This window comes from Bacillus sp. FSL R5-0439, assembly GCF_038008805.1.
GTDB lineage: Bacteria > Bacillota > Bacilli > Bacillales > Bacillaceae > Bacillus > Bacillus safensis.
The window spans coordinates 2,590,407-2,648,077 of sequence record NZ_JBBOZW010000001.1; the positions used below are offsets into that span (position 1 = coordinate 2,590,407).

Below are 57,671 nucleotides of genomic sequence, written 5' to 3' on the forward strand. Positions count from 1 at the left end.
CATCAAACGCAGCGCTTTACGGTAGCCTTCTGGATGAGGCATTCCGAAATTACGGCGCAAGTTTTCTTTTGTATCTTTACCGCGCTGATGGCCAATAACAGTGACAGGAAGCCCTTTAAACGTGGCAATTCCTCCAACGATCGCTTCATCATCACCATAAAAACGGTCGCCGTGACATTCGAAAAAATTGTCAAACAGCTCTTGAATGTAATCGAGAGTTGTTGGGCGCATCGCATGCCGAGCAATCTGCACTCTGTCCCACGGCTTTAAATTTGTATAAATGTCTGCTTCAAGCTTGCTCAGACGTGTTTCAAGGCGCTCAATTTCTGCACTTAAATCCATTTCTGAGTTTTGTGTGAACTTTTTCAGTTCATCAATTTTCGCTCGAAGTTCAATGACAGGTTTTTCAAATTCTAGTTCTCCAGCCACTCTCGTTCACCTCCTGTGCTGTGTAGCGCTAAGATTCGGCCTAGAGTTTCTTTCATTTCTGCACGATGGATGACAGCATCAAGCTGTCCATGCTTCATTAAAAATTCAGCCGTTTGGAAGTCCTCTGGCAGGTCTTCACGAATCGTTTGTTCAATGATTCTGCGGCCTGCAAAACCAATTAAAGCACCCGGTTCTGCAAAGTTGTAATCACCGAGAGACGCAAAACTAGCTGATACACCGCCAGTTGTTGGGTTCGTCATCACAGAGATAATCAACCCTTGATCTTCGCTGAACAGTTTTAATGCTGAACTTGTTTTTGCCATCTGCATCAGACTGAGAATTCCCTCTTGCATTCTCGCTCCACCAGATGCAGTAAAGATAATAAACGGCACCTTGTCCGCTTTTGCTTTCTCGATCGCCAGTGTGATCTTTTCACCAACAACCGATCCCATGCTGCCCATACGGAACGTGGCATCCATGACAGCAATGACAGTACTTTGGCCTTCAATCTCACCTTTACCTGTGACAATGGCTTCATTCAAAGATGTTTTTTCTCTGTCTTTCTCAAGCTTTTCTTCGTAGCCTGGGAAACCGAGCGGGTTTGCTGAAATGAGGTGCCCGTTAAATTCTTCAAATGTGCCTTCATCTACAAGGCTTTCGATACGCTGTTTTGCATTCATTTGCAAATGTCTGCCGCAATTCATGCAAACACGTAAATTTTTATCTAGTTCTTTGGTGAGCATTATTTTTTTACATTGCGGACATTTGGTCATGATGCCTTCAGGCACATCTTGGCTTGCCTGTTCAGAGGGTACAGATGCATATTTTTTCTTTTTACTGAAAATATTCTTGATTGACAAATGACTACCTCCCTTTTTGAAGGGTTTTTTCTTTACACGCACATCCACTATTATAGGACATGTCATAACTGTACCGAAACTATTGTACTTTTTTTGTCAAACGCTGTCATCCTTCATTCAATTTTTTCAGTGGGGAATTGATGAGAAATGAGTAGGTGTTTGGGGCGCTGAGCAGTTGATATGTTTGAATTGTGAACGTCTACAAAAAAATCTCATTCCGGATGAAAAATTTTTCGCGTAAGAGAGGAAATGTTGCACGTTTTTCCTCCAATTTCAGAAAAAACGTGCACACTTTTCCAGTTGATTATTCGCCGATAATCGTTAATTTTCTTGTTTTTTCAGCGACCGCTTCTGGGTCGACTTTGATTCTTGCAACGCCAGTTTCCATTGCTGCTTTTGCCACAGCTTTTGCTACCGCTGGTGCCACGCGTGCATCAAATGGTGCAGGGATGACATATTCAGCTGACAATTCCTCATCTGAAACAAGAGACGCTATCGCTTCAACAGCTGCGATTTTCATTTCTTCGTTAATGTGAGTTGCACGTACATCTAATGCTCCGCGGAAAATTCCTGGGAATGCCAGTACGTTGTTCACTTGGTTCGGGAAGTCAGAACGGCCAGTTCCTACAACACTTGCACCTGCTGCATGTGCATCTTCTGGCATAATCTCTGGATTTGGATTAGCCATAGCAAAGATGACAGGATCTTTTGCCATTTTTCCAACCATTTCTTTTGTTAAAGCGCCTGCTACAGAAACCCCGATAAAGACGTCTGCGCCTTCAATGACTTCTTCTAATGAACCTTCTTTGCGGTCTTGGTTCGTGAATTTAGCTACTTCGTTTTTCACTGCATTCATACCATTCGGGCGGCCTTCGTAAATGGCACCTTTCGTATCACACATAATGATATCACGTACACCGAAATGATAAAGAAGTTTGATAATCGCAATTCCTGCTGCCCCGGCGCCGTTTGCCACTACTTTGATTGAAGACATAGATTTTCCAGATAGCTTCAGTGCATTCACAAGTCCTGCTACTGTCACAATGGCTGTTCCGTGCTGATCATCGTGGAAAACTGGAATGTTTGTCTCTTTTTTCAAGCGCTCTTCGATGATAAAGCAGTTAGGAGCTGCAATATCTTCAAGGTTCACACCGCCAAAAGTCGGCTCAAGAAGCTTCACTGTTTCAACGATTTTGTCTACATCGTTCGTCGCAAGCGCGATTGGGAAGGCATCTACGCCTGCAAAGCTTTTGAATAATACGGCTTTCCCTTCCATTACTGGAAGAGATGCTTCTGCACCAATATTTCCAAGCCCTAAAACAGCGCTTCCGTCTGTGACAACAGCGACCATATTGCCTTTCATTGTATAATCATACACTTTGCTTGTGTCGTCATAAATATCTTTACATGGTTCTGCAACACCAGGTGAATAAGCCAAGCTCAAGTCTTTTGCATTTTTCACTTGTACTTTTGATTTTGATTCGAGTTTGCCTTGATTCTCTTTGTGCATATGTAATGCTTCTTCTCTTAATGACATGTGATGAACACTCCTTCAAGTGGAAAATGATTTAATGATTTGCTAAATTGATAAGCACATACTGGCAGTTTTAAATACACAGAATCTTTAAAATGATAACACAATAGGTGAATTTGTAAAACATATTCAGGCGATTTGTCATCATTTAATCACAACGTTTTGTTCACCGAGCAGCTCTTTTAACTGGAAAATCACAGCATGATCTGCATGAACTTTGTATGCATCTGGAAGTCTCATCGTCTTTTTTTGCTTCTCATAATACAAATAGACATCTGCTTCTCCGCTGTGCATCGAGAGGACTCGTTTTACTTGCTCTAGCAGCTCCTGCGTATGATTCTCTTCTTTCACCCGAATGTAGACAGACTCTTTTCTTTTTACGTCCATCTCTTCAAGCAAAGCAGCTTCTTGCACGATGATTTGACTGCTGTCATTTCTGACTTCTACTCTGCCTTCCACATAAAGCATGGTGCCCTCCTCAAGTAAGGGGGACAGCTTTCTAAATTGCTCTGGAAAGACGACGCCTTCCATTTCTCCCGTTTCATCCCCAAATGTAACAAATGCCATCGATTGTCCATTTTTTGTCCGAATCGATTTCACTTTTGTCAAAAGACCACCCATTGAAATCTTCCGCTTAATATAGGAAGAAAGTCTGATGATTTCCACTGCGCCATTCTCTCTTAAGCGGTCTCGGTATGCTTGTACTGGGTGATTTGATAAATATAACCCGAGTGCCTCTTTTTCAAATTGCAGGAGATCAACAAGCGGCATTTCTTCTATCTCCGCATATTTTGGCTTAATGGAGAAGGTTGTATCCCCAAGAAAGTCCAGCTGATCCTCTGGATTTAAAAATGACACGTGGTCTAACGCAATATCTATCGATGCTAATAACGAAGCACGATTGGGATAAAACTCATCCATCGCTCCTGAAAAAATGAGCGCTTCAATCGTTTTTCGGTTGACACTCTTTGGTGATACTCTTGCGCAAAAATCAAATAAATCTTCAAACGGCTTTTCCTGTCTTGCTCTGTATATATCCTTTACAGCTGACACTCCGACATTTTTAATCGCTCTTAAGCTGTAGCGGATCTCCCCTTTTTCAACCGTAAATGGAAACTCACTCTTATTAATAGAAGGCTTCAACACAGATATCCCTTTTTCCTTCGCCTCATAGAAATATTGAGCAATTTTGTCTTCATTTCCAATTACACTCGTTAAAAGACCGCACATAAAATATAACGGATAATGCGCTTTTAAATAAGCAAGCTGAAAGCCAATCATGCTATATGCAACAGCATGGCTTCTATTAAAACCATAGTTTGCAAATTTGACGATTAAGTCATAAACGTCATTTGCAATGTTAACAGGATACTCCTTTTTTAGGCATCCTTCAACAAAATGGCTTCGCTCTTCATCAAGGACCTTTTTATCCTTCTTCGAAACAGCTCTTCTTAATAGATCAGCCTCGCCCAGCTGAAAACCAGCCATCTTCGCTGCAATCAGCATGATTTGCTCCTGATAGACGATGACCCCATATGTATCCTTTAATATGTCATACAAATCAGGATGAGGGTAGGAGACCTTGACTCTGCCATGCTTTCGGTCGATAAAAAGCGGGATATTTTCCATTGGACCTGGACGATAGAGGGCATTGACCGCTACGATATCTTCTAAACTAGACGGCTTCAGGCGTCTCAGCACCTGACGCATTCCCTGTGATTCAAGCTGGAATATTCCAGTTGTATCGCCCGCAGATAACAATTCAAACGTTTTCTGATCCTCATATGAAATGTCACTAAAGTTAATGTGGACGTTTTCCTGTCTTTCAATCTGGTTTTTAATGGATTCAATTAATGTTAAGTTTCTGAGCCCTAAGAAGTCCATCTTTAAAAGTCCGAGATCTTCTAAATAATTCATGGCATACTGCGTTAAATACACACCTTCATGGCCGTCTTGAATCGGAACGACCTCTGTCAGCGGCTCTTCGCTCAGCACAACGCCAGCTGCATGTGTCGAGGTGTGTCTCGGTAAGCCTTCTACCTTTAAAGCAGTTTGGAAGACCTTTCGAAGCTCTTCAGATTGCTGAAGCATCGTTTTTAATTCAGGAGATGCAGTCACCGCTTCTTTCAGCGTCGTTCCTGGCTTTGATGGAATCAGCTTGGCAAGACGGTCCGCTGCCTTTGAATCGATTCCCATCACACGTCCAACATCCCTTAAAGCAGCCTTTGCTGCAAGTGTTCCAAACGTGACAATTTGCGCCACATGCATGTCTCCGTATTTGTCTTTTACATAAGAAATGATTTCGTCTCTTCTCGTGTCGGGGAAATCAATATCAATATCTGGCATACTGATTCGCTCTGGATTTAAGAAGCGCTCAAATAAAAGACCGTGACGGATCGGGTCGACATCCGTAATAAACAGAACATATGCAACAAGTGAACCCGCTGCTGATCCCCGTCCAGGGCCTGTGACAATCCCTCTGTCATGCGCATACTTCATAAAATCCCACACAATGAGAAAATAATCACTGAAATTCATTTTTTGGATAATGCTCAGTTCATATTCAAGTCTTTTGACATACATGTCATGTGAAGCAATCTTTCTTTGCTTCATCCCTTCTGCGCACACTCTGCGTAAAAACTGATCTGCTGTTGATTGATCAGGAGTTGGATAGGATGGAAGTTTTGTCTGCCCAAGATTTAAATCGACCTCGCAGCGGTCTGCAATCTCCACCGTTCTTGTCAGCAGCTCTCGATCATCTCTATACCATTCCAACATTTCTTCAAAGGATCTGAAATGCTTTTCTCCTCGGTCTTCCTCTATCTCTGAAAGCTGCTCTCCTGCTTTAATAGCCTTTAAACACGTATAAGCCATTTTATCCTCTCGATTGATGTAGTGAACATCCCCCGTCGCAACAAGAGGTATGTCCACACTTTGTGAGACGTCCCGCAGTTTGCTGGTGAGCGATTCGTCCTGCTGAAATGGCTGAAGTGCGATGTACACGTGGCCCTCACCGAATATATGCTTTAATTGTTTGGTGGCTTCACGTGCCTCTTCTATCTGATCATGCTGCAAAAGCGTTTCAATATACCCAGATGCGCCTGGTGTGATCGCAATGAGCCCGCGATGATAGCTTTTGAGCCATTTTTCTTTCAGTCCGGCTTTTGATTTTGATTTCAGCACACTGCTGATTTTGATCAGGTTTTGATAGCCTTCGTTGTTTTTTGCAAGGAGTACCAAGGGATAAGCCTCTGTCTCTTGTTCATCTATGAAGACAGAAGCTGTTAAACCGATAACCGGCTTGATGCCATGTTTTTTACATTCCTTATAAAATTCAACCGTTCCATACATCACATGGTCATCGGTAAGAGCGAGCGCCTTGCAGCCAAGTTCTTTTGCTTTCAGTACAAGCTCCTTTACTTTAGCTGCACTGCTTAACAAGCTGTATCCACTGTGGACCTGAAGATGAACATAAGACATGCTAAATCCACTCCTTTCGTCTAAAGTCATTCTTTCATTATAAAACGCGATGCGATGAGAAACAAATGTTCTTTCTTTTCTGTCCGTTCATACTTGTCCAGCACACACCATATATTGAATAGAGTGAGGTGGACAAAATGGATGTGAAGGAAGCTTTTATTCCGAATTTTATCAGCTGTTATTTTATCGCCCTTGGGGTCATTTTGGGTGGTGCTATCATAGGCGGTGTTGGTGCGTATTTATCTGGTCAGCCGCCTTTATCCATTATTACTAGTCTTGCCAACCGTTTAAAGATTTGGGCGCTTGTCGCCGCTATCGGCGGAACATTTGATGCTGTTTATAGCTTTGAACGAGGCATTTTCGAAGGAAACACGCGTGATATTTTCAAGCAGATTTTATTAATTATCTCTGCCATGGGCGGCGCACAAACAGGGTATCTCATTATTACGTGGCTCACCCAGGAGCATGTGTCATCATGAGGGTGCCGGAGCTGTATAAACGCCCAGGCTGGCAGCGTTTTTTTGCAGGAATGATGTTTGGTGCGATTGTAAGCTGGCTCATTTTTCTCTTTACATACGGAACCTTTCAGGAAAAGCAAGTAACACTGCTGAGAAGCCAGCAGCATCATATGGACAGTTTGAAGGAACAAATCACACTCTATCGGGAAGATTTGCATAAGTTAAATGAGGATAATAAGAAGCGGTTGCTGATCCAAAGCGTAGATGTTCATCTCGTGAATCGTGAGCAATATAAAATCCCAGAGCCAGATACGCTAAAGTTTGAAGACCAGGTCAAGGAGGATATCTCAGAAGTCATTACAAAGGATATTGAAAGTGTCTATAAAACAAAGGAATTACTAAAACGGACAGTGGAAAATAAAGAATATACCATTCGGGAAAAGGCATACCGAGCGAAAGTGACAGAGCTGACAATTTATACGAAGCTTTCACTTGAAGTACGTATTTCATTTGCTGAATAAACAGGTTGTGGAATTTTTATGAATTTCTGCCCTCAATGATCGCTTTTCACGCTTCATTTTTATACACTAAAAGTAGAACGAGATCTTAAATAGAAAGAGGTGAGGACAATGGAGGTTTACAGCTATCGTCAAATGGCACGAGACAAAGCAAGCCGGATCAAAGACGGCATGTGTGCTTATGCTGAGACAGAAATGATGGCTCATTTAATTAAAAAAGAATTAAAGCATCAAAATCTCCAAGCCTATGAAGATTCAACAGACATCGGCTGCTGGTTTATCCCTGTATGCAAGTAACCCTTTTCTCCATGACAAAAAAAGAGAGAAGGGACTTCATATCCCTCCTCTCTTATGATGATGATTTACATACTTCTTCTAAATCTCGCAAAATCTCATCTGCTACGGCCCAATCAAAAATGGACGCACCGGCTGCAAGCGGGTGGCCGCCGCCATGATATTTTTTCGCAATGGTGTTAATGACGACACCTTTAGAGCGGAATCTGACACGAATCTGATCGTTTTCTTCCACAAAAAAGACCCATGCCTTAATGCCTGCAATATTTCCCAGTGTCCCAACAAGCTGTGAGGCCTGCTGCGCTGTTGTTTGGAACGATTCCAAAATTTCACGCTTAATGAACACAGATGCAACCCCGTTCTCTGACAAAGAAATATGTTGAAAAATATAACCATTTAATTTCACGACATTCAAATCTGTCTCATACAATTGATTGAAAAGATCTGAAGATGAAAACGGATATTCGATGAGTTCCCCTGCATATTTGAGTGTCTTTTTCGTTGTGTTTGGGAAAAGGAAGCGGCCAGTGTCTCCTACAATGCCGGCATAGATCAATTCAGCCGCCTTTGTATTCAGCTGATATCCTTCTTCTTTCCCCTCTAAGTACAATTCATAAATCATCTCGCTCACAGAGCTTGCCTCTGTATCTACCCAAAGCAAATCACCATAAGGATCTTCATTCGGGTGATGGTCGATTTTCATCAGCTTATCGCCCATTAAATAGCGCTGATCATCAATTCTTGCTTGATTGGCCGTATCACAGACAATGACAAGGGCCCCTTTATACACGTCGTCTGGTATCTCATCGAGTTCATATAAAAATGAAAGGGATGGCTCAGGGGTTCCTGTCGCATAAATATTTTTTTCTGGATAGGTGGCACGCAAGATTTCCGTAAGGCCGCACTGCGATCCATACGCGTCAGGATCTGGTCTTACATGTCTATGAATGATGATGGTGTCATATAATGATATGGTTCTAATCAGTTCTTTTTTCATAAAAACTCCTTCTCATGCGATACTCTTTTTATTATTAAATCATAATCTATCGTGACGGAAAAGTGAGGAATAGACAATTTATTCTAGTAAGCAAGCCTATTTACGTTTAAAATAGGGTTGTAACCACTTACAATGGAGGCTTGGCACATGCTTGTTTTGATTGTGTTTATTATTTGTTCTGCCATGTTTTATTTATACTACAAAGCGAAAAATGTCCGTACGAACCGGCCAGTTGAGAAAAAATTCTGGTCGGCGAAATCCAGTATGGCCCTTGGCTGCTTTGTCCTGCTTTTCGGTGTGAATCAATTATTTTTAAACCGCTCGTCACTCGCATTTGTCATCGGATTTATTTTTGTTGCTGTCGGTATCGGCAGTACGTGGGCTGGGTATAAAGCCTACAAGCATTACCTTCCGCTCTTTTTAAAAGAAGGCGAAAAGGATCACGCGTAATAAGGAAAGGGGCGACATGGGTTCGCCCTTTTTATCATTATCCCCTCTCCATCAGCTGCACCATCAGCATCGCTTTTCCTACGATATTCGATTGATGGTACACCTCGACTTCCAGCTTCCCAAACTTGCGTCCTACTTCTAAAATATTCGGCTTGATCTGGATTGTGGATTCCATTTGGACCGGTTTTAAGAAGTAGACAGAGAGACTCTCGACGATCAGCTCGCCCTTTTTATGAGATTTTAAGAAGCGGTTGGCTGATTCGATTAAAATTTGTGTGAACACCCCATATGAAATGTTTCCAAGCTGGTTCGTCATTTGCGGGGTGACCTCATATTGATAAACCGCATCTGCTTTTGGTTTTTCTGTATCAGTTTCTTTAAACCCTCTTGAGACAACATCATCCAGCTTTTCTCCGACCTGCGGCTGTTTTTGAATCATTTGGAGCGCCTTGAGCACATCCTGACGGCTGATCATCCCGATCAGCTTCGCATGATCATCCACAACTGGCAGCACCTCAATGCCTTCCCACACCATCATTTGGGCAGCTGAGGCGACAGATGTTTTGCCAATGACCGTCAGCGGATTTTTCGTCATCACCTTTTCAATCGGTGTGGAGCGGTCATGCCCCGCAATATCCTTTGAGGTGAGGATGCCGTGAATCTTCATTTGATCATCTGCGACCGGGAAACGGCCGTGGCCAGTTTCATAATTCTTTTCATACCATTTTTCAAGCTTATCCTCTGGTGATAAATACACAGTGCGTTCAATCGGCGTTAAAATATCTTCTACAAGCACAATCTCTTTTTTAATTAATTGGTCATAAATGGCTCTGTTAATGAGAGCCGCTACGGTAAATGTATCGTAGCTTGTTGATAAAATTGGCAGCTCTAGCTCATCTGCGAGCTGAATGATTTCATCATCTGTTGAGAATCCGCCGGTGACCAGCACAGCCGCCCCTGCCTCTAATGCCTGCTTATGGGCATTGATCCGGTTTCCGACGATGAGAAGGTTGCCAGCTGCCGTATAGCGCATCATCGCATCCAGCTCCATCGCTCCGATGACAAATTTATTTAACGTTTTATGTAAGCCTGCTCGTCCTCCAAGCACCTGTCCATCAATGACATTAACCACTTCTGCATATGTCAGTTTTTCAATATTTTCTTTTTTCTTCTGTTCAATTCGAATGGTGCCGACTCGTTCAATGGTACTGACGAATCCTTTATTTTCAGCATCTTTGATGGCCCGGTAAGCGGTGCCTTCACTCACTTTCATTTCTTTCGCTATGCGCCGGACAGAAATTTTCTCCCCGACATCTAATGAATCAATATACGATAAAATTTGCTCATGCTTTGTCGCCAATCCCGTTCACCCTTTTTGTTTTCAGCGTTTTCATCTATGTTTCATTATAAGGGCAGGAGGCTTTTAATAGCAATTTGTCTTTTCTTTCAGCAGATGAAGGTAAACAAAAAAGCCGGCATTTGTGTGCCAGCTTTTTTCGTATGGGGATTAAATCTCGATTGATTCCCCGCTATTTAACACATGACCGACGCCGCCATGCAGGCTGTCTGCAAATGCATGCGGATCCTGTTCAATTGGCGGGAATGTGCTGTAGTGAATCGGAACGACCTGTTTTGCCCGCAGCCATTCTGCTGCAATTCTTGCATCCTCCGGCCCCATCGTGAAGTTATCACCAATTGGTAGGAATGCGAGCTCAATATGATTCAGCTCACCAATCAGCTTCATATCTGAAAAGAGTGCAGTGTCTCCAGCATGATAAATTGTTTTGCCCTCTGCGGTAAATAAAATACCTGATGGCATCCCTGTATACGTAATTGTCTGTGCCTCTTCATCAATGACAGCAGAACCATGGAACGCTTGCGTGAGCTTCACTTTACCAAATTCAAACTCACGGCTGCCTCCAATAGAAAGCGGGTGCGTTTTCACCCCTTGCCAGCTTAAATATGTGGCAAGCTCGAAAGGCGCGACAACAAGTGCATCATTGTTTTTAGCGATTTCAATGGTGTCACCGATGTGATCTCCATGTCCATGTGTCAGTAAAATGACATCTGCTTTCACATCTTGCGGATTGATATCTGTGTGCTTATTTCCATTTAAAAATGGGTCAATCCAAATATGATATCCGTTTGTTTCAATGTGTACGACTGAATGTCCATGATATGTAGCTTTCATGTAGTATATCCACCTTTCAATTTTGATCTCATATCATTTATTCCCTCTATAAAAAGCTAAAAAACTTAATGCCTGTGAATGACGTTAAGACCACCTGTTGCTTCAATGACGGTGCCTGTAATGAGGTCTGAACGGTCATCACATAGAAATGAGATGATACGTCCTATATCCTCTCCAGTACCAGACCTGCCTATTGGCGTTTCTTCGTCTTTGATTTGGCGGGCTTCCTCTATTGTCGATTCTTTCATGTCTCCAACGATTTTGCCTGGACAAACCATATTGGCGGTGATGCCGTTTTCGGCTTCTTCAATCGCAATGGTTTTCGTCAATGACGCAAGGCCCACTTTTGCCGCTCCAAAGGCTGATCTGTGCATCCAGCCTGGCGCATGGTCTGCACCTTGGAAGCCATAAGTGATAATGCGGCCAAAGCTTTGTTTTCTCATCATTGGGATGACCATGCGGAACAAATGGAATACTGCTGATAAGTTGCCTTCTATCATTTGATACCATTCATCTTCAGAGTAATCCGCCAGTTTTTTTCGTTCAAAAATATAAGGACCAGCATTGTTAATCAAGGCATCAATCCGCCCAAATCGCTCTATTGCCAGCTCTACCATGTTTTTTAGATCTTCTTTTTTTGTCACATCACCTTGGACAAATTGAAGCTTATCTTCGTACTGCTGTAATTCTTCTCTCATCTGCCGGACAGCTTCATCATCACTTCGATAATTCACTGTCACAGAATACCCCATATTCAGTAAAGACTCGGTAACTTTCCGGCCAAGTCCTTTAGAACCCGCTGTTATTAATGCGTGTCGCACACAATCTCCTCCTAAAGCAAAGGTTGCAAGTTCACGTGTTTCTTATCTTATCTTTTACTTTACTATAAACCGGCAGCTGGCGCACTTATGAACCCTTTATCAATAGGAGTAAAACAGTATAGGGTGATTCATCCACTTTTTCAGATCCCATGAGCCATGGATATCGAGAAGCAGCGAAACAAAACGATAGCATTCTCTCACCTCTTGAAGCTCGCGAGGAAGCGGACAAATCTCTTCATACCCCAATTGGACATCGCGGGCAGCTTCTTTCGTCAAAAGGTATTCCAATGCAATAAAATCAAACGCAGCTGGTCCATATACGACATATTCTGTATCAACTAAACTCGTTACTTGATCATCTTTTTCAATATATTGAGACGGATCTAAATCAATTAAAATAAGACTGGCTGAATCAGGAGGCTTCAGCTTTCCAATCTTTTGCAACACAATTTCTGTATAACAATGAAATTCAGGCTGATCTGCGTAATAACGCTCTATGAGTTTGGGTACAGCCTTTTTTAACACCGCATGAAATTCTCTCAAATGTTTCTTTTCAGCTCCGTATACTGCACCAAAAAAGTCAGTTCGATATGAATGAAGATGTGCTAGTTTCCTCCCATAATCCTTATAAAAGTTTGATGAACGTCCATCGAAAGATGTGAAAGGTGTTCCTTCTACTTTCTCCATTACATAAAAATGTCTCCCTGCCTTCTTCACTTTACGAACAACTTCTGGAATCTGAAAGGAATTCGTATGAGACAGTTTTTGATTAATTTGATCGATATACTTTTGTGTAGTATGAGCATCTACTCCATAGATCATATTGATCCCAGTCACAAATTCACTTTCTTCTCTTACAGTTTTAGGAGATTTGATCACATACTCCGTTTTATCTTGTAAGGAGATCAGCCAAACATCATTGACCCGTCCGTCATATTGTTCTCCTAACGTTTTCACTGATACGATCGGTTGATGAAACAAAGCCTCAAGCGTTTTCTTCATGATCTGCTGTCACTCCCTTTTCTGCTTGACGCTAGTATGCTTTCATTTTCTCCAATGGTCATCAAACTCCTTTTTCCATGACAAAAAAACCATCCGTATCATACGAATGGTTTTTTGCGTGTTATGCCAGACAGGCTTTTGCTTTTTCTAAAGCGAGCTGGATTTGTTTGAATCCAGTTCCACCTGCACTTGTTCTTTTTTCAACCGCCACATACGGATCAAGAACAGTGTAAATGTCTTGTTCAAAAAGCTCGCTTGCTTCTGTAAAAGTTTCAAAAGGAAGATCACTTAGGTAGATGCCTTTTTGAATACATGTATACACAAGCTTGCCAACGATTTCGTGTGCTTCACGGAATGGCATGCCTTTTTTCGCAAGGTAGTCTGCCACTTCTGTCGCATTTGAGAAATCTTCTTTTGTTGCCTTTTTCATGACATCTTCGTTGACTGACATCGTTTGAATCATACCTGTGAAGATTTGCAGGCTGCCAGTGATGGTTTTCACTGTATCAAACATGCCTTCTTTATCTTCTTGCAGATCTTTGTTATACGTAAGCGGCAAGCCTTTCATAATCGTGAGAAGCCCCATCAGGTTGCCATACACACGGCCTGTTTTCCCGCGGATTAATTCAGCCATATCGGGGTTTTTCTTCTGCGGCATCATGCTGCTGCCTGTTGCATACGTATCATCGAGTTCAATGAATTTGAATTCTTGCGAGCACCATAAAATGATTTCTTCACAAAAACGTGAGAGGTGCATCATCACAAGACTGCTATTAGACAAAAACTCTAAAATGAAGTCCCGATCACTCACACCATCAAGGCTGTTTTCGTAAATGTGATCAAAGCCAAGCTGCTCTGCAGTATATTCACGATCAATCGGGAATGTCGTTCCTGCTAACGCTCCGCATCCAAGCGGAGATACGTTAATTCGCTTCAATGAATCTTGAAAGCGCGCTTTGTCACGCTCAAGCATCCAAAAATAGGCGAGCATATGATGGGCAAACGAAATAGGCTGTGCACGCTGCAGGTGCGTATATCCTGGGAAAATCGTTTCAACGTGCTGTTCTGCCTTTTCTACAAGCACCGTTTGAAAGGAAGAGATCAGTTCAATGATATGCTCGACTTGGTTATTCAAATATAGGTGCATATCAGTTGCGACCTGATCATTCCGGCTTCTCGCTGTGTGCAATTTGCCGCCAAGCGGACCAATCTCATCAATGAGCATTTTTTCAAGGTTTAAATGAATGTCCTCATAATCTACTGAAAATTCCAGTTCATCCGCCTCTGCCTTTTTCATGAGCGTATTTAGTCCGTCTTTGATGACAGCGGCCTCCTCATCACCGAGGATACCGCATTTATTCAGCATACTTGCATGAGCAAGGGAGCCGGTCAGATCTTCTTTCACTAATTGTTTGTCGAAATGAATGGACGCGCCAAACTCATCGACCCATTTTTCTGGTGTTTTTTGAAATCGGCCTCCCCAAAGCTTTTTCATGCTTTAACCTGCTCCTTTTTATTCACGATGCTGTTTACTTTTGTCGGTAAGCCCCAAAGGTTAATAAATCCTACAGCTGCATCATGATCAAATTCATCTGCTTTTGTATAAGTTGCGAGATTTTCATCATAAAGTGAATATGGTGATTTACGTCCTTCTACAATGGCATGGCCTTTAAATAGTTTCACACGTACAACACCTGTTACGTTTTGCTGTGTTTCTTGTAAGAATGCATCTAGTGCTTCTTTAAGCGGTGAGAACCATAAGCCGTTGTATATTAATTCAGCCATTTTTTGTTCCACGATTGGTTTAAAGTGTGCGACTTCTTTAACAAGCGTTAAGTCTTCAAGCTCTTTATGTGCTTTAAGAAGTGTGACTGCACCTGGGCACTCGTACACTTCACGAGATTTGATCCCAACAAGACGGTTTTCAACGTGATCGATTCTGCCAACACCATGCTGACCAGCGACTTCATTTAAATGAAGGATAAGGTCAGATAATGAATACTGGATTCCGTCAATCGCTGTCGGTTTTCCTTTTTCAAACGTGATTTCAATGATTTCTGGTGTGTCAGGTGTTTTTTCAAGTGGATTTGTCAGATCATATGCACCTTCTGGCGGCGCAGCCCAAGGATCTTCTAAAATGCCACATTCGTTACTTCTGCCCCAAAGGTTTTGGTCGATTGAATATGGGCTGTCTAAGTTAATCGGAATTGGAATACCATGTTTTTGTGCATAATCGATTTCCTCATCACGAGACCATTTCCATTCACGCACTGGCGCAAGAACTTCTAGATCTGGATTCAATGCTTTAATGGATACTTCAAAACGAACTTGGTCGTTCCCTTTTCCAGTACATCCATGAGCAACAGCTACTGCATTTTCTTTTTCTGCTACTTCCACTAATTTTTTTGCAATAAGCGGACGGGATAGTGCAGATACTAGTGGGTATTTTCCTTCATACATTGTGTGTGCTTGTAATGCAGTGAGTGCAAACTCTTCAGCAAATTCTTCTTTTGCGTCAATCATGTATGATTGAACCGCTCCGACTTGAAGCGCTTTTTGTTGAACGAATGCCAAGTCTTTTCCTTCACCTACGTCAAGGCAGCAAGCAACAACTTCGTATCCTTGCTCTTGTAACCATTTAACTGCAACAGAGGTATCAAGACCTCCGGAATATGCTAATACAACTTTTTTATTTTGTGACATGATTGAAAAGCTCCTCTCGCTTGTTTTGATTCTGTGAATGTTTTTTGCATAAAAATAAGTTTTAATTTATAAACATGCATTTAGTATGTATACACTGTAACAAGGAAAAATTGTTTTTTCAACCCCTTTATGAAAAAAACTCTGCCAAATTTTCTTGGCAGAGTCATTTTGGGCTATTTTTGATCTTTTTCAAGCTCTCGTAAGACGTGAGGAAGCTCGGGAATCACGAGTTTTGTCATGGCTAAACGAACGGCTCCGGTAGATCCCGGCGTGGCAAAGACAGCCTTTTGATTGACGACCCCTGCCGCTGCCCGGGACAAGATAGCAGCTGAACCTATGTCTTCTGTATAGCTGAGCATTCGGAAGATTTCACCAAAGCCAGGCAGCTCCTTGGAAAAAAGAGGGGTAATCGCTTCAATGGTCACATCCCTTGCAGCAATTCCTGTTCCGCCATTTAACAAGACGGCATCTATTTTCGGTTCGCTTGTTCCTTCTAGCACAGCGTCTTGAATCAATCCAATATCATCTTTTACAATATCGTATGCAAGAACAAGATGTCCCTGTTCTTTGAGCAAATCAATCATCAGGCGCCCGCTTTTATCTGTTTCCTTCGTTCTTGTATCACTGACCGTAATGACCTTCACATAAAGCCTTTCTTTCGCCTCTCGTTTATGTTCTGTCACGCTCATTTTCCGCACCGCTCCCTTTTGCTTCATATTGGACAACATTATAGCATGCTGCTTTTAACAGAAAAAAGCTCTTTTCCTTATTGGAAAAGAGCTTTTCAAAGATGATTACGCTAAACGCATGACGTCTCTTGCAATCATTACTTCTTCGTTTGTTGGGATGACAATCACTTTTACAGGAGAGTGCGGGTAGCTGATGAATGCTTCTTCGCCTCTCATGTTGTTTAGGGAAGGATCCCAGTAAACGCCCATGAATTCTAGACCACGAAGTACACGTGCTCTTACTTCTGAACTGTTTTCACCGATTCCAGCTGTGAAGATGATCGCATCTACGCCATTCATTCTTGCTGCATAAGAACCGATGTATTTATGAATACGGCTCGCAAAAATATCAAGAGCAACTTCTGCACGGTCGTTTCCTTCTTCTGTTGCTTCTTCGATATCACGAAGGTCACTTGACAGACCAGACACACCTAAAAGACCACTCTTCTTATTCAAAGTAGAAAGCACTTCTTCAGCAGTATGTCCTGTTTTTTCCATAATGAATGGAATAAGAGCAGGGTCAATGTTACCTGAACGTGTACCCATTGCAACACCAGCAAGTGGTGTAAAGCCCATAGATGTATCGATTGATTTTCCGCCTTCAACTGCTGCGATACTCGCACCATTTCCAAGGTGGCAAGAAATCAAACGAAGCTCTTCTAGTGGACGGCCTAATAGCTCTGCTGCACGCTCTGTAACGAACTTGTGGCTTGTCCCGTGGAATCCGTATTTACGAATACCAAAGTTTTTGTAGTAGTCGTACGGAAGGCTGTATAGGTAAGACTGCTCTGGCATAGTTTGGTGGAACGCTGTATCGAACACAGCAATCGCTGGTACGTCAGGCAGAATTTGTTTGAATGCTTTGATTCCTACAACGTTTGCAGGGTTGTGAAGTGGTGCAAGCTCTGAAAGCTGATCAATGTCGTTAATCACTTCATCAGTTAAAAGTACAGAATCGCTGAATTTCTCTCCGCCGTGAACAACACGGTGTCCTACGCCATCAATTTCATTAAAGTCTTTGATGATGTGAAATTCAGTTAGTTTTTCAAGCAGCATTTTGACCGCTACTGCGTGATCTGGAATATCTGTCACTTCTGTTTTCTTTTCTCCATCTACAGAAATCGTGAAGATACTGTTGTCCATTCCGATTCTTTCAACAAGCCCTTTTGTTAAAACGGTTTCTTCTGGCATGTCGAACAATTGGAATTTAAGAGATGAGCTTCCTGCGTTGATTGCAATAATTTTGGACATTACTGTCGCTCCTTTTACTCAGTTGTTATATAAGGTTTCACGTTTTTTCCGGTGCTATATTCAACCTGTTTGACGGGTCTTTTATAGTTTAACGATAAGTCCGAAAAATATCTGACTTTTTCATTTAAACATTGAAAACTTTGCATTTCAAGTGCACCTTCAAACTGTTATCGCTTACATCAATAAGTCATTATTTTCTGAATAGTAAAATAGCCAGAAATCACTCTGGCTATTCTTTCGTTTCTTTTTCTTCTATAAACCACTGGTCTAGTTTTCGCATCACACCGACCATTGCTTCCTTTTGTGAGAAAGATGGAAGATTGGCAAACAGCATTCGTTTTGGTGCTTCCAGCCCTTCTTTTTTCTTTTGCATCACAAATAAGCTTTTGGCGTGTTTTTTATCCTTAAACATGGACACTGGCAGCTGAATTAACGCATTCATATACGCATGGTCTTTAATGAAATCCTTTAATTGTACGCTCTCTTTTCCTTCAAACAAGTCGTTTGGAATGATGAAGAATAAAAAGCCGCCTTCTTTTGTGTAGCGGAGGCTTTGTTCAATGAATAAATAATGGGCAAAGGCATGTCCTTCTTTTGCCTTTAATGTAAAGTCTGCTGCACGCTCATCATTTGGATAATAGCCGACTGGCAGGCTGCATACAGTGACATCTGCCGGTGAGATTAGAAGCGGTTCAAGACTATCCTGGTGGAAAAGCTCGACTTCCTTCTCCTCTAAATTCGCCTGGGCCCAAGCAATTTTAATGAGCACATCATCAATTTCAGACGCAAAGCCGCACTTTGTTTCTGCAGTGAGATTGTTTAAAACCGCAAGAAGTAAGTTTCCTGTTCCCGCTGCTGGATCAAAGACAACAAGTTCTTTTTGACCTTCTAAAAATTTATTCACCAAATAGCTGACAAACAGTCCAATCGTATCTGGCGTCATCTGGCGATTTGGATGAGAAATATCCTTTTGACCTTTCAATACGGCGAGCTGAAACGCTTTACGAATCTGCTCATGATCATAAGAAGCAAAATCTGCTTTCTCTATTAAATCCTTTAATAAACCGTTTCGATCATTTGCTTGGAAAAAGGCTTCTCCTGCTTCTGCCAATGCCTCAATATAGGAAATGCTCTGTTCCTTTTTCAATCGAATAGAAGCTGTATCGAGCAGTTCAAAAATAGTACTTACTTGATCTTTCTGCAATGCTTTTCTCTCCTCGCTTTGTTAAAAGCTATATGTTCTCATTGAAAAGAGCCCCAGGTTGAAGCCGGAGCTCTTGTCGATGCTGCTTTTATAACAGTGATTTTGCAGCTTCAATGGCTTTTTCATAATTTGGGTGATTCGTTGCTTCACTTACGTATTCAGTGTAAACCACTTTTCCGTTAGGGTCTAATACAAAGACTGCGCGCGCCAATAAACGCAATTCTTTCATATACACTCCGAATGCTTCACCAAATGACATATCTCTGTGATCAGATAATGTTTCGACATTTTCAATTCCGTTTGCTCCGCACCAGCGTGCTTGTGCAAATGGAAGGTCTGCACTAATCGTATAAATATTGACCGGACCTAAACCGGCTGCCTCTTCATTGAAACGTCTTGTTTGTGCGTCACACACACCTGTATCAATAGAAGGAATCACTGAGATGATCGTCACTTTTCCTGCTAAATCAGAAAGTGAAACTTCTCCAAGTGAGTTCGTTAAAACCGTAAAATCAGGAGCCTGCTCGCCTACTTTTACTTCATTACCTACAAGCGTGACAGGACTTCCTTTAAATGTGATCGATGCCAAAACAATTCCTCCCTTTTCAAATGTATGGTTCTATCATAGTAGAGAAAGCAAAAAACTGCAAAGCCTAATCGTCCATTTTGAAAAAAAAGTTAACTGCAGCGCAGCTAACTTTTTAAAGGTCTATGTCATCTAGTTTTCGTTCTTTATGACGGTGCTCCCGCTCATCCTTCTTAAACATGTGCTGAAGACGTTCAATTGCTTGAGGAGCAGAATCCAATATTTTATCGAGCAGATGTGTGTGTTCATCCAAATGAAGCATTCGAACTCCGTTTGTTCCTACAATTAAGAAGGCAATTGGTGTAATCGACACCCCGCCGCCGCTTCCGCCGCCAAATGGGAGTCTCGGTTCTTTTCGTTCTTGATCATCAGAACGCTTTTCCTTCTTTTGGTTCCCGTTAAATTCACTGCCGCCGGCTGCAAATCCAAAACCAACCTTTGACACAGTGAGAATGACACTGCCGTCAGGGGTTTCGACTGGATCGCCGATGATTGTATTCACATCTATCATTTCTTTTAAGTTTTCCATCGCTGTCTTCATGAGACCTTGGATTGGATGATCTGCCATTTTCGGGTTCCTCCTTAAACAGATGATTCATTCTTCGTTGCTTGAAGAGAGGCACTTTTTCTCGCCTTTCTCCCTTTTAACCAATGAACAAGTAAACGAATGGCTGCAAGCATAGCATGTCCAAGACGAAAATAAGCTATACATGTAAACTGAGTCTGCGATACGTTGTGCTGAAAGGCCGGAATGACTTCATATACTGGTTTATGTTTAAAGTTGAGATGCTCCTGCATAAAGGCAAGCAGCGCTCCTTTAACTGACCACACACCGCCAGCTGCTACACCTGTTAAAGCGGCGTCATGAAAGCCGATCCATGTCGACCAGTGAAATGAGACAACCCTTATGTGAATGAAGAACTTGCGCATGATCCGGTTTAAATCGACAATCTCTTTTGTGATGCGTTCCATTTGATGAAGGATTTGCTTCATATCACGTTTTCCTACTTTTTTATGCATCGATTCTTTTTCGTGATCAGGGGTTTTGGCGCTTTCCATTTTCTTTTCACGAATATCAATCGTTTGGTCTTCTGGATTGACCCTCACCATCGGAATCTCTTTTTTGAGTCTGACCAATCCATATAAGGTGATGACCTTCAGTGCAATATGGTCATTGTCGTTTGTATGCGAATAGTCCAGCGAAATGGTTACTTTCATGAAAATCAACAAGATCACAAGAAACAACAACGCTGCGATCCAAACGTAAAGCACTGTGCTCACTTCCTCCATAACAAATGATGCTTCCCCTACGATTATGGCTCTCATTCTGGATTTTATACCCAATCAACAAAAAAAGAGTTTGACCGGTACGCGGCCAAACTCCTCTGATTATACGTTTGATTCTGTTTTTTCATATAAATGTTCATGGACGACCACCGTATCAGCAAAGTAATCATGAACCCCTTGCTTTTTCGGCGAGAACCCAACGATTGCATAGAGAACAAAGATCGTATTAATGTAGCGTCCCACAATCTCTCTAAAGAAAATAACATCCCATGCCAGCTTCTTCTCAGGCTGAAGTGAGACCACTTTAATCCCAAACACCATTTTGCCAAGTGTTTGTTGAAAGATTTTCGTCATGATGGCGAAATAAAGGAGGAATACAATCGTCGTTGTGACGGAAAATGGAGAAAACCATCCCCCTCCTTTGGACCAGCCAAACAGACTAAAGATTGGAGAAACCGTCAAATGGTTGACACCCCAGACGACGAGCCAATCAAGAATAAACGCCCAAAATCTAATCCAAAAACCTGCAAACGCCTGTGCTTCAATTGAAGCGCGCTTCACAAAGGCCGGCTTCGATTCTTCCTCTTGGCTGCGGCTTTCGCTTACTTCATCGAATGTAGAATCCATCTATGATCCCTCCTTTATTTTGAATAGAGATACATCGGTTTAGACCCATTTGAGCCAGCCAGTGTTTCTTTTAAATTCAGAAAATCAATTTCGCTTTTAAAGAGCTTGCTTGCACTCATGTTGAAGAGAGAGTTCCAGCCAAAGCTTTGAGAATAGCTGACCACTGTTGCTCCTTTTAAGCCTTTTTCATTTTTCTTCATCGCTTTTAATGCATCTTCATAATACCCAAGCTCATCGACTAATCCGTTCGATTTTGCCTGTGTCCCGTCATATACTCGGCCGTCAGCAATTTTCTTGACTTCCTTTTTTGACATGCCTCGTCCTTCAGAGATCACTTTGACAAATCCTTCGTAAGAGTTATCGACCATGCTTTGCATGATGTTGCGCTCATCTTTTGTCATATCACGGTTAGGAGACATGATGTCTTTGAACTTCCCGCTCTTAATCGTTTCATATTTAATGCCCAAATTATCTGCCAGCTTTGAATAATTCAAGCTTTGCATAATAACACCTAGCGATCCTGTTAATGTTTCAGGTGAAGCAAAGATTTTCTTCGCTGGAGTTGACACGTAGTAGCCGCCAGAAGCTGCCATTGAGCCCATAGATACGTAAATCGGCTTCTTTGCTTTTTTCACTTCTTCTAATTTTTTATGTATTTCAGCACTTTCATAGACACCGCCGCCAGGAGAGTTAACGCGCAGCAGTACGCCTTTTACCGAAGCATCCTCTTTCGCTTTATCTAGTTCCTTGAGGAATGCACGATGATCATACCCTTCTCCGCCTAATAGGCTCGAGGCACCTCCATTATCTTGAATCGTTCCATTAATCTCAAGAACAGCAATCTTGCCTGCACCGCTGCCATTCTCTAGTACCTTCTCTTCTATTTCATCCCCGAATTGATAGCTCATTTTATTGTCATTGAAGCTATCGAACAAGGCCATCGTGACACTGATTACAATTGAAAATCCGAAAACACCAAGTGCAATAATTAGCGCTACCCATCTTTTCGCATTCATCTTTTTCTCCTCCTTTTGATCTCACTTCATTCATACGAATGCCCACATGAAATGTTTCACAGGAATTGTGGTTTTTTTACATTTCATGTAGGCATATGATAGCACCTCTCTTAAATAACGATCAACTTTACATCGTCTACGTAGACAAGCGCATGACGAAAAATTGGCTTTTTTATCCTCTCTCTGCACCTAATAGGCTAGATCTTCACCGCAACGAAACACCTAAACCATTCTTTCATGAGAAAACGGCTATTCAATTATGCTCAGGATCCAGCCATTTTGAATCACTCACATCGACTCATTTCTCATCATGCAAATCTGATCATTAGATGTTCTCTCTAATGTTTTTACTTTCATATGAAAAAAGTGTAAAATGTGAGCAAGGGTTTTCATGTAAGCCCTTTATCATTGGAAATTATTTTTGACAGCAAAGGGGAGAACGTCAATGACAGACAATCGACGCAATGTATTTTTCTTTTACAAAAAAGATCATGAATTGGATGGACACATTTCTTCTCTCGAGAAGCTCGCTACCGATCAAGGCTTTCACGTCGTCAAGCGTGCAGAGGATGCCCATATTATTGCTTCAATTGGTGGGGATGGCACATTTCTTCAAGCAGTCCGCAAAACGAACTTCCGGGATGACTGCTTGTATGTAGGGGTATCAAAATCAGAGAATACGCACCTATACTGTGATTTTTCGTTAGAGCATTTTGATAAAATGATTGATGCCATGAACACTGAACAGCTTGAAGTGAGAAAATATCCGATCATCGATGTAAGCGTTGACAGTACAAATCAGTTCCATTGCTTAAATGAACTGTCGATCCGCTCCAGCATTATTAAAACATTTGTGATCGATGTGTATATAGATGATTTCCACTTTGAAACTTTTAGAGGCGACGGCATGATTATTTCCACTCCGACTGGCTCAACGGCTTACAATAAATCCGTGAGCGGCGCAGTGGTTGATCCGATGCTTCCATGTATGCAAGTCACAGAGCTTGCATCGCTGAATAACAACTCGTATCGTACATTAGGTGCTCCTTTCATCTTAAGCAGTGACCGTAAGCTGACGCTGAAGGTGGTGCAGGATGGAAACGATCATCCAATTATCGGGCTTGATAACGAAGCGCTCGGCACAAAGCACGTCAAACAAATTGACATTGGCCTTTCAGGAAAAGTGATTAAAACGGTGAAATTAAAAGACAACTCTTACTGGGAAAAAGTAAAACGCAGATTCCTTTAATCTTTCAGATTATTGAGGGTTTAAAGCTCCTTTATGGGGCTTTTTTTTATGTCTTTTCATTCACGGTCATGGTTATGGTATGATGTCACAAGTATGAATGTACTAAAAGGAGAACACGATGACATTACAACATTTTGATCAATATCCACTAAGTGATGAATTGAAACAAGCGTTAGAAGCGCTTCACTTCCATACACCTACACCCGTTCAGCACGAGACATTATCTGTTGCTTTTTCAAAGCAGGATTTAATTGTCAAATCTCAGACTGGCAGCGGCAAGACTGCTGCATATGGTCTGCCGATTTGTGAAATGGTTGATTGGGCTGAAAATAAGCCTCAAGCCCTTATCCTTGTTCCGACACGAGAACTCGCCATGCAGGTCAAACAAGACCTCACAAGCCTTGGACGATTCAAACGAATCAAAGCCGCAGCCATTTTTGGAAAAGCCTCTTTTCAAGCGCAGAAAGTAGAGCTTTCACAGAAAAATCATATTGTGTGCGGGACACCAGGCCGCATTTTGGATCACCTTGAGAAAGGCACCCTTTCTTTAGAAAATCTCAAATTTTTCGTGTTAGATGAAGCGGATGAAATGCTGAACATGGGATTTATCGATCAGGTTTCTTCTATTATTCAGTATCTGCCGCCAAAGCGCATGTCGATGCTATTTTCAGCGACAATGTCTGAAGATATGAAGAAATTGAGCGAACAATTTTTACAATCACCGAAAATCATTGAGATCGCACGTGAAGAAACGTCTGTACAGCAAATCACCCATACCGTAATTGAAACAGAAGAGGAATCGAAATTCTCCCTTCTTCAGCGGACGATCGTCATTGAAAATCCAGATAGCTGCATTATTTTCTGTAATACACAGGAACGGGTGAATGAACTCACGATGAAGCTGGATGAATGGGATGTGCCCTGTGACAAAATTCACGGCGGCATGAGACAGGAAGACCGCTTTGATGTGATGGATGAATTTAAAAAAGGTGAATTCCGTTATCTGATCGCAACAGATATAGCAGCCCGGGGAATTGATGTCAGTGATATGACACATGTCATTCATTATGATCTTCCTTATGAAAAAGAGCGCTATATTCACCGAACTGGTAGAACAGGCAGAGCGGGAAAAAGCGGAAAAACGATTGCGTTTATGACAAAGAATGCTAAGCCGCTTATTGATGAATTAAAGCAGGATGCCGGCATAGATTTTCAAACTCAGCCTTATCCAACGAAGGAAGAAGCAGAAAAGCATGTAGAAAGATTTGAAGAGAAAATTGAAACGCCTATTCAAAAGGAAAATAAACAGGCAGGCGTTGAGAAGGATATTATGAAGCTTTATTTTAACGGTGGAAAGAAAAAGAAGCTGCGAGCTGTTGATTTTGTTGGGACTATTGCCAAAATAGAAGGCGTTGCATTCGATGACATTGGGATTATTACGATTCAAGACACGAAAACATATGTAGATATTTTAAACGGCAAAGGCCCTCTTGTGCTGAATGCCATGCGTCACACAACCATTAAAGGCAAGCAGTTAAAAGTACATGAAGCACGTTCATAAAAAGTAAAGGCCCAGCGCCTTTATTTTTTTATTGATGATGTAATAAGCGCACAAACGTTGATCCCATTAGCCTTTTTGATGACAAACATGACAAATGTCATATTGAATACATGATGGGTGCTACTATGAGCATGACACCTTCCCTTCTATACTTTGAAGTAGAAAGAAACGGAAAGGACTTGAACGTTCATGACGACTTCAACAAACACAAAGCAGCAAGCCACTTTAAGAAAACAAGTGGGTCAATTCTCTGGTGCTGATTCGAAAAAAAGTATCATTCAACTCTTTAATACATTCATTCCATTTTTAGGGCTTTGGTTTCTTGCCTATTATAGCCTGAATATCTCCTACCTTTTAACCCTCTTCTTTGCGGTTATTGCAGCTGGGTTTTTAGTACGTGTCTTTATTATTTTTCACGACTGCTGCCACCAATCCTTTTTTAAACAGAAGCCGCTAAATCACCTGTTCGGTTTTTTAACGGGCGTACTCACCCTTTTCCCTTATCTTCAATGGCAACGAGATCATTCAATTCACCATGCCACAAGCAGTAATTTAGACAAACGAGGTACTGGCGACATTTGGCTCCTAACAGTCAAAGAATATCAAGAAGCATCAGCATGGACGAAATTTCGCTACAGATTTTATCGTAACCCGTTTGTGATGTTTATTTTAGGACCGATCTTTGTCTTTCTCTTAAAAAACCGTTTCAACGTCAAAAATGCTCGTAAAAAAGAGCGTTGGAACACGTATTTCACAAACGTGAGCATCATTGCGTTAGCAGCCGTAACATGTCTTCTTTTTGGCTGGCAGGAATTCCTGCTTGTTCAAGGTCCGATCTTCCTAATCTCAGGATCTATCGGTGTATGGTTGTTTTATGTACAGCATACGTTTGAGGACTCTTACTTTGAAGCAGATGAACATTGGAACTATGTGCAGGCAGCTGTAGAAGGCAGTTCTTTTTACAAATTGCCAAAGCTTCTTCAATGGTTAACAGGTAATATCGGTTACCATCATGTTCATCATTTAAGCCCAAGAGTACCGAATTATCATTTAGAGCATGCTCATGAGCAAAGTGAACCGTTGCAAAATGTCCCAACTATTACATTGAAAACAAGTATTGAATCCATGAAATTTAGATTGTGGGATGAAGAAACGAAAGCATTTGTTACCTTCAAAGAGGCAAGGCAATCTAAGAAGATGAACGTCCCTGTTATCAAAGGAGACATTCTGAAGAAAAATGCATAATTGGTTCAAGCTCTTTCTTACACTAGAAGGAGCTTGTTATCATTTACAGGATGCAGCCGCATGTTGAATTTGATAAAGTAAGGAAAAAGAATGAAAAAGGTGGCACACGGATGAAAAAACAGTTTAAGATTCAAAAATTGCATGGGATTTCCCCTTATATATGGGCCATTTTTTTCATCCTGCCTTTCTATTTTATCTTTAAGACACCTTCGACTTTAGGCATTGTGATCGGCATTATTTTGAACGTCGTCTTTTTCGCTGTGTATCGTTTTGCCTTTGTCGCAAAAGGCTGGTCTTTATATGTCTTCGGTCTTTTATTGATCGGTATTTCAACTGGTTATGTGATGCTCTACAGCTATATTTATTTCGCTTTTTGCATCGCCTATTTTAACGGACATATCAAACGAAAAGTCCCCTTTTATATCTTGTACTATATCCATCTGGCGAGCGCCGCCGTGGCAGTGAACTTTAGTTTGATCTTAAAAAAGGGCTGGTTTCTCACACAAATTCCTTTTGTCGTCATTACCCTGATTAGTGCCATTCTTCTTCCACTTAGCATTCGAAGCAGGAAGGAACGTGAACGGCTTGAGGAGAAATTAGAATATGCCAATGAACGGATTGCTGATCTTGTGAAACTTGAAGAAAGGCAGCGCATTGCTCGCGACCTGCATGACACCCTTGGACAAAAGCTTTCTTTGATCGGTTTAAAAAGTGATCTTGCCCGTAAACTCGTGTATAAAGACCCTGAACAGGCTCGTGCCGAACTCAAAAGCGTCCAGCAGACTGCCAGAACGTCTCTCAATGAGGTGCGAAAGATTGTTTCCTCTATGAAAGGCATTCGAATTAAAGATGAAATGTCGAACATCGAGCAAATTCTCGAAGCAGCCGGAATTGAATTGGTCTATGATGAAAAGGAAGCACCGAAACATATCTCACTTCTGAACGAAAACATTGTGAGCATGTGCATCAAAGAGGCGGTGACGAATGTCGTCAAACATAGTGACGCGACGGTTTGTAAAATCACCATTCACCAAAAATCAAAGGAAGCGATCATCACCGTTGAGGACGATGGAACATTTAAAGGCGACTATCCGCCCACTCAATCGAAGGGTCACGGCCTTTTAGGAATAAGAGAAAGATTGGAATTTGCAAATGGCCGCCTGCGTATTGAGACAAAGGATGGGACAAAGCTCATTATGATCATTCCAAATGATTCAGCTGCAAAAGAAAAGGAGGGGATGAAATGATCAACATCTTTATCGCAGAAGATCAGCAAATGCTGCTTGGTGCACTCGGTTCACTTCTCGATTTAGAAGACGATATGACGGTGGTTGGGAAAGGGACGAATGGTCAAGATGCCATCGATTTTGCCAAAAAACACCCTGTTGATATTTGCTTAATGGATATTGAAATGCCGGGAAAATCTGGACTTGATGCAGCGGAAGAGCTCAAAGGATCAGATGTGAAAATCATCATTTTGACGACCTTTGCCCGCTCTGGTTATTTCCAAAGAGCGTTAAAAGCTGGCGTCAGCGGCTATATGCTGAAAGACAGTCCAAGCGAGGAGCTGGCAAGTGCGATTCGCAGTGTGATGAAAGGGAAAAAGGTGTATGCCCCTGAATTGATGGAAGACTTATATAGTGATGAAAATCCTTTAACGGAGCGAGAGAAATCGGTCCTTGAACTCGTCGCAGACGGTAAAAACACAAAAGAAATTGCAAAAGAACTCAGCATTAAAAGTGGCACTGTCCGGAACTACATTTCCATTATTTTAGATAAGTTAGAAGTGAAGAACCGCATCGAGGCCATTACCCGCTCAAAAGAAAAAGGCTGGTTTAAATAAGAAAAAAGATCAGGACACACGCTGCCTTGATCTTTTTTTTGATAAAAAATCTCTTCTTTATTTTTTATCACCAGCTATCAAAATGTCATTGACAACAGCCCACAGTCCTATGATATGATATCCGAGTGATAATAATTATCATTATCACTAATTCAACCAAATATACGGCTATGTGCCGATTTCAAAGGAGTCTACATTCATGAAGAAAATATTGTTCCCTCTGATGCTCATCTTTGTACTTGCATTGAGCGCATGTGGCAATAGCAACAGCTCTTCCTCAAATAAAGGAAATCAATCAACATCATCAGACAAAATTACATATCAATCTGAAAATGGCCCTGTGAAGCTGCCAGCGCATCCAAAACGTGTTGTTGTTCTAGGTTCTTACGCAGGTAGTGTCATGTCACTTGGTGTGAACATCGTTGGCGTTGACTCTTGGTCAAAAAAGAATCCGCGCTTCCAAAAGGAATTAAAAAATGTGGAAGAAGTATCGGATGCCAATGTAGAGAAAATTATGAAGCTAAAGCCTGATGTCATCATTGGCTTAAGCAATACTAAAAATGTAGAAAAACTCAAAAAAATCGCACCAACCGTTTTGTTTACGTATAACAAAGTCGATTACCTTCAGCAGCACATTGAAATTGGAAAAGTATTAAACAAAGAAAAAGAAGCCAAAGCTTGGGTAAAAGATTTCAAAAAACGTGCAGATGAAGCTGGAAAAGAAATTAAAGCAAAAATCGGTAAAGATGCAACAGTTTCTGTCTTTGAAAGTGGCACAAAAGAGCTCTACGTCTTTGGAGATGCATGGGGCCGCGGAACAGAAATCCTCTACCAGGAAATGAAACTGAAAATGCCTGAGAAAGTGAAAGAAAAAGCATTAAAAGCCGGCTACTATGCAGTTTCACAGGAGGTCATTCCTGAATTTGCTGGAGATTATATGATCATTAGTAAAAACAGCGAAATGGACAATTCCTATCAAAACAGTAAAATTTACAAGTCCATCCCAGCTGTCAAAAAACATCGTGTGTATGAGGCCAATGCAGAAGAATTCTATTTTAATGACCCGATCACACTTGAATACCAACTCTCATTCTTTAAAAAGCACTTTTTAGGTAAATAAGCTGAAGCAAGGGATCTCTTCCCTTGCTTTTTTCTTGTCTACTTCTAGCGGCATGGTCCTTTTTCCGCTACAATGACAACAAGCGAATACAAAAAGTGTGGTGCTGATTTTGTTTAAGATTTTACTAATTGAAGATGATACAACCCTCTTCCAAGAAATCAAAGAACGTCTAGTCAACTGGTCCTATGATGTTTATGGGATTCAAGATTTTCATCACGTGCTGCAGGAATTCACATCTGTCCACCCTGATCTCGTCATTATTGATATACAGCTGCCAAAATACGATGGCTTTCACTGGTGCCGGATGATTCGCCATCATTCAAATGTTCCAATTATTTTCCTCTCCTCAAGAGACCACCCTGCTGATATGGTCATGTCGATGCAGCTCGGAGCCGATGATTTTGTGCAAAAGCCCTTCCACTTTGACGTGCTCATTGCCAAAATTAATGCTGTTCTTCGCCGCGTGCATGATTATAATGCAGAGCCGGCCAGCCTAAAGGTGTGGTGCGGCGCTGCCATTGACCTAGAAAAAAACACCGTTACAAATGATCACGGTGAGGTTGAATTAACAAAAAATGAGTTATTTATTCTCAAGGAATTGATTCAGCATAAAAATCATATCGTCAGCCGGGAATCACTCATTCAAGCATTGTGGGAGGATGAACGGTTTGTCAGTGACAATACACTGACTGTAAACGTCAACCGGCTCAGAAAAAAACTAGACGAGATCTCCCTTGGCGCCTTCATTGAGACAAAAGTGGGTCAAGGCTATCTTGCAAAAGAAAAGGATGATCAATGATGCTGCAGGCATTTCTAAAAGAACGAAGAAGCTGGATTCTTTTCTTTCTTAGTTTGCAGCTCCTCATTCTATTTGTTGCTTATTTGGATACGACCATTCCCATCGCTTCTCTTTTCTATATTGTGCTATTATCTACGTTTCTCATGATTGTCTTTCTCTTTTTTCGATACCGAAAAGAAACGGCTTATTATGAGAGGTTGAAAGAATGGGATGATGACATTGGACATCAAATGCGGCTAACCCCCTCTTCCCCATTTGAACAGCTCATCCATGATGCGACGTCAGAGCAAATTGCACGCTACCGGCGAATGGCAGCAGAGCAGAAAATCGCTCTTGAAGAAGAAAAAGATGAATTGCTCTCTTGGATACATGAGGTCAAAACCCCCCTTACAGCGATGCGCTTAATGATTGACCGCTTAACAGATCAGCAGCTGAAATCCAATATGACATACGAGTGGCTCAGAATACATTTATTACTTGATGCCCAGCTGCACCAAAGCAGAGTACGTCATATCGAAAATGATTTATTCATTGAAAAGCTGGACCTGCAAAGCATCATCGCAAAGGAAATCAAAGCGCTCCAATCATGGTGCATGCAAAAAGGAATCGGCTTTGAGCTGGCGCTGGGGGAACGGACCGTATTAAGTGATATAAAATGGTTATCCTTTATGATCAGACAGGTACTCACAAATGCAGTCAAATACAGCCATTCATCCGATATTGTCATTGAAAGCAAGCAAATTAATGACCAAGTCATGCTGACGATCACAGATCAAGGCAGAGGAATTGATTCAAGAGACATCTCTCGTATTTTTGAAAAAGGCTTTACCTCGACAAGACATCACAATGACACCGCCTCAACAGGAATGGGGCTCTATTTAACGAAAAAAGGAGCAGACGCTCTTCATATCACGATCGAGGTCAGCTCCACGATAGATCAAGGTACAACCTTCACCTTCACCTTTCCGAAAAAGAATGATTTTGTTCATATTGCGAGCATGTAAAAAGCAATCGCAATCTCTTCGCGGCTGTCAAAACTTGCGCGAAGAGATTGAGGTGGCTTACTTAGGAAATACTTCCCGCTTCTTTGCGAAAAACATTTCCCATCTGTCTCCGTCTATAAATACTTAAGATCAGCCCAACAGCCATCATTTCTAGGAGAATATGTGAACCTCCATAGCTCATGAAAGGTATAGACACTCCAGGTAATGGCAGCAAGCCAAAGTTTGTGAAAATGCTTAACAGATATTTTGCTGCAAACACAGCCGCTAAACCTGTCATGACCATTTTGCCATAAGCCATTTTCACTCGTTTTGCTGTACGAAATACTCTGTGAATAAAGATGACAAACAACAGGAGCGCAATGAGCCCTGCCAACCAGCCAAATGAATAAATGATATATGTAAACATCCAATCCGTGTGAACCTCAGACATGGCATAAGGTGTGATCTGAAGCCCGTTTGAGCTGAATTCATGAACTTTGAAAAAGGAACGGTGTCTATCTGCTTGAAAAAGAGAAAACACTTCAAACATTAGATATAACACGCCTGTTGCCGTCAGCAGAATGATTTGCTTATAATTTGCGCTAGACACATACATCACGGTTAAGCACATGACCAGACAGATAACGGTCGCAGGAAGAAAACCAATCGTACTGATTAAAATAATCGGTAAAGCCATCATCCCTACTCCAAGCCAAGCTCTGTACGCATTCTCCCAATTCCAATTGTGAAAGATACCTGCTAAAGAAATAGCTAGAAGAAAAGGCATAATCTCAGTCAAATTTATTGATACATCACGTATTCTTAAAAAAAGAATACCGTTCACTCTTGACCCGAACATCATCGAAAAAATCAGCATTCCGAGTGTCCCAATGTATAAATGCCAAGAGTATTTCAATAAGCGCCGATAATCGAAGGAAAACAAACCAAACATAAGCACTAAACCTACCAGATAAAAGGCAAGGCTTTTATAAAAAATGTTCATGTTTTGAAGATTTGTAAAATCTGAATGAAACTGTAAAAAGTACATCACAAGCAGCCCGCAAGAACAAGTGGCTAGCACTAGAAGAATCATCTTAAAATCGATTTGGACTTTATGTGTTTCGTGAAGCTGCGTTCCGAGAATTTCCGCATCACCAATTTGGTCCAACGCTTGCTCTACCGCCTCTTCTTCAGACATCCCAGCATTCATTGCTTCCTCTTTTAGCGTGTATAGATGATCCATCAGCTCAAGCTTTACACTCGAATGAACATCTTTATTTTTAATTCGTTTACATACACTTTTGACATATTTCTCGAACTTTTTATCTAATCCCATGCGATTTTCTCTCCGTTCAAAACGCCATCAACTGCTTGTTTGAATACGTTCCATTCTTCTTTCTTTTCCTGTATCAATGCTTTCCCTTGTTCATTTATTTTGTAATACTTTCTTTTCCGATTGCCATTCCCTTCGCCCCAATAAGAGACAATGAATTCTTTCCCCTCCAAATTGTGCAAAATAGGATAGATTGTTCCTTCTTTAAAGCTGAAAATCCCTTCCGATTTCGTCTCTAATTCTTTAATCATTTCATATCCATACATCGGTCTTTCATTTAATAAGCTTAAAATAAGGGTAGCTGTACTTCCCTTTAGAAGCTCTTTACTCACTTTCATTCTTAGTTACCTCCAATACATAGATTTACTATGCATTTATTTAATATGCATATCATACATGAATAAAATGGCCATGTAAAGCTTCAAAACACCACCCTGACATGAAAAATCAGAGAAGATTGATACATAAGAGTGAAAAACAGATAAAATAAATGGGGAAAGAAAACTCACCCTAATAAGAAACTGATTTACATACAATTTGTTTAAAAAACAAGCATGTGACAACAATGTCACATGCTCGTCTGTTTTGTTCGCCAAATCGCAGGACGTCTGACAGGCTTCTTTTTATACTAGAGATATCAATTAAAAGAAAAAGGGGTTCAGCAAATGAACATTTTAGAAGCTCGCAAAATTTATAAAAGCTATGGAAATAAATTCAACAAACAAGAGGTGCTGAGTGGTATTGATTTGACCATTGAAGCCGGGGAATTTGTCAGTATTATGGGGCCATCAGGCTCGGGGAAAACAACCCTTCTGAACGTATTGTCCTCTATCGATCATGTGTCCAGTGGATCAATTCGTATTGCAGATGCTGAGATGACACAAATGAAGGACCAGCAGCTTGCTGAATTTAGAAAAAAGCAGCTTGGCTTTGTTTTTCAGGATTATAACTTACTTGATACACTCACGGTCAAAGAAAACATCCTTTTGCCTTTGTCCATCTCCAAAACGCCAAAAAAAGAAGCTTTTGAACGTTTTCAACAGCTTGCAGAAGACATGGGGATTTATGAACTAAGAGACAAATACCCGAACGAACTCTCTGGCGGACAAAAGCAGCGGACATCGGCGGTTCGTGCCTTCATTCATGAACCAAGTCTTATTTTCGCTGATGAACCTACAGGGGCACTTGATTCCAAATCGGCATCTGACCTGCTCAACAAACTGCAAGATTTCAATCGCAAACGAAAAGCGACCATTGTGATGGTGACACATGATCCTGTCGCAGCCAGCTATTCAAGCCGCGTCATTTTTATCAAGGATGGACAGATTTATACACAGTTGAATAAAGGCGCTTTAGAAAGAAAAATGTTTTTCGAGGATATTATGAAAACGCAAGGTGTCTTAGGCGGTGTGAAGCATGAACATTAATCAGCTCATCTTTCGTAACCTGAAGAAAAATTTGAAGAATTACTATTTATATGTGTTTGCTCTCGTGTTTAGTGTGGCGCTCTATTTTTCCTTTGTCACCTTGCAATACTCACCAGCACTTGATGATGTAAAAGGCTCCATTAAAGGCGGTGCTTCGATTAAAGCCGCTTCGGTTCTGCTTATAGCCATCGTCGGTATTTTCCTGCTATATGCGAATAGCATTTTTATTAAGCGCAGAGGAAAAGAAATAGGTCTCCTGCAGCTCATTGGTATGACGAAACAAAAAATTTCCAGACTGCTCAATGCAGAGAACTTTATTCTATACGTGACAGCCATGACTATCGGCATCATTGCAGGCTTTATCGGTTCAAAACTGATGCTGATGGTGTTATTTAAAGTGACTGGTGTTAATGCCATCGCCAATCTGCATTTTTCAGGCATGGCCCTTCTGCAAACACTCATTGTCTTTTTTATTATCTATGGATTGATTATGCTGAGAAATAGACGTTTTATTAATAAACAAACGATTTTATCTTTGTTTAGAACAACGTCTTCGACAGAACAGCGTGTGAAAAAGATCTCTGTGGTTGAAATCATCATTGGAGTTTTCGGTATTGTCTTGATCAGCTCAGGCTATTATATTTCTTCTAAGCTTTTTACAGGCTCATATACGTCCATGATTGAGTTACTTTTAGCCATGATTTATATTCTAGCCTCTGTTATCATCGGTACCTTTCTTTTTTACAAAGGCTCTGTTTCTTTCATTGCCAATATCGTACGTAAAAGAAAAAATGGCTATCTCGCCATTCATGAAGTATTATCTCTGTCATCCATTATGTTCCGGCTAAAATCAAATGCACTGCTTTTAACGATTATTACAACCGTATCTGCACTTGCCATCGGTTTGCTGGCTCTTAGCTACATTTCCTATTACTCAGCAGAAAAAACCGCTGAGCAGATAATTCCAGCTCATTTCGCCATGGGCTCAGAAAAAGAAGCAGCAACCTTCACTCGTGCACTTTCTGACAAACATATTGCTTATGATCAAAAGCAGTTCAAAGTGATTCAAGCGAAATTTGATGCGAAAAAAATAGTGGATTCAGAGGTGAAAAATATGAAGAATGATCCAGGCGTATTGACACTGCCTGTGATCAGTGAAAAAAATGCACCAAATTTTCATGTGGAGAACAACGAAGTTATTTTAAGCGGCTACAGTGATCTATTAAAGAAATTCATGCCGATTCAAAGCTCAGGCGATGTGAAGCTTCTCATTAAGAAACCGCTTGATTTGAAAGTCATAGATATGAAGAAAGATTATCTCATTTCTTACAACTTCACTTTTGGCGGTCTACCTGTTGCCGTCGTGAGTCAAGATGTTTTTGAGCAGCTCGATCAACAAAAAGATCCAAAGCTACAGCTTGAAAATAGCCAATATATCTCAGTCAATATAAAAGATGATAAAAATCTTGAACAAGCAAATAGCGTGTTTACATCTTTAAAACTAAGTGACAACAGCATGTCTCAATTAGCTTCAGCTCAGCAGCAAAAACAAACAATAGGACTGATGATGTTTGTGGTCGGGTTTTTAGGCCTTAGCTTCCTTGTCACATCTGGCTGTATTTTATACTTTAAACAAATGAATGAAAGTGAAGAGGAACAAAGCTCCTATACGATCTTGCGTAAGCTTGGTTTTACTGAGAAGGACCTATTAAAAGGCATCCGGCTTAAACAGCTGTTTAACTTTGGGATTCCGCTCATCGTCGGATTGCTGCACAGCTACTTTGCTGTACAATCAGGCTGGTTTTTATTCGGCGGAGAATTGTGGACTCCAATGCTCATCGTTATGTCGATTTACACTGTCCTCTATTCTATCTTCGGATTCCTATCTGTCCAATATTATAAAAAGGTCATTAAGGATTCCTTGTAATCAATTCCCCATAGGCAACGCCTATGGGGTTATTTTATTTATGAAGGTGTTGATTCAAACTTGTGTGATAAAATATGGTCTCTTGCCTCATAAGCTTTTCGTTTGACCTCTTCTAGGTTCACACCGACTAGCTTTCCGTTTTGTTTCACTGCTTTTCCAGCAACATAAACAGAATCAACATTTGAAGGATGTGCCGTTTGGACAACCGCTCCAGCCGGATCTGTCATCGGAAGAAGATTCATGCTTGTCCGATCGATCAAAATAAAATCCGCTTCTTTCCCAGGTGTAAGCGACCCAATTTTATGATCAAGCTGTAATGCACGAGCGCCATTGATCGTCGCAGCCTCAAGCATTTGATGAGCTGACAGCCCAAGTTCAGGTCCCGGCATGATCCCATCCATTAACAACGATTGATTTTGGATCGCGCGCTCTGCCTGAAGCCCGAATTTCATTTGAGCAAACAAATCTCCACCTGTCGCTGTAACTACGTCTACACCGAGCGTTGGAAGAACACCTTGTTCAATCGCAAGTCCTGTGACAGGATAACCGTGACCCATCATCATTTCAATTTCAGGGGTAATGGAGATGGAGCTTCCGCTGTCTGCCAGCATCTTCATTTGATCCGCATCGATTGCGTTAATATGCACCATGTTCAAATCAGGTCCGAGCAGCCCTGCTTTGTGAAGCCGCTCAATCGATCGATCCTCCGCTCCCCAATTTCCAAAGCCGATGTGCATACTACATAGAGCATCTAGAGACCGGGCTGTTTCAATTTCAAATACCGACGTCTCCCATGAAGAAAACTCTGGACCACGAATCGCAAGTCCCATTGTTAAAAGCTGATCTGATGATTGAAAATGCGCTTTTTTCACACGTGCTGCGTCCTCCATATTGGTGAGCGTACTCTCTCTATCCCAATATTCAGCATCTCCAGAGGAACCAAAAGCAAAAACAGCTCGTATACCCGCATCTTTTAATCCTCCAATGAGCTCTTCTGTATGATCCATTGAATTGATCATCGTCCAATCTAAAAACGTGGTCACACCTGCATCTAAAGCCTCTAATGCCCCTAAATAATTGGCGATTCGATCGTCGGATGGGCGTCTCATTGCTCCATAGTTGCCATAATAGATTTTGCTTAAATATGTCTGCAAAGACCAATCTGTCCCTATGCCCCGGATGACAGACTGCCACACATGCCGATGTGTATCTACAAGACCTGGCATAATGACCATATCAGATGCATCAACAATGTCTGCATCACTTACTTCAATTGGAGGTCCAACTTCTAAAATGTGTTTCCCTTCAATTAATAAATCTCCCTTTTCAAGAAAACCTAAAGATGGATCAAGTGTTAAGAGTGCTGCATCTTTAAACAATGTTTTCTTCATCCATATCCCCCTTTTCAAATGACGAGGATAAGTGACCCCGCCTCAATGTCATTTTAAAACAGAACAGGATCAAATTAGAAGAAAAGTGGCTTATCAAAATATATTAAGAGCTGATGTTTCTGAAATAGTTGTATGTGCGTTTTAATTTGATGTCATGCTTCCCTTTTGGACTTTCCATCATCCCAAACTCAAAGAACTTCACAGGTTTGATTCCGACATATTGCAAGAGAGCTCGTTTCATTAACATCTTGTGCGCATTTTGTAAAAAGAACAAAGGGTAGTTGGTTGGTCCTTGCATTGTCGATACACAAACGGCACTTTTCCCTTTTAATAATCCTTCTGGCAGCAGACCGCCTGTTTGACGATAAGCGAAATTCGCAGCAAACATGCGGTCAATAAAGCCAAGCAGCATAGCTGGCGGCCGCCCCCACCAAATGGGATAAACGAACACGATTTTATCCGCCCACATGATCTTATCCTGATACTCGCGAATGTCAGGATCTTTATGCATATCACGTCTCTTTTTCTCTTCATTAAAAACAAGTACAGGATCAAATTTTTCTTGATATAAATCGATGATTTTCACTTCTTGAACGATTGGATTTTCTTCGCTGCCTCTAACAATTTCTTTAAAAAAAGCACCATTTAAACTATTGTGATGAGGGTGAGTATAAATAATGAGTACATTCATCTTTTTCTCCTTTAGTTATCATTTGATAATAAAAGGATATACCCCAATCGATTAGTTGTCAAATGATAATTGTTTTTTGATAATAAATTTGATATGTTACATAGGAGGTGATCATCATGCAACATCCACATTTCTTCAAGGAATTCGTCGCATTTGCTTCTACTTTTTCAGAGCTAAAACATGATCTGATGAGCAAAGTCAAACCACCAGAATTAACAGCCTTACAATATTTAATTTTAGAGCAGCTAGCGGTCAGCGAACCGCTTACCCCTAGTGACATCGCAGACTGTCAGCATATGTCTCTTCCAAATGTCAGCAGAGAACTGAAAAAACTGCACGAAAAACAATTCATTGATAGAGAAGAAGACCGTGTTGACAAACGAAAGCATATCATTATGCTTTCTGACAAAGGCCGTACCTGTATGAACGAGGCCTTTCAGCATATCGAAAGGATGCTAATAGACAGCCTATCTTCCTCAGATATAGAACAAATGGATGATATCGTACAAGCTCTCCGTCTATTAAATCAAACGATTTTTAAAAAATGACCCAATGAAAAAAGCATGAGCGCTACGCTCATGCTAAGGATTTTGTATCTTATTAATGAAGGGATGCTAAAAGATACGTTATGAAACCAACAATCGGAATGATCGGGATCATTAATTTCAATGTTGTATTCGTATTCTTATATAAATTCCATAGCAATACTGGTATACCAAATGTTAACGTATCTAAAACAGCAAGAACTACTCCTTTACGCTGTTCTTTATGAGCCATTTTAAAAACCCCCCTATTCACCAAACTTTTTTCACACAATAACCGGCCAATCCCGCTGATATACCTCCATTAATCACTGCGCATGCAATACAGCTAGCAGGTCCAGTAAAACAAATATAATAACACGCTCCTAGAACCATTGAACGTAACGGAAGAGATTCATTAGGGCCGCTTTTCTTTTTTAAGCAGTCCCAAAACTTGTTCCAATTAAAACTCGTTTGAATTTCCGAATCATCTATTTGAACAATTTTTCTATTTAATTCCATCATATCTTGCTTTACACCATTTTCACCATAGGTAAAAGATCCTTTTAAAAACTCCCCTTTTTGGTTGATATGAAACTTATTTTTCAATTTTCCATTTTGAAAAAAATATGAGTGCAAATTCCCTTTCCCATCGTATTCTGCAAGTTGAATATAGTGAGCTTTTATTTGACTCAGTGAAACTGAAATGAAGGAAACATTGTTAAGCAGCTGATTATCTGACTTCTTCTTTTTCAGATAAAAATAAACAACATCTGTTTTAGCAGCGTGTATATGAACCGCCGCACTTTCTCCATTTAATAGATAACCTTTCTTTTGGGCTAATTCTTTTGCCTGTAAAAATTGAGAGCTTTTTTTTGCTTTTTTTATGAGTTTTTCTGCTGTTTTATCATTTTGTATCTTTTCAAAAGGCTCGTCCTCTTTTATGGTAACAGCGTTACCTACAGGATATTGTCCGAATAAAAGTGATATGAACAAAAACATACAAAACATTTTTCTTATCTTCATCATACAGACTCCTTTAGTAAAGTTAATAAAAATCATAACCTTTTAAGGAAAAAATTTTACCAATAAAATCCACTAGTGATAATGTAGCATATAACCTATTCTTTATCATTTCCTCTAGGCAATTGAATCTGATCTTCCTCCCTGAATCATGATGACACTGGCTGAAAAGCCTTATCGATACACAAAAAAGCGCTGGATCATTACGTCCAAACGCTTCTTTGTTTTATTCTCTATGTACCTTTACACAATCAATTGATACGCAATGTATAACGCAACCAGCCAGATCATGACCGCGGAAGCTTTATTGATACGGTTCATCCATATGCCGTTTGTATCTAACTTCCCTAACATCTTCCCTAAAAGGGCGAGACCAATAAACCATAACCAGGACACGATGATACAGGCAAGTGTGAATGCCAGCTTTTCTGCGCCGCTATATTGCAGCGAATTTGTCCCAATGACACCAATCGTATCGAGAATCGCGTGGGGATTTAAAAGAGAAACGGAACAAGCAAATACAATTTGTTTTCTTGCAGGCATTAATTTCTGCTTCTCTTGATCACCTGATGATGAGCTTGTGTTCCATACGGACCATCCCATATAAACTAAAAAACAAAAACCAATGATATAAAGACCAATTTGCAGTACTGGAATGGTAAACACCACAACAGAAACACCTATGACAGCTAAAGCAATTAAAAGTGTGTCACAAAGAGCAGCCGTGATGACGACAGGCATTGCTCGATATAATCGAGGCTGCAGCGCTCCTTGTTGAAATACAAATACATTTTGTGCGCCCAAAGGTAAAATGAGACCAAAGGCAAGTACAATTCCATGAATGATCGCAATCGACATCTACTAACATTCTCCTTTTTCAGAAATTCCTACATATTTTAACATAAAGCACCTTGCCTGCTTTCAACAAATTTCATTTTCCGTACAAAAAAAGCGCTGGATGCTTCCATCCAAACGCTTCTCATTTTTTCATTATTTACTTTTTCGTGCAAGCTCTCTTTCTCTCAGCTCTACACGGCGAATTTTCGCTGACGGTGTTTTTGGCAGTTCGTCAATGAATTCGATTTCTCTTGGGTATTTGTATGGTGCTGTTGTGTTTTTCACATGTGTTTGCAACTCTTTGATCAGTTCATCACTTTGCGCCACTCCATCACGAAGGACGACGTATGCTTTCACGATTGATCCTCTGATTTCATCTGGGCTCGCCACAACTGCACATTCCTTCACTGCTGAATGCTTGATCAGCGCATCTTCTACTTCAAACGGTCCAATCGTATAGCCTGAGCTGACAATGATGTCATCTCTGCGGCTTTCAAACCAGAAGTACCCATCTTCGTCTTTTTTCGCGCGGTCACCCGTAATGAAGTAATTTCCTCGGCGCTGCGCCTTTGTACGCTCTTCATCTTTGTAATATTCCTTAAATAGAGCCGGTGTTTCGAGATGGACCGCAATGTCACCAATTTCTCCAGGTGCGCAGACGTTTCCATCCTCATCAATGATATCTACTTCGTTGCCAGGGGTTGGTTTTCCCATACTTCCTGGCTTGATATCCATTCCTTTTAGCACCCCTACAAGCAGTGTGCTTTCAGTTTGGCCATAGCCGTCTCGTACTTCTATATCGAAATGCTTTTTGAATGTATCAATGACTTCACGGTTCAATGGCTCTCCCGCAGAAACAGCACTATGCAGCTTCGGCAGCGCGTACTGACTCAAATCATCTACTTTTGCCATAAAGCGATATTCTGTCGGTGTACAGCATAAGACATTGATTTCATTTTTTTGAAGCAGCTCTAAGTATGTATTTGGATTGAATTTCCCTCCATACACAAAGCCTTCTGCTCCACTTCCTAACACAGATAAGAGGGGGCTCCACACCCATTTTTGCCAGCCTGGTCCTGCTGTCGCCCATACTTTATCTCCTTCATTAATGGAGAGCCATGCTTTGGCAGCTGTGCGTAAATGTGCATACGCCCATCCGTGTGTATGAACAACCCCTTTTGGGTTCCCTGTTGTACCTGATGTATAGGATAAAAACGCCATGTCTGTGCGTTTTGTATCTGCCAATTCAAGTTCGTTTGATTGCTCTTCCTTTTGCGCTAGAATGTTTGTCCAGCCATGATCGTTTTCACCGATTGAGAATGTTTTAAAATCGTTCGGCTTTTTAGTTCCGTCGAACGATTGAATGAATGAAGAGTAAACGATCGCTCCCTTTGCTTCTGCGTGTTCAATTCGGTAATCTAAATCTTTCGCACGCAGCATTTCAGAACAAGGAATCACGACCATTCCTGTTTTCAAAATCGCTAAATAAATGCTGTATGCCTCGAGCATGCGCGGCACCATCACAATGATTTTATCGCCTTTTTTGAAGCCTGCATTTAATAAAACATGTCCAATTTTATTTGCCTCTTCTACTAATGCTGCATATGTTACATGCGCTTCGTGCCCATTACCGTCCTGCCAGTGCAGGGCCATTTTCTCCTTGTCATGACTGAACGCTTCAATCTCACTGACTAAGTTATATTGTTCTGGTGCAATTAAGTCTTCTCTTTTCATGGTACAGCTCCTTTTAGCCTCTTTCTTATGAAACGAAACATGTTTCAATTTACCTATTCTAACACTCATAACTGAAAAATGCTTGAATTAGGACCTACTCCTAGTATTATGCCATAATTTTTTAAATCCGTCTTCTTTTTTAAAAATATTCTAACTATTTATATGTACAAAAAGAAAAGAGCGGGAATCATCCCGCTCATAAGCCATAGCTTTTAAATTGTGTGTCTTAGAAAGATCCGCCACCCATATGTTGTTGAGCGTAAGATACAAGACGCTTAGTGATTTCTCCACCAACTGATCCGTTAGCGCGAGATGTAGTTTCTGCACCAAGGTTTACACCAAATTCAGAAGCGATTTCGTACTTCATTTGGTCGATAGCTTGTGCAGCGCCTGGTACTAGTAATTGGTTAGAACTGCTTTGTCTGTTTTGTTGAGCCATGTGTTCTCACCTCCTTGTGAATATAGAATGTGTAGAAACACATGACTTCATGCGATTGATTTTATGGTAATTATTATGAAATTTTCGTTTTAGAATAAATCAGCGAATTCATCTGCCGTTTTCTTTTCATTTGTCACAATAATCGTTTCAATTTGCTCTACTGCCTCGTCCAGCATCGGCTCGAAATCAGCAAAGCTTTCGTAGCGTTCTACCTTCTCAAGCTTTGGTTTTGTTTTAGGGGACGGCGGCGTAAAGATCGTACAGCAATCCTCGAAAGGCTGAATGCTTGTATCGTATGTGCCAATTCTTCTTGCTTCATCAATAATGTCATTTTTATCGACAGCTATGAGCGGGCGGATGATTGGTGTATTAGTCACATGATTAATGGCATACATGCTTTCAAGTGTCTGACTTGCCACTTGCCCAAGGCTTTCACCAGTAATAATCGCAAGGGCATCACGCTTTTCTCTTATTTTGTCAGCTATTTTCAGCATCATTCTTCTTGTTGATGTCATCGTATAGTTTTCAGGTACTTGTTTGTGGATCAGCTCTTGAATTTTTGTAAAAGGTACGATATGAAGCTTCACTTCGCCTCCATATGCTGCTAGGCATTCTGCAAGATCAATCACCTTTTGTTTCGCACGTTCACTTGTATACGGAGGGCTAAAGAAATGCACAGCTTCAATTTGAATTCCGCGTTTCATTGCTTGATAGCCGGCAACTGGGCTGTCAAAGCCGCCTGAAAGCATGAGCATCGCTCTTCCGCTAGAACCAACCGGCAGGCCGCCTGCACCTTTGACATCTTTAAATGTAATGTACGTGGCTTGCTCTCTGATTTCGATGCGTAAATGCACATCTGGCTGTTTCACATTGACTGTTAAGTTTTCCGTATTTCTTAGAACATGTCCGCCAATTTCGCGATTCATTTCATTTGAATCAAGTTCAAATTGTTTATAAGAACGTTTCGTTGACACTTTAAATGTATTCCCTTGTTCATACACTTCCTGTACCGCTGTTAGTGCCGCATCTTTAATCGCATCTAGATTTGTCTCACATTTAACCGCAAGACTAAAGCTCTGAATGCCAAATACACTTTTGAGCTGTTCTGAAATCGGTTCAGGGTCTTCTCCGTTCAGCATAATCGTGATACGGTCTCTATCAGAAGCATACTTCAATGCTTCAAAATCCTTTAAGACGAACCGAATGTGCTGTCTTAGTTTTTCAATGAATTTCTTTCTATTCTTCCCTTTTGTTGAGATCTCACCAAAACGGACTAAAATATGATCATATTTCATGCTGTTATCTCATTCCTTTTAATTTTTTCACACTTTGTGTGATCGATGTGATGATTTGCGATGCAAGCTCTGGTCCTTGTCCATACGTCAAGCTGATTCTCATACTGCTTTTGGCCACTTCCTCTGATTTTCCCATCGCCAGCAGTACACGGCTTGGCTCTTTTTTCTTGGCTGAGCAGGCAGAGGTTGTAGAAACATATATGCCTTCTTTTTCAAGCATATGGAGGAGGACTTCAATTTGAATACCCGGCACTGAAAAATTCACAATGTGCGGCGCACTTTGCGCCCTCGGTGTGTTCATCACAATACCTTCTATGTCTCCAAGCTGTTTTTGCAGCTGCGTTTTTAAGTTCAGCATCTCATCGTGATGCTTGTCAAGCTGTTCATATGATTGTTTCATGGCTTTTGCCAAGCTGACAGCTCCAGCAGGGTTTTCAGTACCTGAACGAAGCCCTAATTCCTGCTCTCCGCCTGTAATGAAAGGGGCGAGAATGACATCTTTCTTTAAAAAGAGTGCGCCTGTGCCTTTTAAGCCATGAATTTTATGACCTGACATCGTCAAAAGATCTACATCCAGCTGTTTATTAAGTGCTACTTTGCACATTCCCTGCACCCCGTCGACATGAAAAAGCGCGTTTTCGGTATGCTCACGAATGATGCCAGCAGCTTCTTCAATCGGCTGGATGGCACCCGTTTCGTTATTGACGTGCATCATGCTGACAAGCACTGTATCAGGGCGAAGCACTTCTTTTAAATGCGTCATATCTGCATGGCCTTGCTCATTTACTTGAATATAGGAGATGTCAAAGCCAAATAACGCCTTTAGCTGTTCAAACGATTCAATGACAGAAGGATGCTCAATTGCTGTCGTCACAATGTGCTTGCCCCGATTCATTTTGGCAAGTGCTGCTCCTTTAATGGCAATGTTATTCGCTTCTGTAGCACCAGAAGTAAAAATAATCTCATATTGTTTTAAGCCCGTGTAGTGAAGCATTTGTTTTCTCGTTTCATTTAACAGCCGGCTTGCATCTATTCCGAGCTGATGAAGCGAAGATGGATTTCCAAAATAACGCTCACTCACTTGCTGATATACTTGTAAAACCTCAGGGTACGGTTTTGTGGTTGCACTATTATCAAGATACATCATTGCGAAACTCCTTATCCTCTTGCGTTTAACTAATATGATCCGAATTCCTTTTATTTCAATATAAAGCGGTATATTGACAACCTCATCAATTCACTATATCATGCATAGTGCCATTGTCATATTTTTTCCTAAATTAACAGAATATTTAAACATGGCGGAAAAATAAAATAATAGGGGGATAACCTTATGAAAAATAAGTTAAGTCAAACAGACACATTAGCCATCGGCTTAATGTTGTTTGCACTCTTTTTTGGCGCAGGCAATATGATATTCCCTCCTGTACTTGGACAGTACGCAGGTGAAAACGTATGGCTTGCGATCGGTGGATTTTTACTGACAGGCGTGGGACTTCCGCTGCTAGGCATCATTGCCGTTGCCTTGACAGGAACAGGTGCAAAAGGGCTTGCTGATAAAGCTCATCCTACATTCGGTACCATTTTCACCGTCATTTTATATTTATCCATTGGACCTTTCTTTGCAATCCCTCGTACTGGGACTGTTTCTTATGAGATTGGGCTGGCGCCGTTTCTGTCTGAAGCGCAGTCTGAATCATGGATTCCATTATTCTTGTTTTCAATTGCTTTTTTCGGCATTACCTATGCTCTTGCTTTAAATCCATCGAAGCTTGTTGACCGAATCGGTAAAATTTTAACACCAATTTTACTCGCTGTCATTGCTTTAATTGTGATCAAAGCAATCGCAACACCAATGGGTGGAATTGGCAGTCCACATCCAACCTATGAAGGAAGCCCGCTGTTTACCGGCTTTTTAGAAGGCTACAAAACGATGGATGCTCTTGCTTCAATCGTTTTCGGAATTGTCGTTGTCACGGCTGTGAAAGAGCGTGGTATTACAGAACGTAAATCGATTGCAGCAGCCTGTATTAAAGCGGGGCTTGTCGCAGCTGCTGGACTAGCTCTTGTGTACATATCACTCGCTTATGTCGGAGCATCAAGTCCTGAGGCTACAGGTATGGTCGGAGCAAATGATGGGGGAAAACTCCTTTCGCTTGCGGCAAACTTTTTATTTGGTTCTGCTGGAAATATTGTGTTAGGGGCTGCGATTTTATTTGCTTGTTTGACCACAAGTATTGGACTTGTTTCATCCTGCGGAGAATATTTTTCTACGCTATTTCCACGCTTTTCTTATCGTACAGTTGTTTTAGTTGTATCTTTATTCAGTACATTTGTAGCAAACCTGGGACTGGCACAAATTATTTCGCTCTCTGTTCCAGTGCTTGTTGCGATTTATCCGTTAGCCATCGTGATCATTCTCTTATCTTTTATTGATCGATGGATCAATGGAAGACGAATCATTTATATCGCTTCACTCCTTTTCACAGGTGTCTTTGCTGTGATTGATGGGCTCGTGGCAGCGAAAATCCCTCTTGGCGGATTACCTGAATTTTTAGAAGCTGTTGTTCCTTTATATAAACTTGGGATCGGCTGGGCAATCCCTGCCGTTCTTGGAGCTATTATTGGACTTCTTATTTCTTTATTCACGAGTCCACCTAAACAGCTTGCTTAATCAAGCATCAAAACAAAAAACATCCCTTTCCATAGGAGAAGGGGATGTTTTTTTATGTTCTTCATATACTAAAATAGAAAAATTCATGACTTTTGTATGAAAACACATGTTGACATCAGGCGTACATCCTTTATAATTAGTGAATGTTAATGAAGAACGGTTTTAACAACTAATTAACAGAATATTTCAACATAATATTGGAGGCTTTATATTCAATGAAGGCAACATTGTCGACGAAAGATACGGTTATTATAGGTTTTATGTTATTTGCTTTATTCTTCGGCGCCGGAAATATGATTTATCCACCAGAGCTTGGGCAATATGCTGGAACAAATGTATGGAGAGCAATGGGCGGATTTTTATTAACAGGTGTCGGTTTACCTCTACTAGGTATTATTGCGATCGCTTTAACAGGACGTGATGCAAAAGGACTTGCGGATAAGGCTCATCCAGTGTTTGGAACAGCATTCACCGTCATTTTATATTTATCCATTGGGCCGCTTTTCGCTATTCCGCGTACAGGAACAGTTTCGTATGAGATTGGCGCATTACCATTTTTATCAAGTGTACCAGCTTGGCTGTCCCTTCTTTTATTTACACTCGTCTTTTTCGGTATTACGTATTACCTTGCTTTAAATCCAACGAAAATCGTGGATCGTGTAGGGAAAATATTAACACCGATTAAATTTACGATCATTTTTATTATCATTGTCAAAGCCATTTTGACGCCAATGGGCGTGATTGGTACACCAGATGTATCTTATAGCAACGGATCGTTTTTCAAAGGATTTTTAGAGGGCTATAAAACGATGGATGCTCTTGCTTCTATTGTATTTGGAATTGTTGTCATCAACGCGATTAAAGGACGCGGTGTGACAAGTAAAAAGGCACTGGCTTCTGCTTGTATCAAAGCAGGTTTGATTGCAGCTGCTGGATTAACCTTCGTTTACCTGTCACTTGCGTATCTAGGTGCTTCTAGTACACATGCCATTGGATTCGTGGGAGATGGAAGCAAAATCTTAGCTCAGTCTTCTCAGTTCCTTTTCGGAAGTCTTGGAAATATTGTATTAGGTGCTGCCATTACAGTCGCTTGTTTAACAACAAGTATCGGTCTTGTCACATCATGCGGAGAGTATTTCTCAAAGTTACTTCCTAAACTTTCTTATAAAATGGTCGTGACACTTGTTACATTATTTAGTTTCATCATTTCTAACTTTGGACTTGCTCATATCGTTGCTTTCTCTGTTCCAGTCTTAACAGCGATTTATCCTCTGGCAATTGTGATCATCGTTCTATCACTTGCTGATAAATGGCTTGGACATAGAAGACCAGTATATGTCCTCTCGTTAATTTTAACAGGGTGCGTCAGCTTATTTGACGGATTAGCAGCAGCAAAGCTTCCAATCGGTCCAGTAAAAGACATCTTCCAAACAGTGTTGCCTTTTTATGACCTTGGCATTGGCTGGCTTGTCCCTGCGATACTTGGAGTCGCCATTGGATTCCTGATCTCACTTTTCACTTCTTCTGCTTCAGAAGAACGCCAAAAACAGGCGTCATAATACAAAAAAGCTGAAGTCCTATCAATGGACTTCAGCTTTTTTTATTGATGCTGATATTCTTTTTCCTGCTGAGCTAAAAGCTTTTGGACAGATCCAGGTGATGCTTTTTCAACAGCTGCCGCTGCTACATCAAATGAACCGTTATAATCGTATGCATAAAATCTTCGCTCTGCCTCTTTTAATTGTTCAGAAAGAATATGATTTTGGCTTCTAAAACGATTACCGTATTGAATGATTCGTTCAATTTGATCCACTTTAGTGAGCATTTCTTCCGTCTCATCCACAACATGTCTCACTGTGTCAGAGGCTTCTTTTAATTGCTCATTCACGGCTGGCATGTTGAGCGGCAGGTTCTCAAGCTGCTCGTGCACTTGCTGAATCATCTCCTGCGCTTTTTCAGCCTGCTCTTTCATGTCAGCAGGTACACCTGGAATATTACTTTTTTGCAGCTGACGCACTGTATCTGTCAGCATCGTTTTGAGCTCAGCCAGTGTTTCTCTCGCTTGCAGCTCTTCTTTTCTTAATGATTGAAGGTGATCTTTAAACGTATCATGCAATGCTTTTGCATCATCGATAAAGGTTTCGAGCTGATTGATTTCATCCATTAATAATGAATATGCGACATGATCACGATCAAGCTTCTCTCGAATTTGTTTCATGAGCTTTTCAATTTCTTCTAAGCGTTTTTCGAACGCCTTCTGTTGATCAAGCTCTCCGGCTGTCAGTTTGTAGCTTTCTTTTACAAGAGCTGTTTCTGCCTTTGTTTGCGTGTGATCCTGCTCGAGCTTTTCAAATGCTTCCGTCAGCTCAGGCATTTTGCTTTTGATTTCCTGCCCTGCTTCTACTTCCGCTTCAAGCTGATCATACAGCGTCTGAATTGCATCATCAATCATTTGGAGAATGCTTGATGCTTCATCCAGATTGAGTTCATCAATCAGCAGTTTTTCCGCACGGGTCAGCTGTTTGTTTAAGTTCTCAAGCTCTTTAGTGATCTGGATGTGCTCAAGCTTGTAGCCTTTGTCTGTCATTTCTTTATATCCGTCTTTCAGCTTCGTCAGCTGGCCTGGTACGGTTTGTTTGCAGTCTGCAATGAGCTTCGGTACATCATTGATATACAGCTGAAGCTGATCGAGTCTGCGGTCTTGCTCAAGCAAAATCTTTCTTGCTTTCATATAGTTTCCGTTTTCTGTCTCTTCCTCGTACTGCTTGATCCCTTCCCAGGCCTCATCTAAGTCCTGCTCCATTTTGTCATAAAGGGTGCCGTATAAATGGCTGTACGCAAGCAGATTTTTTCGAACTGTTTGATATTGTTCTTTGACCTTTTCAATGTCCTTGCGATTTTGCTCCTCGCTTGTGACAAGGTCTGCAATCTCTTTTAAAATGTCTTCAATGTTCGAATCAGCAGCACTCAGCAAGTCCTCAATGTGCGTAAGAACCTGCTTGGCTTTGGAGAATCGATATTTATCAGAATACTCTTCTGCATCATATAATAGCTCCTCAACCTTTGGAAGATGGGCTGTGACGATATCGTCCCACTCTGCACGCCATCTTTCAAAAAATTGCTCTGTTTCTCCGGTCATTTTTAAATGTTTGATTTTTGAAATTTCTTCTACAATTGATCTGTTTAAAATTTCAATTTTCCATGCTTCCAATCGGTCAATCTCTTTATATATATTTTTTCGCAGGAAATAACCGACTGAAAACAAAGCAAGCAAAATGACAATTAAACCGATGATTAACTCCATAATGAGCCCCCTTGTTGTGATCTAAGTGATGTCAGGGTAAAAGTGTCCCGAGTAGACCTGAGAACCCTTTCGTGTCCGCTTTGCATTTGTTTTTATAAGCAGGATCGTATGTTTTCCAATACCATCCATTCACGGTTTTATGTATGTTTTTTCAAGAAAGTATTTGTGCGCTTTCTATCATTTGATCACACGTATCAATGTGACCTGCTTTTATGTATGCGGAAGCTGTCGTTTTCATTGTTATTATGATACCATGTAACCAGCATTTTTGGTCATGATTTTTCATTATTTTCGCTGATAAACATTACGTTTTTCAAAATATCGACAAGAGGTGACGACATGCTGAAACAAGATGCACATCTACATACACCGTTTTGCCCGCACGGTTCGCTTGATTCTTTTCATTCTTATATTGAAAAAGCCATCAAAAAGGGATTTGATTCCATAACCTTTACCGAGCATGCCCCGCTGCCTCCATCGTTTCAAGATCCAACACCTGAGCAGGATAGTGCCATGAAGCTCCAAGACCTTGAAGCGTATATCACGAAACTGGCTCAGCTGAAACAAGAATACAAAGGACAATTAATAGTAAAAACTGGGCTTGAGGTTGACTTTATCAAAGAGTATGAAGAGGAAACTAGAACCTTTTTAGACTGCTACGGTCCAGAGCTAGACGACTCCATTTTATCTGTACACTTTCTTCCTGCTGGCGATGATTATATTTGCCTTGATTTTGACGAGCATGCCTTCCAGCAGCTAATAAGCATCTATGGCAGCATCGAACAGGTCTACCAAAGCTACTATGACCAAATTCATTCTTCTATTCTATCATCTTTAGGCCAATATAAGCCAAAGAGAATCGGTCATATCACCCTTGTCCAGAAATTCAAACAGCTTTTTCCATATGAAATGTCATCTGAACTTTGTCAAAAGGTCACCCTTTGCCTTGAAGAAACGGCAAAAAAAGGCATGTCCTTAGATTTTAATACATCAGGTCTTCGTAAAACATATGCCAGAAGTATCTATTTAGATCCATGGATGATTGACCTTGCCAAAAAGAAAAAAATTCCGCTCATATTCGGCTCTGATGCCCATCAAGCGGAAGATCTCGGATATGCGTATGATCAATTCGAGGACATCATGAGGTTCAGATGAGAATCTAATGCCGGCTCTTTTGGTTCTAACAGATGATGAAGCGAGCGGCTCAGCTCTTTAAAGTACATTTGATAGAAATACGGCTCACTTGGGTTCAAATAAAGCACCTCTGTTAAATATTGCGGCTGTAAATATGGCATCATGAGAAGTGATTTCAGCTGAATCATAAAGGATGCGAGTGACAGCTGCTCACAAATAACATGGGTGCTTTTTCCTTTTTCAATGATAAGCTGAAACAAATACTTTTCTTTTGTTAAATATGTCGACATGATTTCTCTGATGAGTGTCGAATCAATCGTCACCTCCCGATAAACGAAACGGGTTAATTGACGGTGCTTGTGCTGATAAGATAAAATATCAAAAACCACATGTAGTAAGCATTCTTTTGCGTGACGGGTTTCCATGTGATGAAGATGTGATTCAATCATGTGAATGTAACCTTCATAAAAATCGGATACGAGCTGCTCAAGCAGCCCTCCTTTTCCTTGAAAGTAATAAGAAATGTGGGCAACGTTGACGCTTGCTTCCTTCGCAATCTCACGGACAGAGGTTCCAGAAAATCCTTTTTGGTTAAAAAGTCTGATGGCAGCATCCATAATACGGTCTTTTGTTTGCACGGTTGTTGATGTTTTCATCCGCTCACCCCTCTTCATGTGTACATACTTCAAGATGAAGGCAGAAGTTCCTTTTACAATTGCTCGACAAATCCCACATGCGAAACGCAAGTTATGTATTTTTAAGATAGAAAGTAGGAGATTTTCATGTTTCATGTCGAAAAACAGTCTGGCGATCCTTCAAAAGACTATCAATTGCTTGTCAAACAGGTAGAAGCCATTACAGATGGTGAACCTGATCTGATTGCCAACTTGGCAAATGCAGCTGCATTACTCTATCACTCACTTCCTGAAGTCAATTGGGCGGGGTTTTATTTAGCAAAGGGCGGCGAGCTTGTGCTTGGACCATTTAACGGACTGCCTGCATGTGTGCGCATCCCTTCTGGAAAAGGCGTTTGCGGTACAGCGTTTGCGACAGGTGAAGTGCAGCGTATCGCTGATGTCCATGCATTCCCTGGACATATTGCTTGTGACGCCGCATCGCAATCTGAAATAGTCATTCCGCTAAAAGTCAATGGACAGATCATTGGGGTGCTCGATATTGACAGTCCTGTGAAAGACCGCTTCAGTGAAGTAGATGAGACCTACCTTATTCAATTTACAGAGATTCTTCAACAGGCGTTATCTGTCTCTACGGATGCGTAATCATGCAGAAAAAGCAGGCACATTGTCTGCTTTTTTATGTTTCTTTATATAATGGGGAACGTCACCTTTGCCTCTAAATAGGTTGACTTCTCATACCCAGCGTCATATAATAGAGTTTGTGTGAAATATGGCAGCCTTTTTGTTCGGCTTTTTTGTATCATTTTGTTCCTTCTATTTGAAGGTGCATCTTGTAACTCCCTGCTGCTGGAGCGAGGATGCATGAAAACATAATGACGAAGAAGAGGAAGAACAGACGGTTTTTATTTTTCACAAATAAAAACAATAAGGAGGAGTCACATTATGGCTCGCTATACAGGTCCAAGTTGGAAGATTTCCCGCCGTTTAGGCATTTCATTAAGCGGAACAGGTAAGGAACTTGAAAAACGCCCTTACGCTCCAGGCCCACATGGTCCAGGACAACGCAAAAAACTATCTGAATACGGTTTACAATTACAAGAGAAGCAAAAGCTTCGTCACATGTACGGTGTCAACGAACGTCAATTCCGTACACTATATGACAGAGCTGCTAAACTTCCTGGTAAACAAGGTGAAAACTTCATGATCCTTCTTGAAACTCGCCTTGACAACCTAGTATACCGTCTTGGCCTTGCTCGTACTCGCCGCCAAGCTCGTCAGCTAGTAAACCATGGTCACATCCTTGTTGATGGAAGCCGTGTAGACATCCCATCTTTCTCTGTGAAACCAGGTCAAACGATTGCTCTTCGTGAGAAATCTCAAAACCTTGCAGTAGTGAAAGAATCAGTTGAAGTAAACAACTTCGTTCCTGAATACCTTTCTTTCGATGCTGAAAAGCTTGAAGGAACTTTCACTCGTCTTCCAGAGCGTTCTGAATTAGCGCCTGAAATCAGCGAACAACTTATCGTTGAGTTCTACTCTCGTTAATTTCATTACTTCTCTAAGAGAGAGCAAACAAACCCTAGATCCCTTGATTGTTCAAGGTTTTCTAGGGTTTTTTGTATGTTCTCAATTATACATGAAATCATTTGAAGTCATCTTCCATTTTCAACACTTATTTTCCCCGGTTGCCTGCTCCATTCTTACTTCAATCAAACCTGTCTCTATTTTTATATACAAATATAGGAAATATTTCATTGAAATGCCTTTTTTCTATTGGTACAATAATGATAGATGACGTATCAGTCGTATGGTCTTCTATAGTACTTAGATGGAGGAGTTCCATGTTTAGTATCACAATCATTCTATTCTTACTTTTAATCTTATCAGTGATCGCCTATTCTCTTTTAAGAAAAAAACAAATCATAGATGAACCGCCCAATAGATTTGCTGCAAGTCTGTTTATCTTCCTGCTCTTTTTTTCTATCTGCTTTGTGATCGCGATTCCTAGTGTATTGCTATACATCACCGTTTTAGGCGTGAATTTTCTTTTTGGAGAAACCATCACGTATGATTCGTTTTTTTCTTTGATCTCTTTCTCTTTGTTCGTGAGTGTTATCGTTGTTTTTTGGTCACCTTTCCTTCTATTCATAGGAAAAGGACTGGCTTATCTCCTTAAACTTCCTGTATGGCTCACTTATACTTTGGAATGGGTGAGTTCTTGGATCGTTTTACATCTCTCCATCAAGTATGTCCTTTACTTAAATTTAATGAATGTATCGATAGGGGATTCCGGTGTATTAATTTTATCATTCTTTGTCAGTTTTTTATTTATTGAGATTGATCTCTTTTACTCACGTATGAAACAACGAAAACAATCGCTGGACACATATCATTAGCATGATAAAAGCTCCTAGATCTCTTTCTAGGAGCTTTCAAACGTTCATTCTGGACTTGTCCATTTTGCGATGAGCTGCTCTGTTGTCATAACAGTCGCAAATTCATCATGCAGGGTTGCAAGTGAGAGCCGGTGGATCGTTTCTGGGTCAAAATATGTACCATTTTGATCCGTTAATCCAAAGGCAGCTGTTGCATCTGAGATCAAGTACGTATCAAAGCCAAGATTTCCGCTCATTCTTGTGGTCGTTGAAACGCAGTGAGGGGTTGTTAATCCTGCGATGACGACCGTGTCAATCTGGTTTGATCTTAGATGTTCCTCTAAGTTAGTACCAATAAAGCTGCTGTTGACTTTCTTTTGTATCACCGTTTCTTCCTCTAGCGGTTTAGCAATATCTTTAAAAAGGTGCCCTTCATTTGCTGGATGAAAGACAGATTCCGGATTGTCGGATGTATGCTGAATATGAATCACTTTCCAGCTTTTCTCTCTCCAAAACGTCAATAGCCGGCTAATATTTTCCTCTGCCTTTAGGTTATTGCGTTCTCCCCATTTTTCATGCTCGAACGCTTTTTGTACATCTACAATGATGAAAGCCTTTTGATTCGTTTTCACAAACGCCCACCTCCGAAGATTCTTATTCACTACATGTAGTGTAAGGAATGGTGATCGTTTTGTACATGTTTTTATTCGGCTATGTACGATGCTTTGTTTTGCGTCATCGTTATGCTTCTTTTCAAGGTCTCTTTCATCTAACAGCTGCCATATGCCAATTGACATCAAAAAAGACAGCATATACCGCTGTCTTTTTTCGTTTTTTAATTCGTATTCTGTCCTCCGCCGTTCAGTCCTTCTTTAATATAGCCTTTCACTTGGCTTGAGGTTAATAGACCGATATGTCCAACGCCGTGAATCAGGACGTTTTTTGCGCCAATTAAGCGAGAGAGGCTGTTGACGACGATGAGATCGGCTGAACTATAGACAGATGTGTAAAGAATTTTTTGATTTGGATCTGTGCCAGGTAATGCTCTGTTTGAAACGAGTCCATTTGCTCCACCAATCGTGACAACGTTTTCAATTTTATCTCCGCCATCAAGATTTTTAATATAGTATAACGTGTTCGCCCCGCCCATACTATGAGCCACAATATCTACTTTTTTGGCACCCGTTTTGTTTAACACATCTTGGACGAATTTAGATAGACGCGGACCATTGTTGCGGTTATTTCCTGTTTTGTCTATGAAATCGATAGCATATAATTGGTTTCGATCCCAGCCTTGTCCAACCAAATAACTTTTAATAGAAAAAAAGTTATAAGAGGCACCACCAATACCATGTACCATCACAACCGGATTATGCTCAGCCGCCTTCACCTCTTTTGGCTGGATAAAAGCCATTGAACCAATCACCAATGCAAGCGCAACGAGAATTTGCAAACTCCTTTTCTTAACAAAAATCACTTTCATTCCCCCTTATTCATCTTATACGACTCTATTTTATAAAAGAAAAATATGTCAGAAAAGTGAACAAGGTAATGTTTATGAGATGATTTTACAGAAATATAAATAATCAAAAAGCACCTTGGACTTTTTTAAATTCAAACAAAAAGACTACGAGACCTTCTTTCTTTCATATATAATATCAATAGAAAAAGGAGGTTCTACTAGATGCTATTTACGCAAACCCCTGCTCCACCCTACTATGCCGTGATTTTCACATCAAAACGAACAAATGTTGAGCAGAAAGAATACGCTGCGGCTGCTCAAAAAATGGAAGAATTAGCGAAAGATCTAGATGGGTTTCTTGGAATAGAAAGTGTACGAGATGAACGTGGTGTTGGGATCACTGTATCTTACTGGGATTCATTAGCAGCCATCAAAGAATGGAAAGCACATACAGCACATCAGCGTGTTCAAAAAAAGGGGAAAAAGGATTGGTATGAATCCTATACTACCCGAATTTGTAAGGTAGAACATGCTTATACAAACAAAGATTCACTCCTTGAACAAGAAGCAGACGAATGAGCAACTTCTACATAAAAAAGAAAAGCACCTCAATGTACACGAACATTTGAGGTGCTTTTCCATGATGTTTACTGTTTCATAGAGATTTATTTATACGTCACAAGGAAGTATTTCTTTTTCCCTCTTCTTAAAACGGTAAATTGGGTTTCAATTCGGTCGTCAGCTGAGAGAACATAGTCTTTATCTGTTTGTCTCTCTCCGTTGATGGAGACAGCACCATTTGTGATATCTTCACGTGCTTGACGCTTTGATGGAGACAGCTTTGATTCCACAAGAATATCAACTAGTGTTAATTCTTCTGTGCTGCTTTTCTCCATTGATGGAACATCCTTAAAGCCTACTTTCACTTCTTCAGCTGTAAGAGATTTGATCTCGCCCTTAAATAGTGCATTTGAGATGTTGACTGCCTGTTCTAGTGATTCACGGCCATGTACAAGTGTTGTCACTTCCTCTGCTAGACGGCGCTGCGCTTCACGCTTTTCAGGTGCTGTTTGCACTTTTTCTTCGTACGATGCGATCTCTTCTTTTGATAAGAACGTAAAGTATTTTAAGTATTTCACGACATCACGGTCATCTGTGTTAATCCAGAATTGGTAGAACTCATATGGAGACGTTTTTTCTTTATCTAACCAGATAGCGCCGCCTTCTGTTTTACCAAACTTTGTGCCGTCTGCTTTTGTGACAAGCGGCATCGTCAGACCGAATGCTTTTGCTCCTTCTGCTTCAGACTTACGGATCAGCTCAAGTCCAGATGTGATATTTCCCCACTGGTCACTTCCGCCGATTTGCAGCTTACAATTTTCATTTCTGTAAAGGTTTAAGAAGTCTAAAGACTGCAGGATGACGTAGCTGAATTCTGTGTAAGAAATCCCTGTTTCGATACGTGAGCTCACGATATCTTTTGCCAGCATAAAGTTTACACCGAAGTTCTTTCCAATATCACGAAGGAACGTGATAACATTCATTTGGCTGATCCAGTCGTAGTTATTCACGATGACGGCTGGGTTCTCGCCTGCTTCAAAATCAAGAAATTGAGACAGCTGTCCTTTGATTTTATCTGACCACTGTTCGACGATTTCTGCTGGGTTGAGTGAACGTTCTGCTTTTTTGAAACTAGGATCGCCAATGAGTCCAGTCGCACCGCCAACAAGAGCAATCGGGTGATGACCTGCTTCTTGGAATCTGCGTAATGTTAAAATTGGCAATAGATGACCAATGTGTAAGCTGTCAGCTGTCGGATCAAAGCCGGAGTATAGCTTGATTTTCTCTTCTGCTAATAATTTTGTTAAACCTTCTTCATCTGTTTGCTGCTGAATTAATCCTCTAAACGATAGCTCTTCCATCAATTGACTCATATCCAAATCTCCTTTGTTTAAAATGAACATAAAAAACGCCCCTTCGAATGAACGAAGGGACGATATATATCGCGGTACCACCCTGCTTAAAAGACAAAAAATCTTGTCTTTTCACTTACACTGATAACGGACAGATCCGTTCTTTCACTAATCAGGGCATGCTCCTTTTCGTAAAAGCGGTTCGTGAGGGTAATTCGAATATCTCTTTGTACTGACTTGCACCAGCCGTCAGCTCTCTAAAACAGGGAAAGATCATTCTACTGAATCTCAGTCAAAACCTTTTCATATTCAACTAA

At 40.9% G+C, this 57,671-nt stretch carries 57 protein-coding genes and 1 other annotated feature (1 of these 58 only partly in view); of the genes, 22 read left to right on the plus strand and 35 right to left on the minus strand.

From position 1 onward, the window contains the following. The 4 genes from accA to dnaE all read right to left on the minus strand — a co-directional run. A protein-coding gene (gene accA, locus NST59_RS13290) for an acetyl-CoA carboxylase carboxyl transferase subunit alpha (RefSeq protein WP_039180569.1) crosses the window boundary here: on the minus strand, positions 1-429 show its 5' portion. Its footprint begins 549 nt before the window's first position; 429 of the gene's 978 nt are visible here — the first part of the coding sequence; its start codon is at positions 427-429; the stop codon falls past the left edge of the window. Continuing rightward, positions 414-1,289, minus strand: coding sequence for an acetyl-CoA carboxylase, carboxyltransferase subunit beta (gene accD, locus NST59_RS13295; RefSeq protein WP_144490398.1), 876 nt, complete (start codon positions 1,287-1,289; stop codon positions 414-416). Before accD ends, accA begins: the two co-directional genes overlap by 16 nt. A 304-nt stretch (positions 1,290-1,593) precedes the next feature. Beyond that, on the minus strand, positions 1,594-2,826 hold the full coding sequence (locus tag NST59_RS13300; protein WP_025092260.1) for an NAD(P)-dependent malic enzyme: 1,233 nt from the start codon (positions 2,824-2,826) through the stop codon (positions 1,594-1,596). Between the two features lie 141 nt (positions 2,827-2,967). Continuing rightward, positions 2,968-6,303 (minus strand): DNA polymerase III subunit alpha, encoded by a 3,336-nt coding sequence (gene dnaE / locus NST59_RS13305; RefSeq protein WP_327842250.1) that lies wholly within the window; start codon positions 6,301-6,303, stop codon positions 2,968-2,970. A gap of 137 nt (positions 6,304-6,440) precedes the next feature. Here dnaE and NST59_RS13310 point away from each other — a divergent pair, with 137 nt between their 5' ends. The 3 genes from NST59_RS13310 to NST59_RS13320 all read left to right on the plus strand — a co-directional run bounded on the left by NST59_RS13310 (position 6,441) and on the right by NST59_RS13320 (position 7,576). Next, positions 6,441-6,782, plus strand: coding sequence for a YtrH family sporulation protein (locus NST59_RS13310; protein WP_024424798.1), 342 nt, complete (start codon positions 6,441-6,443; stop codon positions 6,780-6,782). Beyond that, entirely contained in the window at positions 6,779-7,282 is a 504-nt protein-coding gene (ytrI, locus tag NST59_RS13315) for a sporulation membrane protein YtrI (protein WP_003216226.1), read from the plus strand. The genes NST59_RS13310 and ytrI overlap by 4 nt, the downstream gene beginning before the upstream one ends. Positions 7,283-7,390: 108 nt before the next feature. After that, positions 7,391-7,576: a hypothetical protein gene (locus NST59_RS13320; RefSeq protein ID WP_003216400.1), complete on the plus strand. Its 186-nt coding sequence runs from the start codon at positions 7,391-7,393 to the stop codon at positions 7,574-7,576. Positions 7,577-7,628: 52 nt separating this feature from the next. Here the strand turns inward: NST59_RS13320 and NST59_RS13325 are convergent, their stop codons facing one another. After that, a complete protein-coding gene (locus NST59_RS13325; protein WP_039180578.1) occupies positions 7,629-8,570 on the minus strand; it encodes a DHH family phosphoesterase in 942 nt (313 codons plus the stop codon). A 147-nt stretch (positions 8,571-8,717) separates the two neighbouring features. Between NST59_RS13325 and NST59_RS13330 the strand changes: the two genes are divergently transcribed. Beyond that, positions 8,718-9,020, plus strand: coding sequence for a YtpI family protein (locus NST59_RS13330; RefSeq protein ID WP_003216665.1), 303 nt, complete (start codon positions 8,718-8,720; stop codon positions 9,018-9,020). 37 nt (positions 9,021-9,057) lie between these two features. On the opposite strand, the gene NST59_RS13335 is transcribed toward NST59_RS13330, so the two are convergent. The 14 genes from NST59_RS13335 to sppA form a co-directional block, all read right to left on the minus strand. Beyond that, positions 9,058-10,380 carry a CBS domain-containing protein gene (locus NST59_RS13335; protein WP_039180580.1) on the minus strand — a complete coding sequence of 441 codons (1,323 nt, stop codon included), beginning with the start codon at positions 10,378-10,380 and terminating at the stop codon, positions 9,058-9,060. Positions 10,381-10,527: 147 nt separating this feature from the next. Next, the gene (locus tag NST59_RS13340) at positions 10,528-11,211 is read right to left on the minus strand and encodes a metal-dependent hydrolase (RefSeq protein WP_039180583.1); all 684 of its coding nucleotides are present in this window, start codon (positions 11,209-11,211) and stop codon (positions 10,528-10,530) included. Between the two features lie 65 nt (positions 11,212-11,276). After that, positions 11,277-12,032 (minus strand): SDR family oxidoreductase, encoded by a 756-nt coding sequence (locus NST59_RS13345; RefSeq protein WP_039180586.1) that lies wholly within the window; start codon positions 12,030-12,032, stop codon positions 11,277-11,279. 99 nt (positions 12,033-12,131) lie between these two features. Next, the gene (locus NST59_RS13350; RefSeq protein ID WP_247544431.1) at positions 12,132-13,034 is read right to left on the minus strand and encodes an aminoglycoside phosphotransferase family protein; all 903 of its coding nucleotides are present in this window, start codon (positions 13,032-13,034) and stop codon (positions 12,132-12,134) included. Between the two features lie 121 nt (positions 13,035-13,155). Then, positions 13,156-14,529, minus strand: coding sequence for an argininosuccinate lyase (gene argH / locus NST59_RS13355; RefSeq protein WP_247544430.1), 1,374 nt, complete (start codon positions 14,527-14,529; stop codon positions 13,156-13,158). Next, positions 14,526-15,737, minus strand: a complete 1,212-nt coding sequence (locus tag NST59_RS13360) for an argininosuccinate synthase (RefSeq protein ID WP_024424806.1) — start codon at positions 15,735-15,737, stop codon at positions 14,526-14,528. The genes argH and NST59_RS13360 overlap by 4 nt, the downstream gene beginning before the upstream one ends. A 173-nt stretch (positions 15,738-15,910) precedes the next feature. Beyond that, a complete protein-coding gene (locus NST59_RS13365; RefSeq protein ID WP_144494582.1) occupies positions 15,911-16,426 on the minus strand; it encodes a MogA/MoaB family molybdenum cofactor biosynthesis protein in 516 nt (171 codons plus the stop codon). Positions 16,427-16,531: 105 nt separating this feature from the next. Next, positions 16,532-17,716 (minus strand): acetate kinase, encoded by a 1,185-nt coding sequence (locus tag NST59_RS13370; RefSeq protein WP_039180594.1) that lies wholly within the window; start codon positions 17,714-17,716, stop codon positions 16,532-16,534. 229 nt (positions 17,717-17,945) lie between these two features. Next, positions 17,946-18,920 carry a class I SAM-dependent methyltransferase gene (locus tag NST59_RS13375; protein WP_341040742.1) on the minus strand — a complete coding sequence of 325 codons (975 nt, stop codon included), beginning with the start codon at positions 18,918-18,920 and terminating at the stop codon, positions 17,946-17,948. An 88-nt stretch (positions 18,921-19,008) separates the two neighbouring features. After that, on the minus strand, positions 19,009-19,509 hold the full coding sequence (gene tpx, locus NST59_RS13380; RefSeq protein WP_024424810.1) for a thiol peroxidase: 501 nt from the start codon (positions 19,507-19,509) through the stop codon (positions 19,009-19,011). A 112-nt stretch (positions 19,510-19,621) separates the two neighbouring features. After that, positions 19,622-20,074 carry a GerW family sporulation protein gene (gene ytfJ / locus NST59_RS13385; RefSeq protein ID WP_024424811.1) on the minus strand — a complete coding sequence of 151 codons (453 nt, stop codon included), beginning with the start codon at positions 20,072-20,074 and terminating at the stop codon, positions 19,622-19,624. A gap of 14 nt (positions 20,075-20,088) precedes the next feature. After that, a complete protein-coding gene (locus NST59_RS13390; protein WP_144491322.1) occupies positions 20,089-20,796 on the minus strand; it encodes a DUF2953 domain-containing protein in 708 nt (235 codons plus the stop codon). Between the two features lie 99 nt (positions 20,797-20,895). Next, positions 20,896-21,420, minus strand: coding sequence for an RDD family protein (locus NST59_RS13395; RefSeq protein ID WP_041086612.1), 525 nt, complete (start codon positions 21,418-21,420; stop codon positions 20,896-20,898). A gap of 14 nt (positions 21,421-21,434) precedes the next feature. Further along, positions 21,435-22,436: a signal peptide peptidase SppA gene (gene sppA, locus NST59_RS13400; RefSeq protein ID WP_059374781.1), complete on the minus strand. Its 1,002-nt coding sequence runs from the start codon at positions 22,434-22,436 to the stop codon at positions 21,435-21,437. Positions 22,437-22,881: 445 nt separating this feature from the next. Between sppA and NST59_RS13405 the strand changes: the two genes are divergently transcribed. From NST59_RS13405 to NST59_RS13440, 8 genes are all read left to right on the plus strand, one after another. Then, complete coding sequence (locus NST59_RS13405) at positions 22,882-23,685, plus strand: NAD kinase (protein ID WP_024424814.1); 804 nt, start codon at positions 22,882-22,884, stop codon at positions 23,683-23,685. Between the two features lie 118 nt (positions 23,686-23,803). After that, positions 23,804-25,246 carry a DEAD/DEAH box helicase gene (locus tag NST59_RS13410; RefSeq protein ID WP_144490406.1) on the plus strand — a complete coding sequence of 481 codons (1,443 nt, stop codon included), beginning with the start codon at positions 23,804-23,806 and terminating at the stop codon, positions 25,244-25,246. 189 nt (positions 25,247-25,435) lie between these two features. Beyond that, on the plus strand, positions 25,436-26,491 hold the full coding sequence (locus NST59_RS13415; protein WP_144491321.1) for a fatty acid desaturase: 1,056 nt from the start codon (positions 25,436-25,438) through the stop codon (positions 26,489-26,491). 110 nt (positions 26,492-26,601) lie between these two features. Continuing rightward, positions 26,602-27,738 (plus strand): sensor histidine kinase, encoded by a 1,137-nt coding sequence (locus tag NST59_RS13420; RefSeq protein ID WP_144464232.1) that lies wholly within the window; start codon positions 26,602-26,604, stop codon positions 27,736-27,738. Continuing rightward, complete coding sequence (locus NST59_RS13425; RefSeq protein ID WP_144491320.1) at positions 27,735-28,334, plus strand: response regulator transcription factor; 600 nt, start codon at positions 27,735-27,737, stop codon at positions 28,332-28,334. Before NST59_RS13420 ends, NST59_RS13425 begins: the two co-directional genes overlap by 4 nt. Before the next feature lie 199 nt (positions 28,335-28,533). Further along, the gene (locus NST59_RS13430) at positions 28,534-29,454 is read left to right on the plus strand and encodes an iron-hydroxamate ABC transporter substrate-binding protein (RefSeq protein WP_144491319.1); all 921 of its coding nucleotides are present in this window, start codon (positions 28,534-28,536) and stop codon (positions 29,452-29,454) included. Between the two features lie 109 nt (positions 29,455-29,563). Continuing rightward, positions 29,564-30,253, plus strand: a complete 690-nt coding sequence (locus NST59_RS13435) for a response regulator transcription factor (protein WP_144464234.1) — start codon at positions 29,564-29,566, stop codon at positions 30,251-30,253. Next, entirely contained in the window at positions 30,253-31,257 is a 1,005-nt protein-coding gene (locus tag NST59_RS13440; RefSeq protein ID WP_185847107.1) for a sensor histidine kinase, read from the plus strand. The genes NST59_RS13435 and NST59_RS13440 overlap by 1 nt, the downstream gene beginning before the upstream one ends. 61 nt (positions 31,258-31,318) lie before the next feature. Here NST59_RS13440 and NST59_RS13445 read toward each other — a convergent pair whose 3' ends face one another. Both NST59_RS13445 and NST59_RS13450 read right to left on the minus strand, forming a co-directional pair. Further along, positions 31,319-32,572 carry an FtsW/RodA/SpoVE family cell cycle protein gene (locus tag NST59_RS13445; protein WP_144464237.1) on the minus strand — a complete coding sequence of 418 codons (1,254 nt, stop codon included), beginning with the start codon at positions 32,570-32,572 and terminating at the stop codon, positions 31,319-31,321. Next, on the minus strand, positions 32,563-32,907 hold the full coding sequence (locus NST59_RS13450) for a PadR family transcriptional regulator (RefSeq protein ID WP_073978742.1): 345 nt from the start codon (positions 32,905-32,907) through the stop codon (positions 32,563-32,565). Before NST59_RS13450 ends, NST59_RS13445 begins: the two co-directional genes overlap by 10 nt. A gap of 327 nt (positions 32,908-33,234) precedes the next feature. Between NST59_RS13450 and NST59_RS13455 the strand changes: the two genes are divergently transcribed. Next, entirely contained in the window at positions 33,235-33,996 is a 762-nt protein-coding gene (locus NST59_RS13455; protein WP_024426158.1) for an ABC transporter ATP-binding protein, read from the plus strand. Then, the gene (locus tag NST59_RS13460) at positions 33,986-35,923 is read left to right on the plus strand and encodes an ABC transporter permease (RefSeq protein ID WP_341040745.1); all 1,938 of its coding nucleotides are present in this window, start codon (positions 33,986-33,988) and stop codon (positions 35,921-35,923) included. The genes NST59_RS13455 and NST59_RS13460 overlap by 11 nt, the downstream gene beginning before the upstream one ends. 38 nt (positions 35,924-35,961) lie before the next feature. Here NST59_RS13460 and NST59_RS13465 read toward each other — a convergent pair whose 3' ends face one another. Further along, complete coding sequence (locus NST59_RS13465) at positions 35,962-37,314, minus strand: amidohydrolase family protein (protein WP_341040746.1); 1,353 nt, start codon at positions 37,312-37,314, stop codon at positions 35,962-35,964. Between the two features lie 103 nt (positions 37,315-37,417). Next, positions 37,418-38,005, minus strand: a complete 588-nt coding sequence (locus tag NST59_RS13470; protein WP_058838272.1) for an NAD(P)H-dependent oxidoreductase — start codon at positions 38,003-38,005, stop codon at positions 37,418-37,420. A 116-nt stretch (positions 38,006-38,121) separates the two neighbouring features. Between NST59_RS13470 and NST59_RS13475 the strand changes: the two genes are divergently transcribed. Next, entirely contained in the window at positions 38,122-38,553 is a 432-nt protein-coding gene (locus NST59_RS13475; RefSeq protein ID WP_059374791.1) for a MarR family winged helix-turn-helix transcriptional regulator, read from the plus strand. A gap of 52 nt (positions 38,554-38,605) precedes the next feature. On the opposite strand, the gene NST59_RS13480 is transcribed toward NST59_RS13475, so the two are convergent. The 7 genes from NST59_RS13480 to NST59_RS13510 form a co-directional block, all read right to left on the minus strand. After that, positions 38,606-38,782, minus strand: a complete 177-nt coding sequence (locus NST59_RS13480) for a hypothetical protein (RefSeq protein WP_180272423.1) — start codon at positions 38,780-38,782, stop codon at positions 38,606-38,608. 17 nt (positions 38,783-38,799) lie between these two features. Continuing rightward, positions 38,800-39,552, minus strand: a complete 753-nt coding sequence (locus NST59_RS13485) for a hypothetical protein (protein WP_039180634.1) — start codon at positions 39,550-39,552, stop codon at positions 38,800-38,802. 240 nt (positions 39,553-39,792) lie between these two features. Further along, the gene (locus tag NST59_RS13490; RefSeq protein ID WP_047203758.1) at positions 39,793-40,407 is read right to left on the minus strand and encodes a LysE/ArgO family amino acid transporter; all 615 of its coding nucleotides are present in this window, start codon (positions 40,405-40,407) and stop codon (positions 39,793-39,795) included. Between the two features lie 132 nt (positions 40,408-40,539). Then, a complete protein-coding gene (mbcS, locus tag NST59_RS13495; protein WP_059374794.1) occupies positions 40,540-42,120 on the minus strand; it encodes an acyl-CoA synthetase MbcS in 1,581 nt (526 codons plus the stop codon). A 226-nt stretch (positions 42,121-42,346) separates the two neighbouring features. After that, positions 42,347-42,559 carry an alpha/beta-type small acid-soluble spore protein gene (locus NST59_RS13500; RefSeq protein WP_024424829.1) on the minus strand — a complete coding sequence of 71 codons (213 nt, stop codon included), beginning with the start codon at positions 42,557-42,559 and terminating at the stop codon, positions 42,347-42,349. An 89-nt stretch (positions 42,560-42,648) separates the two neighbouring features. After that, complete coding sequence (thiI, locus tag NST59_RS13505) at positions 42,649-43,854, minus strand: tRNA uracil 4-sulfurtransferase ThiI (RefSeq protein ID WP_039180639.1); 1,206 nt, start codon at positions 43,852-43,854, stop codon at positions 42,649-42,651. A 4-nt stretch (positions 43,855-43,858) separates the two neighbouring features. Beyond that, on the minus strand, positions 43,859-45,001 hold the full coding sequence (locus tag NST59_RS13510) for a cysteine desulfurase family protein (protein WP_039180642.1): 1,143 nt from the start codon (positions 44,999-45,001) through the stop codon (positions 43,859-43,861). Positions 45,002-45,187: 186 nt separating this feature from the next. On the opposite strand from NST59_RS13510, the gene brnQ (NST59_RS13515) reads away from it, so the two are divergent. Both brnQ (NST59_RS13515) and brnQ (NST59_RS13520) read left to right on the plus strand, forming a co-directional pair. After that, positions 45,188-46,528 (plus strand): branched-chain amino acid transport system II carrier protein, encoded by a 1,341-nt coding sequence (brnQ, locus tag NST59_RS13515; protein WP_039180644.1) that lies wholly within the window; start codon positions 45,188-45,190, stop codon positions 46,526-46,528. Between the two features lie 215 nt (positions 46,529-46,743). Beyond that, positions 46,744-48,087, plus strand: a complete 1,344-nt coding sequence (gene brnQ / locus NST59_RS13520) for a branched-chain amino acid transport system II carrier protein (RefSeq protein WP_039180646.1) — start codon at positions 46,744-46,746, stop codon at positions 48,085-48,087. A gap of 41 nt (positions 48,088-48,128) precedes the next feature. Here brnQ (NST59_RS13520) and ezrA read toward each other — a convergent pair whose 3' ends face one another. Then, the gene (ezrA, locus tag NST59_RS13525; RefSeq protein ID WP_059375186.1) at positions 48,129-49,832 is read right to left on the minus strand and encodes a septation ring formation regulator EzrA; all 1,704 of its coding nucleotides are present in this window, start codon (positions 49,830-49,832) and stop codon (positions 48,129-48,131) included. A gap of 339 nt (positions 49,833-50,171) precedes the next feature. Between ezrA and hisJ the strand changes: the two genes are divergently transcribed. Further along, on the plus strand, positions 50,172-50,987 hold the full coding sequence (hisJ, locus tag NST59_RS13530; RefSeq protein ID WP_341040747.1) for a histidinol-phosphatase HisJ: 816 nt from the start codon (positions 50,172-50,174) through the stop codon (positions 50,985-50,987). Here the strand turns inward: hisJ and refZ are convergent. Continuing rightward, on the minus strand, positions 50,957-51,622 hold the full coding sequence (gene refZ, locus NST59_RS13535) for a forespore capture DNA-binding protein RefZ (RefSeq protein ID WP_341040748.1): 666 nt from the start codon (positions 51,620-51,622) through the stop codon (positions 50,957-50,959). The two genes, hisJ and refZ, sit on opposite strands and share 31 nt — an antisense overlap. 126 nt (positions 51,623-51,748) lie before the next feature. Here refZ and NST59_RS13540 point away from each other — a divergent pair, with 126 nt between their 5' ends. From NST59_RS13540 to NST59_RS13550, 3 genes are all read left to right on the plus strand, one after another. Next, positions 51,749-52,246, plus strand: a complete 498-nt coding sequence (locus NST59_RS13540; RefSeq protein ID WP_024426170.1) for a GAF domain-containing protein — start codon at positions 51,749-51,751, stop codon at positions 52,244-52,246. Positions 52,247-52,546: 300 nt separating this feature from the next. Further along, on the plus strand, positions 52,547-53,149 hold the full coding sequence (gene rpsD / locus NST59_RS13545; RefSeq protein ID WP_039180654.1) for a 30S ribosomal protein S4: 603 nt from the start codon (positions 52,547-52,549) through the stop codon (positions 53,147-53,149). 296 nt (positions 53,150-53,445) lie between these two features. After that, complete coding sequence (locus tag NST59_RS13550; protein ID WP_327842256.1) at positions 53,446-54,000, plus strand: hypothetical protein; 555 nt, start codon at positions 53,446-53,448, stop codon at positions 53,998-54,000. Positions 54,001-54,044: 44 nt separating this feature from the next. Here the strand turns inward: NST59_RS13550 and NST59_RS13555 are convergent, their stop codons facing one another. Further along, on the minus strand, positions 54,045-54,611 hold the full coding sequence (locus NST59_RS13555) for a cysteine hydrolase family protein (protein WP_126681469.1): 567 nt from the start codon (positions 54,609-54,611) through the stop codon (positions 54,045-54,047). A 203-nt stretch (positions 54,612-54,814) separates the two neighbouring features. Then, positions 54,815-55,393: an esterase/lipase family protein gene (locus NST59_RS13560; protein ID WP_369880183.1), complete on the minus strand. Its 579-nt coding sequence runs from the start codon at positions 55,391-55,393 to the stop codon at positions 54,815-54,817. Between the two features lie 270 nt (positions 55,394-55,663). Between NST59_RS13560 and NST59_RS13565 the strand changes: the two genes are divergently transcribed. Continuing rightward, positions 55,664-56,020, plus strand: a complete 357-nt coding sequence (locus tag NST59_RS13565; protein ID WP_144491314.1) for an antibiotic biosynthesis monooxygenase family protein — start codon at positions 55,664-55,666, stop codon at positions 56,018-56,020. Positions 56,021-56,106: 86 nt separating this feature from the next. Here NST59_RS13565 and tyrS read toward each other — a convergent pair whose 3' ends face one another. Further along, entirely contained in the window at positions 56,107-57,375 is a 1,269-nt protein-coding gene (gene tyrS / locus NST59_RS13570; protein WP_341040751.1) for a tyrosine--tRNA ligase, read from the minus strand. Between the two features lie 52 nt (positions 57,376-57,427). Beyond that, positions 57,428-57,659 (minus strand) — a binding site (T-box leader). Between the last annotated feature and the right edge of the window lie 12 nt (positions 57,660-57,671).

Bases quoted from the DNA above. Each gene is read 5' to 3' on its own strand.
- NST59_RS13300 (WP_025092260.1), bottom strand. From the start codon at position 2,826: ATGTCATTAAGAGAAGAAGCATTACATATGCACAAAGAGAATCAAGGC.
- dnaE (WP_327842250.1), bottom strand. From the start codon at position 6,303: ATGTCTTATGTTCATCTTCAGGTCCACAGTGGATACAGCTTGTTAAGC.
- NST59_RS13310 (WP_024424798.1), top strand. From the start codon at position 6,441: ATGGATGTGAAGGAAGCTTTTATTCCGAATTTTATCAGCTGTTATTTT.
- ytrI (WP_003216226.1), top strand. From the start codon at position 6,779: ATGAGGGTGCCGGAGCTGTATAAACGCCCAGGCTGGCAGCGTTTTTTT.
- NST59_RS13320 (WP_003216400.1), top strand. From the start codon at position 7,391: ATGGAGGTTTACAGCTATCGTCAAATGGCACGAGACAAAGCAAGCCGG.
- NST59_RS13325 (WP_039180578.1), bottom strand. From the start codon at position 8,570: ATGAAAAAAGAACTGATTAGAACCATATCATTATATGACACCATCATC.
- NST59_RS13330 (WP_003216665.1), top strand. From the start codon at position 8,718: ATGCTTGTTTTGATTGTGTTTATTATTTGTTCTGCCATGTTTTATTTA.
- NST59_RS13340 (WP_039180583.1), bottom strand. From the start codon at position 11,211: ATGAAAGCTACATATCATGGACATTCAGTCGTACACATTGAAACAAAC.
- NST59_RS13350 (WP_247544431.1), bottom strand. From the start codon at position 13,034: ATGAAGAAAACGCTTGAGGCTTTGTTTCATCAACCGATCGTATCAGTG.
- argH (WP_247544430.1), bottom strand. From the start codon at position 14,529: ATGAAAAAGCTTTGGGGAGGCCGATTTCAAAAAACACCAGAAAAATGG.
- NST59_RS13360 (WP_024424806.1), bottom strand. From the start codon at position 15,737: ATGTCACAAAATAAAAAAGTTGTATTAGCATATTCCGGAGGTCTTGAT.
- NST59_RS13365 (WP_144494582.1), bottom strand. From the start codon at position 16,426: ATGAGCGTGACAGAACATAAACGAGAGGCGAAAGAAAGGCTTTATGTG.
- NST59_RS13370 (WP_039180594.1), bottom strand. From the start codon at position 17,716: ATGTCCAAAATTATTGCAATCAACGCAGGAAGCTCATCTCTTAAATTC.
- ytfJ (WP_024424811.1), bottom strand. From the start codon at position 20,074: ATGGCAGATCATCCAATCCAAGGTCTCATGAAGACAGCGATGGAAAAC.
- NST59_RS13390 (WP_144491322.1), bottom strand. From the start codon at position 20,796: ATGGAGGAAGTGAGCACAGTGCTTTACGTTTGGATCGCAGCGTTGTTG.
- NST59_RS13395 (WP_041086612.1), bottom strand. From the start codon at position 21,420: ATGGATTCTACATTCGATGAAGTAAGCGAAAGCCGCAGCCAAGAGGAA.
- sppA (WP_059374781.1), bottom strand. From the start codon at position 22,436: ATGAATGCGAAAAGATGGGTAGCGCTAATTATTGCACTTGGTGTTTTC.
- NST59_RS13405 (WP_024424814.1), top strand. From the start codon at position 22,882: ATGACAGACAATCGACGCAATGTATTTTTCTTTTACAAAAAAGATCAT.
- NST59_RS13410 (WP_144490406.1), top strand. From the start codon at position 23,804: ATGACATTACAACATTTTGATCAATATCCACTAAGTGATGAATTGAAA.
- NST59_RS13415 (WP_144491321.1), top strand. From the start codon at position 25,436: ATGACGACTTCAACAAACACAAAGCAGCAAGCCACTTTAAGAAAACAA.
- NST59_RS13420 (WP_144464232.1), top strand. From the start codon at position 26,602: ATGAAAAAACAGTTTAAGATTCAAAAATTGCATGGGATTTCCCCTTAT.
- NST59_RS13425 (WP_144491320.1), top strand. From the start codon at position 27,735: ATGATCAACATCTTTATCGCAGAAGATCAGCAAATGCTGCTTGGTGCA.
- NST59_RS13430 (WP_144491319.1), top strand. From the start codon at position 28,534: ATGAAGAAAATATTGTTCCCTCTGATGCTCATCTTTGTACTTGCATTG.
- NST59_RS13440 (WP_185847107.1), top strand. From the start codon at position 30,253: ATGCTGCAGGCATTTCTAAAAGAACGAAGAAGCTGGATTCTTTTCTTT.
- NST59_RS13445 (WP_144464237.1), bottom strand. From the start codon at position 32,572: ATGGGATTAGATAAAAAGTTCGAGAAATATGTCAAAAGTGTATGTAAA.
- NST59_RS13450 (WP_073978742.1), bottom strand. From the start codon at position 32,907: ATGAAAGTGAGTAAAGAGCTTCTAAAGGGAAGTACAGCTACCCTTATT.
- NST59_RS13455 (WP_024426158.1), top strand. From the start codon at position 33,235: ATGAACATTTTAGAAGCTCGCAAAATTTATAAAAGCTATGGAAATAAA.
- NST59_RS13460 (WP_341040745.1), top strand. From the start codon at position 33,986: ATGAACATTAATCAGCTCATCTTTCGTAACCTGAAGAAAAATTTGAAG.
- NST59_RS13465 (WP_341040746.1), bottom strand. From the start codon at position 37,314: ATGAAGAAAACATTGTTTAAAGATGCAGCACTCTTAACACTTGATCCA.
- NST59_RS13470 (WP_058838272.1), bottom strand. From the start codon at position 38,005: ATGAATGTACTCATTATTTATACTCACCCTCATCACAATAGTTTAAAT.
- NST59_RS13475 (WP_059374791.1), top strand. From the start codon at position 38,122: ATGCAACATCCACATTTCTTCAAGGAATTCGTCGCATTTGCTTCTACT.
- NST59_RS13480 (WP_180272423.1), bottom strand. From the start codon at position 38,782: ATGGCTCATAAAGAACAGCGTAAAGGAGTAGTTCTTGCTGTTTTAGAT.
- NST59_RS13485 (WP_039180634.1), bottom strand. From the start codon at position 39,552: ATGAAGATAAGAAAAATGTTTTGTATGTTTTTGTTCATATCACTTTTA.
- NST59_RS13490 (WP_047203758.1), bottom strand. From the start codon at position 40,407: ATGTCGATTGCGATCATTCATGGAATTGTACTTGCCTTTGGTCTCATT.
- mbcS (WP_059374794.1), bottom strand. From the start codon at position 42,120: ATGAAAAGAGAAGACTTAATTGCACCAGAACAATATAACTTAGTCAGT.
- NST59_RS13500 (WP_024424829.1), bottom strand. From the start codon at position 42,559: ATGGCTCAACAAAACAGACAAAGCAGTTCTAACCAATTACTAGTACCA.
- thiI (WP_039180639.1), bottom strand. From the start codon at position 43,854: ATGAAATATGATCATATTTTAGTCCGTTTTGGTGAGATCTCAACAAAA.
- NST59_RS13510 (WP_039180642.1), bottom strand. From the start codon at position 45,001: ATGATGTATCTTGATAATAGTGCAACCACAAAACCGTACCCTGAGGTT.
- brnQ (WP_039180644.1), top strand. From the start codon at position 45,188: ATGAAAAATAAGTTAAGTCAAACAGACACATTAGCCATCGGCTTAATG.
- brnQ (WP_039180646.1), top strand. From the start codon at position 46,744: ATGAAGGCAACATTGTCGACGAAAGATACGGTTATTATAGGTTTTATG.
- ezrA (WP_059375186.1), bottom strand. From the start codon at position 49,832: ATGGAGTTAATCATCGGTTTAATTGTCATTTTGCTTGCTTTGTTTTCA.
- hisJ (WP_341040747.1), top strand. From the start codon at position 50,172: ATGCTGAAACAAGATGCACATCTACATACACCGTTTTGCCCGCACGGT.
- refZ (WP_341040748.1), bottom strand. From the start codon at position 51,622: ATGAAAACATCAACAACCGTGCAAACAAAAGACCGTATTATGGATGCT.
- NST59_RS13540 (WP_024426170.1), top strand. From the start codon at position 51,749: ATGTTTCATGTCGAAAAACAGTCTGGCGATCCTTCAAAAGACTATCAA.
- rpsD (WP_039180654.1), top strand. From the start codon at position 52,547: ATGGCTCGCTATACAGGTCCAAGTTGGAAGATTTCCCGCCGTTTAGGC.
- NST59_RS13550 (WP_327842256.1), top strand. From the start codon at position 53,446: ATGTTTAGTATCACAATCATTCTATTCTTACTTTTAATCTTATCAGTG.
- NST59_RS13560 (WP_369880183.1), bottom strand. From the start codon at position 55,393: ATGGCTTTTATCCAGCCAAAAGAGGTGAAGGCGGCTGAGCATAATCCG.
- NST59_RS13565 (WP_144491314.1), top strand. From the start codon at position 55,664: ATGCTATTTACGCAAACCCCTGCTCCACCCTACTATGCCGTGATTTTC.
- tyrS (WP_341040751.1), bottom strand. From the start codon at position 57,375: ATGAGTCAATTGATGGAAGAGCTATCGTTTAGAGGATTAATTCAGCAG.